The sequence below is a fragment of the Leisingera sp. S2M4 genome (assembly GCF_055398055.1).
On the sequence record NZ_AP040863.1, the window covers coordinates 171,989 to 229,503 of the forward strand.

Annotated in this window: 47 protein-coding genes (2 of these 47 running past the window's edge); 27 read left to right on the forward strand and 20 right to left on the reverse strand. The window is 65.5% G+C overall.

Annotated elements, in window-relative coordinates; genetic code table 11:
* The 3 genes in view from ACZ52D_RS19700 to ACZ52D_RS19710 are tightly spaced (at most 46 nt apart) and all read left to right on the forward strand, a layout consistent with a single transcriptional unit that may run on beyond the window.
* Positions 1 to 920, forward strand: partial view of a M81 family metallopeptidase gene (locus ACZ52D_RS19700; RefSeq protein WP_464443627.1) — the 3' portion only. 550 nt of this gene lie to the left of the window's left edge; 920 of the gene's 1,470 nt are visible here — the last part of the coding sequence; its start codon lies off the left edge, out of view; its stop codon occupies positions 918 to 920.
* On the forward strand, positions 917 to 1,972 hold the full coding sequence (locus ACZ52D_RS19705) for a D-TA family PLP-dependent enzyme (protein ID WP_464443628.1): 1,056 nt from the start codon (positions 917 to 919) through the stop codon (positions 1,970 to 1,972). The genes ACZ52D_RS19700 and ACZ52D_RS19705 overlap by 4 nt, the downstream gene beginning before the upstream one ends.
* A gap of 46 nt (positions 1,973 to 2,018) precedes the next feature.
* The gene (locus tag ACZ52D_RS19710) at positions 2,019 to 2,420 is read left to right on the forward strand and encodes a RidA family protein (RefSeq protein ID WP_222455968.1); all 402 of its coding nucleotides are present in this window, start codon (positions 2,019 to 2,021) and stop codon (positions 2,418 to 2,420) included.
* 47 nt (positions 2,421 to 2,467) lie between these two features.
* Here the strand turns inward: ACZ52D_RS19710 and ACZ52D_RS19715 are convergent, their stop codons facing one another.
* The 3 genes from ACZ52D_RS19715 to ACZ52D_RS19725 all read right to left on the reverse strand — a co-directional run bounded on the left by ACZ52D_RS19715 (position 2,468) and on the right by ACZ52D_RS19725 (position 5,584).
* Positions 2,468 to 3,676 carry a pyridoxal phosphate-dependent aminotransferase gene (locus ACZ52D_RS19715; RefSeq protein WP_464443629.1) on the reverse strand — a complete coding sequence of 403 codons (1,209 nt, stop codon included), beginning with the start codon at positions 3,674 to 3,676 and terminating at the stop codon, positions 2,468 to 2,470.
* A gap of 125 nt (positions 3,677 to 3,801) precedes the next feature.
* On the reverse strand, positions 3,802 to 4,689 hold the full coding sequence (locus ACZ52D_RS19720; RefSeq protein WP_222455967.1) for a LysR substrate-binding domain-containing protein: 888 nt from the start codon (positions 4,687 to 4,689) through the stop codon (positions 3,802 to 3,804).
* 1 nt (position 4,690) lies between these two features.
* Complete coding sequence (locus tag ACZ52D_RS19725) at positions 4,691 to 5,584, reverse strand: LysR substrate-binding domain-containing protein (protein WP_222455966.1); 894 nt, start codon at positions 5,582 to 5,584, stop codon at positions 4,691 to 4,693.
* Between the two features lie 153 nt (positions 5,585 to 5,737).
* On the opposite strand from ACZ52D_RS19725, the gene amaB reads away from it, so the two are divergent.
* Together amaB and ACZ52D_RS19735 are read left to right on the forward strand one after the other, a co-directional pair.
* Positions 5,738 to 7,240 carry an L-piperidine-6-carboxylate dehydrogenase gene (gene amaB, locus ACZ52D_RS19730; protein ID WP_464443759.1) on the forward strand — a complete coding sequence of 501 codons (1,503 nt, stop codon included), beginning with the start codon at positions 5,738 to 5,740 and terminating at the stop codon, positions 7,238 to 7,240.
* Positions 7,230 to 8,501 (forward strand): NAD(P)/FAD-dependent oxidoreductase, encoded by a 1,272-nt coding sequence (locus tag ACZ52D_RS19735; RefSeq protein ID WP_464443630.1) that lies wholly within the window; start codon positions 7,230 to 7,232, stop codon positions 8,499 to 8,501. Before amaB ends, ACZ52D_RS19735 begins: the two co-directional genes overlap by 11 nt.
* A 37-nt stretch (positions 8,502 to 8,538) precedes the next feature.
* Here the strand turns inward: ACZ52D_RS19735 and ACZ52D_RS19740 are convergent, their stop codons facing one another.
* On the reverse strand, positions 8,539 to 9,702 hold the full coding sequence (locus ACZ52D_RS19740) for a zinc ABC transporter substrate-binding protein (RefSeq protein WP_464443631.1): 1,164 nt from the start codon (positions 9,700 to 9,702) through the stop codon (positions 8,539 to 8,541).
* 110 nt (positions 9,703 to 9,812) lie between these two features.
* On the opposite strand from ACZ52D_RS19740, the gene ACZ52D_RS19745 reads away from it, so the two are divergent.
* From ACZ52D_RS19745 to ACZ52D_RS19755, 3 genes are read left to right on the forward strand one after another with little or no spacing between them, the layout of a single operon-like run.
* Positions 9,813 to 10,295: a Fur family transcriptional regulator gene (locus tag ACZ52D_RS19745; RefSeq protein WP_222455962.1), complete on the forward strand. Its 483-nt coding sequence runs from the start codon at positions 9,813 to 9,815 to the stop codon at positions 10,293 to 10,295.
* A complete protein-coding gene (locus tag ACZ52D_RS19750) occupies positions 10,292 to 11,050 on the forward strand; it encodes an ATP-binding cassette domain-containing protein (protein ID WP_464443632.1) in 759 nt (252 codons plus the stop codon). The genes ACZ52D_RS19745 and ACZ52D_RS19750 overlap by 4 nt, the downstream gene beginning before the upstream one ends.
* A complete protein-coding gene (locus ACZ52D_RS19755; protein WP_222455960.1) occupies positions 11,050 to 11,853 on the forward strand; it encodes a metal ABC transporter permease in 804 nt (267 codons plus the stop codon). Before ACZ52D_RS19750 ends, ACZ52D_RS19755 begins: the two co-directional genes overlap by 1 nt.
* Before the next feature lie 65 nt (positions 11,854 to 11,918).
* Here the strand turns inward: ACZ52D_RS19755 and ACZ52D_RS19760 are convergent, their stop codons facing one another.
* Both ACZ52D_RS19760 and ACZ52D_RS19765 read right to left on the reverse strand, forming a co-directional pair.
* Positions 11,919 to 14,213 (reverse strand): response regulator, encoded by a 2,295-nt coding sequence (locus ACZ52D_RS19760; protein WP_464443633.1) that lies wholly within the window; start codon positions 14,211 to 14,213, stop codon positions 11,919 to 11,921.
* A gap of 16 nt (positions 14,214 to 14,229) precedes the next feature.
* Complete coding sequence (locus ACZ52D_RS19765; RefSeq protein WP_222455958.1) at positions 14,230 to 15,054, reverse strand: PhnD/SsuA/transferrin family substrate-binding protein; 825 nt, start codon at positions 15,052 to 15,054, stop codon at positions 14,230 to 14,232.
* Between the two features lie 373 nt (positions 15,055 to 15,427).
* Between ACZ52D_RS19765 and ACZ52D_RS19770 the strand changes: the two genes are divergently transcribed.
* Positions 15,428 to 19,375 carry a PEP/pyruvate-binding domain-containing protein gene (locus tag ACZ52D_RS19770; protein WP_464443634.1) on the forward strand — a complete coding sequence of 1,316 codons (3,948 nt, stop codon included), beginning with the start codon at positions 15,428 to 15,430 and terminating at the stop codon, positions 19,373 to 19,375.
* Between the two features lie 158 nt (positions 19,376 to 19,533).
* Positions 19,534 to 20,445: a MurR/RpiR family transcriptional regulator gene (locus tag ACZ52D_RS19775; protein ID WP_464443635.1), complete on the forward strand. Its 912-nt coding sequence runs from the start codon at positions 19,534 to 19,536 to the stop codon at positions 20,443 to 20,445.
* Positions 20,446 to 20,508: 63 nt separating this feature from the next.
* Here the strand turns inward: ACZ52D_RS19775 and tviB are convergent, their stop codons facing one another.
* Entirely contained in the window at positions 20,509 to 21,783 is a 1,275-nt protein-coding gene (gene tviB, locus ACZ52D_RS19780; protein WP_464443636.1) for a Vi polysaccharide biosynthesis UDP-N-acetylglucosamine C-6 dehydrogenase TviB, read from the reverse strand.
* A 390-nt stretch (positions 21,784 to 22,173) separates the two neighbouring features.
* Here tviB and ACZ52D_RS19785 point away from each other — a divergent pair, with 390 nt between their 5' ends.
* Entirely contained in the window at positions 22,174 to 23,238 is a 1,065-nt protein-coding gene (locus ACZ52D_RS19785; RefSeq protein ID WP_464443637.1) for an NAD(P)H-dependent flavin oxidoreductase, read from the forward strand.
* On the opposite strand, the gene ACZ52D_RS19790 is transcribed toward ACZ52D_RS19785, so the two are convergent.
* Positions 23,235 to 25,631: a 1-deoxy-D-xylulose-5-phosphate synthase N-terminal domain-containing protein gene (locus tag ACZ52D_RS19790; protein ID WP_464443638.1), complete on the reverse strand. Its 2,397-nt coding sequence runs from the start codon at positions 25,629 to 25,631 to the stop codon at positions 23,235 to 23,237. The genes ACZ52D_RS19785 and ACZ52D_RS19790 overlap by 4 nt on opposite strands.
* Before the next feature lie 75 nt (positions 25,632 to 25,706).
* A complete protein-coding gene (locus tag ACZ52D_RS19795; RefSeq protein WP_464443639.1) occupies positions 25,707 to 26,906 on the reverse strand; it encodes a methionine gamma-lyase in 1,200 nt (399 codons plus the stop codon).
* A gap of 123 nt (positions 26,907 to 27,029) precedes the next feature.
* Between ACZ52D_RS19795 and ACZ52D_RS19800 the strand changes: the two genes are divergently transcribed.
* Positions 27,030 to 27,488 (forward strand): Lrp/AsnC family transcriptional regulator, encoded by a 459-nt coding sequence (locus ACZ52D_RS19800; protein WP_222455951.1) that lies wholly within the window; start codon positions 27,030 to 27,032, stop codon positions 27,486 to 27,488.
* Between the two features lie 27 nt (positions 27,489 to 27,515).
* Here ACZ52D_RS19800 and ACZ52D_RS19805 read toward each other — a convergent pair whose 3' ends face one another.
* The 7 genes from ACZ52D_RS19805 to ACZ52D_RS19835 all read right to left on the reverse strand — a co-directional run bounded on the left by ACZ52D_RS19805 (position 27,516) and on the right by ACZ52D_RS19835 (position 35,491).
* Positions 27,516 to 29,315, reverse strand: a complete 1,800-nt coding sequence (locus ACZ52D_RS19805) for an aminopeptidase P family protein (RefSeq protein ID WP_464443640.1) — start codon at positions 29,313 to 29,315, stop codon at positions 27,516 to 27,518.
* Positions 29,308 to 30,306, reverse strand: coding sequence for an ABC transporter ATP-binding protein (locus ACZ52D_RS19810; protein WP_464443641.1), 999 nt, complete (start codon positions 30,304 to 30,306; stop codon positions 29,308 to 29,310). The genes ACZ52D_RS19805 and ACZ52D_RS19810 overlap by 8 nt, the downstream gene beginning before the upstream one ends.
* Entirely contained in the window at positions 30,303 to 31,295 is a 993-nt protein-coding gene (locus ACZ52D_RS19815) for an ABC transporter ATP-binding protein (RefSeq protein WP_464443642.1), read from the reverse strand. The genes ACZ52D_RS19810 and ACZ52D_RS19815 overlap by 4 nt, the downstream gene beginning before the upstream one ends.
* A gap of 10 nt (positions 31,296 to 31,305) precedes the next feature.
* Positions 31,306 to 32,172 carry an ABC transporter permease gene (locus tag ACZ52D_RS19820; RefSeq protein ID WP_464443643.1) on the reverse strand — a complete coding sequence of 289 codons (867 nt, stop codon included), beginning with the start codon at positions 32,170 to 32,172 and terminating at the stop codon, positions 31,306 to 31,308.
* On the reverse strand, positions 32,169 to 33,110 hold the full coding sequence (locus ACZ52D_RS19825; protein ID WP_464443644.1) for an ABC transporter permease: 942 nt from the start codon (positions 33,108 to 33,110) through the stop codon (positions 32,169 to 32,171). Before ACZ52D_RS19825 ends, ACZ52D_RS19820 begins: the two co-directional genes overlap by 4 nt.
* Before the next feature lie 66 nt (positions 33,111 to 33,176).
* On the reverse strand, positions 33,177 to 34,763 hold the full coding sequence (locus ACZ52D_RS19830; RefSeq protein WP_464443645.1) for an ABC transporter substrate-binding protein: 1,587 nt from the start codon (positions 34,761 to 34,763) through the stop codon (positions 33,177 to 33,179).
* Positions 34,764 to 34,891: 128 nt separating this feature from the next.
* A complete protein-coding gene (locus ACZ52D_RS19835; protein ID WP_222455944.1) occupies positions 34,892 to 35,491 on the reverse strand; it encodes a helix-turn-helix domain-containing protein in 600 nt (199 codons plus the stop codon).
* 443 nt (positions 35,492 to 35,934) lie between these two features.
* Here ACZ52D_RS19835 and repA point away from each other — a divergent pair, with 443 nt between their 5' ends.
* From repA to repC, 3 genes are all read left to right on the forward strand, one after another.
* On the forward strand, positions 35,935 to 37,143 hold the full coding sequence (repA, locus tag ACZ52D_RS19840) for a plasmid partitioning protein RepA (protein WP_222455943.1): 1,209 nt from the start codon (positions 35,935 to 35,937) through the stop codon (positions 37,141 to 37,143).
* Entirely contained in the window at positions 37,140 to 38,177 is a 1,038-nt protein-coding gene (repB, locus tag ACZ52D_RS19845; protein WP_464443646.1) for a plasmid partitioning protein RepB, read from the forward strand. The genes repA and repB overlap by 4 nt, the downstream gene beginning before the upstream one ends.
* 170 nt (positions 38,178 to 38,347) lie before the next feature.
* On the forward strand, positions 38,348 to 39,592 hold the full coding sequence (gene repC / locus ACZ52D_RS19850) for a plasmid replication protein RepC (RefSeq protein ID WP_464443760.1): 1,245 nt from the start codon (positions 38,348 to 38,350) through the stop codon (positions 39,590 to 39,592).
* Positions 39,593 to 39,648: 56 nt separating this feature from the next.
* Here the strand turns inward: repC and ACZ52D_RS19855 are convergent, their stop codons facing one another.
* Together ACZ52D_RS19855 and ACZ52D_RS19860 are read right to left on the reverse strand one after the other, a co-directional pair.
* Positions 39,649 to 40,911, reverse strand: a complete 1,263-nt coding sequence (locus ACZ52D_RS19855; RefSeq protein WP_464443647.1) for an AGE family epimerase/isomerase — start codon at positions 40,909 to 40,911, stop codon at positions 39,649 to 39,651.
* Between the two features lie 140 nt (positions 40,912 to 41,051).
* A complete protein-coding gene (locus ACZ52D_RS19860; protein ID WP_464443648.1) occupies positions 41,052 to 42,008 on the reverse strand; it encodes a carbohydrate kinase family protein in 957 nt (318 codons plus the stop codon).
* A 166-nt stretch (positions 42,009 to 42,174) separates the two neighbouring features.
* Between ACZ52D_RS19860 and ACZ52D_RS19865 the strand changes: the two genes are divergently transcribed.
* From ACZ52D_RS19865 to ACZ52D_RS19895, 7 genes are all read left to right on the forward strand, one after another.
* Positions 42,175 to 43,404, forward strand: coding sequence for an ROK family protein (locus ACZ52D_RS19865; protein ID WP_464443649.1), 1,230 nt, complete (start codon positions 42,175 to 42,177; stop codon positions 43,402 to 43,404).
* 67 nt (positions 43,405 to 43,471) lie between these two features.
* Positions 43,472 to 44,476: a Gfo/Idh/MocA family protein gene (locus ACZ52D_RS19870; RefSeq protein ID WP_464443650.1), complete on the forward strand. Its 1,005-nt coding sequence runs from the start codon at positions 43,472 to 43,474 to the stop codon at positions 44,474 to 44,476.
* A gap of 240 nt (positions 44,477 to 44,716) precedes the next feature.
* Entirely contained in the window at positions 44,717 to 45,970 is a 1,254-nt protein-coding gene (locus tag ACZ52D_RS19875) for an ABC transporter substrate-binding protein (protein ID WP_222455936.1), read from the forward strand.
* 123 nt (positions 45,971 to 46,093) lie between these two features.
* On the forward strand, positions 46,094 to 46,990 hold the full coding sequence (locus ACZ52D_RS19880) for a carbohydrate ABC transporter permease (RefSeq protein WP_222455935.1): 897 nt from the start codon (positions 46,094 to 46,096) through the stop codon (positions 46,988 to 46,990).
* The gene (locus ACZ52D_RS19885) at positions 46,990 to 47,868 is read left to right on the forward strand and encodes a carbohydrate ABC transporter permease (RefSeq protein WP_222455934.1); all 879 of its coding nucleotides are present in this window, start codon (positions 46,990 to 46,992) and stop codon (positions 47,866 to 47,868) included. Before ACZ52D_RS19880 ends, ACZ52D_RS19885 begins: the two co-directional genes overlap by 1 nt.
* 4 nt (positions 47,869 to 47,872) lie before the next feature.
* A complete protein-coding gene (locus ACZ52D_RS19890) occupies positions 47,873 to 48,985 on the forward strand; it encodes an ABC transporter ATP-binding protein (RefSeq protein WP_222455933.1) in 1,113 nt (370 codons plus the stop codon).
* A 154-nt stretch (positions 48,986 to 49,139) separates the two neighbouring features.
* A complete protein-coding gene (locus ACZ52D_RS19895) occupies positions 49,140 to 50,162 on the forward strand; it encodes a LacI family DNA-binding transcriptional regulator (RefSeq protein WP_464443651.1) in 1,023 nt (340 codons plus the stop codon).
* Positions 50,163 to 50,175: 13 nt separating this feature from the next.
* On the opposite strand, the gene ACZ52D_RS19900 is transcribed toward ACZ52D_RS19895, so the two are convergent.
* Both ACZ52D_RS19900 and ACZ52D_RS19905 read right to left on the reverse strand, forming a co-directional pair.
* Positions 50,176 to 51,114, reverse strand: a complete 939-nt coding sequence (locus tag ACZ52D_RS19900; RefSeq protein ID WP_464443652.1) for a sugar kinase — start codon at positions 51,112 to 51,114, stop codon at positions 50,176 to 50,178.
* 155 nt (positions 51,115 to 51,269) lie between these two features.
* Positions 51,270 to 52,286 (reverse strand): nucleotidyltransferase family protein, encoded by a 1,017-nt coding sequence (locus ACZ52D_RS19905; protein WP_464443653.1) that lies wholly within the window; start codon positions 52,284 to 52,286, stop codon positions 51,270 to 51,272.
* A 240-nt stretch (positions 52,287 to 52,526) separates the two neighbouring features.
* Between ACZ52D_RS19905 and ACZ52D_RS19910 the strand changes: the two genes are divergently transcribed.
* From ACZ52D_RS19910 to ACZ52D_RS19930, 5 genes are all read left to right on the forward strand, one after another.
* The gene (locus tag ACZ52D_RS19910; protein WP_464443654.1) at positions 52,527 to 53,423 is read left to right on the forward strand and encodes a siderophore ABC transporter substrate-binding protein; all 897 of its coding nucleotides are present in this window, start codon (positions 52,527 to 52,529) and stop codon (positions 53,421 to 53,423) included.
* A 4-nt stretch (positions 53,424 to 53,427) separates the two neighbouring features.
* The gene (locus ACZ52D_RS19915) at positions 53,428 to 54,384 is read left to right on the forward strand and encodes an iron chelate uptake ABC transporter family permease subunit (RefSeq protein ID WP_464443655.1); all 957 of its coding nucleotides are present in this window, start codon (positions 53,428 to 53,430) and stop codon (positions 54,382 to 54,384) included.
* Entirely contained in the window at positions 54,374 to 55,318 is a 945-nt protein-coding gene (locus ACZ52D_RS19920; RefSeq protein ID WP_369924483.1) for an iron chelate uptake ABC transporter family permease subunit, read from the forward strand. The genes ACZ52D_RS19915 and ACZ52D_RS19920 overlap by 11 nt, the downstream gene beginning before the upstream one ends.
* Positions 55,315 to 56,067, forward strand: a complete 753-nt coding sequence (locus ACZ52D_RS19925; protein ID WP_464443656.1) for an iron ABC transporter ATP-binding protein — start codon at positions 55,315 to 55,317, stop codon at positions 56,065 to 56,067. The genes ACZ52D_RS19920 and ACZ52D_RS19925 overlap by 4 nt, the downstream gene beginning before the upstream one ends.
* A 213-nt stretch (positions 56,068 to 56,280) precedes the next feature.
* A protein-coding gene (locus ACZ52D_RS19930) for a TonB-dependent receptor plug domain-containing protein (protein WP_464443657.1) crosses the window boundary here: on the forward strand, positions 56,281 to 57,515 show its 5' portion. The gene runs 712 nt beyond the window's last position; only the first 1,235 of its 1,947 coding nucleotides appear in the window; the start codon lies at positions 56,281 to 56,283; the stop codon falls past the right edge of the window.

Genomic DNA, 57,515 nt, shown 5'->3' on the forward strand with positions numbered 1-57,515 from the left:
AGATCGACCCCAAACTGTCCGTGTTTGACGTCCGCATGATGGAGGTGCTGCCCACCAGCCGCCACCCGATGCGCGGCTTCGTCGACAAGATGTGCGCGCTGGAGGCTGACGGCACCGCGCTGTCGATCTCTGCCATTCACGGCTTCATGGCGGGCGACTCCCCCGATCTCGGCGCCAGGACCATCGTCATCACCGACGGCAACCAACCTGCGGGCGATGCGCTCGCGCGCGAACTGGGGCTGGAGCTGCATTCCTTCCGCGGCACCACCAAACCCGAATTCCTGACCGTGCGCGAGGCGCTGGAACAGGCCTGCAAGGCAGAAACCGGCCCGGTGGTGGTGGCCGATGTCTGGGACAATCCAGGCGGTGGCGTGGCCGGCGATTCCACCATCCTGCTGCGCGCCGCGCTGGACATGGGCGTCACCTCGATGGCGCTTGGCACCATCTGGGACCCGATGGCGGTGCGCCTGTGCCACGCCGCCGGCGAAGGCGCGGAGCTGGACCTGCGCTTCGGCGGCAAGACCTCGGCCCATGCCGGTGATCCCATCGACGCCACCGTCACCGTCCTGCGCGTCGCCAAGGATGCGGTGCAAAGCTTCGGCGCCTCCATCGTGCCGCTGGGCGACTGCGCGGTGATCGACGTGAACGGAATCGCGGTGGTACTGAACTCCAACCGCGCGCAGACATTCTCCCCCGATCTCTTCACCAACCTCGGCATAGATATCGCGGCAAAACAGGTGGTTGCGGTGAAATCCACCAACCACTTCCACGGCGCCTTCGCCCCCGTCGCCGCCGACATTCTCTATGCCGCGGTGGATGGCCCCTACCCCAGTAACCCCGCCGAGACCCGCTACACCCGTCTGTCGCGCCCCCTTTGGCCGATCGTCGCGGAGCCCTTCAAGCAGGCAGAACACGCATGACCTTCCCGCAGATCGACACCCCCGCCGTGCTGGTGGACCTCGACATTGCCGAGGCCAACATCGACCGCTTCCAGGCCCATTGCGACCAGCACGGTCTGAAGCTGCGCCCGCATATCAAGACCCACAAGCTGCCGATGATCGCCAAGCGCCAGCTCGACGCCGGTGCCATCGGCATCACCTGCCAGAAAATCAGCGAAGCCGAGGCGATGATCGCCGAGGGCAGCATTGATGACGTGCTGATCACCTTCAACATTCTGGGCGACACCAAACTGGCGCGCCTGCGCGCATTGGCCGAGCGTGTGCGCCTGACCGTGGTCGCCGACAACACCGCTACCGTCGACGGCCTGTCCCGCGCCTTTGCCGACAGCCCCAATGCGATGACAGTGCTGGTGGAATGCGACACCGGCGCCGCCCGCTGCGGCGTCGCCACGCCCGAGGCCGCCCGCGATCTGGCGCAATACATCAGCCAGCAGCCCGGCCTCGCCTTCGGCGGGCTGATGACTTATCCGCCCGTCGGCGCAGAGGCTGAGGTGCAGCGCTGGCTGGTTGCGGCCAAATCCCTGATCGAAGCCGCCGGGCTGGAGGTGCCGACCATCTCCAACGGCGGCTCCCCCGGCATGTGGCAGGCCCAAGAGGTCAGCGTCGCCACCGAATACCGCATCGGCACCTATGTCTTCAACGACCGCTCGCTTCAGGCCCGCGGCACCTGCACCTGGGACGACTGCGCGCTCAGCGTGCTGGTCACGGTGATCTCGGTGCCCAGCGAGGGCCGCGCGGTGATTGATGCCGGCAGCAAGGTGCTGACGTCCGACCTGTTAGGGCTCGACGGCCACGGCCATGTGCTGGGCCGCCCCGACATCCATATCGCGGGCCTCTCCGAAGAACACGGCGTGCTGACCGCCGATGCCATCAACCTGCAGGTCGGCGACCGCCTGCGCATCATCCCGAACCACGTCTGCGTGGTCACCAACATGCTGGACGAGGTGCAGCTGATCCGCGGCGGCCAGCATCTTGGTCCCTGCCCGGTCGCCGCCCGCGGCCAGGTCTGGTGACCCCACCCACCCGAACACACCCATCAGAACAAAAGGAACTCTGAACATGAGCAGCGAAAAGAAAGTCATCCGCTACGGCGACGATCGCACCGGCGCAGGCGGCCAGCCCCTGCCCTTCGCCCCCGCCGTGCGGGCCGGCGATTTCGTCTATATCTCCGGCCAGGTGGCGATGAAGGAAAACGGCGAGATTGAGCCCGGCGGCATCGAAAGCCAGACCCGCCGAACCATGGAAAACCTGAAAGCCGCCTTGGCGCTGGCCGACTGCACCCTCGACGACATCGCCAAGGTCGGCGTCTGGCTCGACGATCCGCGCGACTTCTGGACCTTCAATCGGGTCTATGCCAGCTATTTCCCCAACGGCGGCCCGGCGCGCTCCACCGTGCGCTCGCAGATCATGGTCGACGCCAAGGTCGAGATCGACGCCGTGGTCTACAAGCCGCTGGATTGATCCACCCCGTACCAGTCGGCCCCGCCTTGCCCCGGGGCCGCTCCGGCTCAGGCCAGCGCCGCAACCGCGGTTGCAATCCGGTCCAGCGCCTCGCGCAGCTCGGCCTCGGATGTGGCGTAGGAGATCCGGAAATAAGGCGAAATGCCAAAGGCCCGCCCCGGCACCACCGCCACATGGTGCTGCTCCAGCAGATAGGCGCAAAAATCCGCGTCCGTTTCCAGCAGCCTGCCCTCCGGCGTGCGCTTGCCCAACACGCCCGCGCAGTTTGCAAATGTATAGAACGCGCCCTCCGGCACCGGGCAGCTGATGCCCTCCATGCCGTTCAGCGCCTCCACCACCAGATCGCGCCGCGCCTGGAAACTGGCCCGCCGCTGCGCCAGCACATCCTGCGGGCCGGTCAGCGCCGCCACGGCCGCCGCCTGGCTGATCGACGAGGGATGCGAGGTCGACTGCGACTGCACCACTTTCATCGCCGCGATCAGATCGCGCGGCCCGCCCGCATAGCCCAGCCGCCAGCCGGTCATCGCATAGGCCTTGGAGACGCCGTTGACGGTCAGGATCCGCTCCTTCAGCCGCGGCTCCAGCTGCGCCGGGGTGACGAACTCAAAACCGCCGTAGGTAATATGCTCATACATGTCATCCGCCATCAGCCAGACCTCCGGGTGGCGCACCAGCACCTCCAGCAGCGGCTGGTAATCCGCCGCGCCATAGCCCGCCCCGGCCGGGTTCGAGGGCGAATTCAGCAGCAGCCAGCGGGTGCGGGGCGTGATCGCCGCCTCCAGCTTCTCCGCCGTCAGCCGGAAGCCGGTGTCATCGCCGCAGGGCACCAGCACCGGCTCGCCGCCCGCAATGCGGATGATATCGGCATAAGAGGTCCAGTAAGGCGTCGGAATGATCACCTCGTCGCCGGGATCAAGGCTGGCCATGAAGGCATCGAACAGGATCTCCTTGGCGCCGGTGCCCGCGATGATCTCCTCCGGGCCGTAGTCCAGCCCGTTGTCCCGCCTGAACTTCTCCCGGACCGCCTGCTTCAGCGCGTCCGAGCCGCCAAGCGCGGTGTATTTCGTCTCGCCCGCCTGCATGGCCGCCGCCGCGGCGGTCTTGATGTGCTCCGGCGTGTCAAAATCCGGCTCCCCCGCCCCCAGGATGATCACCGGCGCGCCCTGCCGCTTCATCTCGGCCGCGCGGGCGCCGATGGTCAGGATTTCGGACACCCTGATGGGATCAAGACGGCGGGCGCGGCGGAACTGGGCCATGGCGAAAGGCTCCTTTGCTGGATTTGCGTTCCAGCCAGAGTGACGCGAAAGCCCTCGACCGGAAAACCTGCCCATTGCGACGGCATTCATTCCAGCATGGCATCAGACGCCACGGACGGCCCCCGTCACTCCGGGCGGCTGCGCAGCTGCCTGCGCATCCAGTGCTCCAGCTTCTGCCCGGCCTCCGTCAGCGGCCCCTGCGGGCGCACCAGAAAATACTTCTTGCGCGACACCAGCGCCGGGCCATCGATGCGCAGCAGGCGTCCGGCGGCTATGTCGCGCGCCACCATGTCATAGGGCACGATCGCCGCGCCCAGCCCGGCAGCGGCGGCGGCTATCACCATGGAATGCTGGTCAAAATACCGCCCGTCCTGCCGCGGCGGCCCGTCCAGGCCCGCGCGTTCGAACCATTCCGCCCAGGCCCCCGCCCGGCTGTCCAGATGCAGCAGCGGCGCCTGTGCCACAGCGGCCGGCTGCTGCAGGTCATGCGCCGCATGAAAGCCCGGCGCGCAGACCGGCACCATTTCCTCGCCGAACAGCGGCGTCATCTGGGTGCCGGGCCAGTTGTCCAGCCCGAAATGCACCGCCAGATCAAAGTTTTCCCGCGCAAAATCAAACGGCTCCAGCCGGGTCGAGAAGCTCAGCTCCACCTCCGGGTGGCGGGCAAAGAAATCCGGCAGCCGCGGGATCAGCCAATGGTTGGCAAAGCCCGGCAGCACCGCCAGCCGCAGCGCGGACCGCCCCGCCCCCGCTGCCGCCGCCTTGTGCAGCGTGGCGCGCAGTCCGGCCAGATCCTGCTCCAGATCCGCCGCCAGGCTCTGCCCCGCCGCCGTCAGCACCACGCCGCGGCCCGCGCGCTGGAACAGGTCAAACCCGAGATCCGCCTCCAGCTCCTTCACCTTCTTGCTGACGGCGCTCTGGGTCAGACCCAGCTCCTCGCCGGCGGCGGTAAAGCTTTGATGGCGCGCAGCACTTTCGAAACAGCGCAGATGGGTCAGGCTCGGCAGCCGCATCTCAGGCCTCCTGCTGCAGCTGCGCTGCCAGCCATTCGCGGAATTTTATCAACGGGTAATCCTCCGCATGTTCGGCCGGCCAGACCAGGAAATACTCGCCAAGACTGACCGCCGGACCTTGCATCGCCAGCATCAGCCGCCCCTGGGCGATCTCGTTCTCGGCCAGGAAATCCGGCAGCAGCGCCACCCCCAGCCCATGCACCGCCCCCTGCGTCATCGCCGAGGACTGGTCGAACAGCATCCCCTTCAGCTTGGGCGCAGCGACGTCATGCAGGGTGAACCACTGCTCCCAGCAGTCGGGATGGGTTTCCAGATGCAGCAGCGGAAATTCCAGCAGTGCTGCCGGGCTCTGTGCCGGCGCCGCCATCAGCCCCGGCGCGCAGACCGGCAGCACATGTTTCGGCATCAAGGGCATGTATTCGACCCCCGGCCAGTCCCGCACCCCGTAGTGGATCGCCGCCTGCGCGCTGCCCGCATCAAAACTGAACGGCAGGTTGTGGGTGTGCAGGTTGACGGTGATGCCCGGATGCTGCGCCGCAAAATCCCGCAACCGCGGCGCCAGCCAGTGCAGCCCGAAGGACGGCAGAATCGACAGGGTAAAACTCCCGCCATCCGGGTTGGCCCGCAGCTTGACCGAGGCCTGCGCCAGCCGGGTCAGGATCGCCCGTGCCTCGCGCGCGAAACCGGCCCCCGCCGGGGTCAGCTGCATCCGCATCTGGTCGCGCGCGATCAGGTCGACCCCCATCTGCTCCTCCAGCTGCTTCAGCTGGCGGCTGACGGCGCTTTGCGTCAGCGACAGATCCTCCGCCGCGGCCGAGGCGCTGCCGAGCCGGTCCACCGCCTCCAGCGCCAGCAGAGACGGGATCGATGGCAGGAAACGGCGCGGCGCAATCATATGATATTAACTCATAGGGGCAGGAATTACTTTCATTAGCAATCCCGCGCGGGTGGTGCAATTTCTATATCATACCGATATCCGGCGCGCCAAGCCGGGGATCTTTCAGAATTTTTCCTCATGGCACGCCCTCGCACCACGAAGGATCACCACATGACCCATTCCGACATCCTCGCCGCGGCCGGCCTGACCAATGCCGAGCTGACCGGCGGCAGCCTCGCCGTCACCACGCCGGTGGACGGCAGCGAAATCGCCCGCCTGAAAATGCATACCCCGGCCGAGGCCGAGGCGCAGATCGCCGCCGCCAAACAGGCCTTCCACGCATGGCGCACGGTGCCCGCCCCGCGCCGCGGCGAGCTGGTGCGCCTGCTGGGCGAGGAGCTGCGCCGCGAAAAGGATAACCTGGGCCGTCTGGTGACGCTGGAATGCGGCAAGATCTACCAGGAAGGCTTGGGCGAAGTGCAGGAGATGATCGACATCTGCGATTTCGCCGTCGGCCTGTCACGCCAGCTCTATGGCCTTACCATCGCCTCGGAACGCCCCGGCCACGCGATGCGCGAAACATGGCACCCGATGGGCACCTGCGGCATCATCACCGCCTTCAACTTCCCCGTCGCGCCCTGGTGCTGGAACGCAGCACTTGCGCTGGTCTGCGGCGATCCGGTGATCTGGAAACCGTCGGAGAAAACCCCGCTGACCGCGCTGGCTGTGCAGAAGATCTGCGAGCGCGCCATGGCCGCCTTTGGCGACGACGCGCCCGAAGGCCTCATCCAGGTGCTGATCGGCGAACGTGATCTGGGCGAGGCGCTGACCGCGTCGAAAGACGTCGCCATCATCTCCGCCACCGGTTCCGTGCCGATGGGCAAGGCGGTTGCGGCGGATATGTCCAAACGTCTGGGCCGCACCATTCTGGAGCTCGGCGGCAACAACGCGATGATCGTCGCCCCCTCGGCCGATCTGGAAATGGCCCTGCGCGCCATCGTGTTTTCTGCCGTCGGCACCGCCGGCCAACGCTGCACCAGCTTGCGCCGCCTGATCGTGCACGAAGACATCTACGACGCGCTGATCCCGCGCCTGATCAAGGCCTACGAGGGTCTGCCCATCGGCGACCCGCTGGCCGACGGCACCCTGGTCGGCCCGCTGATCGACCGCGCCGCCCTCGACGCCATGACCTCCGCCCTGGAGCAGGCCAAGGCCGAAGGCGGCACCGTGCACGGCGGCGCGCAGGCGCTGGCGGACAGCCACCCGGATGCCGCCTATGTGCATCCGGCGATCGTCGAAATGCCCGGCCAATCCGCCATCATGCACAGCGAAACCTTCGCCCCGATCCTCTACGTGGTGAAATATACCGATCTCGACCAAGCCATTGAAATGCAGAACGAAGTGCCCCAGGGCCTCAGCTCCTGCATCTTCTCGACCGACTTGCGCGAAACCGAATATTTCCTCTCGGCAGCGGGCTCCGACTGCGGTATTGCCAATGTGAACATCGGCCCCTCCGGCGCTGAAATCGGCGGCGCCTTCGGGGGCGAGAAGGAAACCGGCGGCGGCCGCGAAAGCGGGTCCGACGCCTGGAAAGGTTACATGCGCCGGCAGACCAACACGGTGAACTACTCACGCGAGCTGCCGCTTGCTCAGGGGATCAAATTTGACATCTGATCTGGCTTCCTGCCTCTGGCACCAGACCTGCCAGGAAACCCCCGCCTTCCCGGAACTCACCGGGGAGGCGACGGTCGATCTTGCCGTCATCGGCGGCGGCTATACCGGTTGCTCGGCGGCCCTGCGGGCGGCGGAACTCGGCGCCTCGGTGCAGCTGATCGAGGCGGCAGAGATCGGCAGCGGCGGCTCCGGCCGCAATGTCGGGCTGGTGAACGCGGGCCTCTGGCTGCCGCCCGAGGACATCAACGCCCATCTCGGCGCCGATGGCGGCAACCGCCTGTCGGCCCTGCTGGCCGGCGCCCCCGCCCTGGTGTTCTCGCGGATCGAACAGCACCGCATCAACTGCGAGCCGGTGCCCCGCGGCACCCTGCACTGCGCCCATGCACCCTCCGGCATGAAGGATTTGCGCCGCCGCAACGCCCAGCTGCGCGCCATCGGCGCCCCGGTGGAGCTGCTGGACAGCGCCGAGGCGCAGGCCCGCGTCGGCAGCCAGGCCGTGCACGGCGCCCTGTTCGACCCGCGCGCCGGCACCATCCAGCCGATGGCCTATGCCCGCGGCCTCGCCCGCGCCGCGGCAGAGGCCGGGGCGCAGATCGCCTGCAACACCCCCGCCACCGGCCTGACGCGCACGGCGGAGGGCTGGCGCATCAGCACCCCGCGCGGCGAAATCCGCGCCCGCCAGTTGATCATGGCAACCAATGCCTATGCCCGCGCCATCCCCGGATATGACGCGCCACAGCTGATCCCGGTGCATTATTTCCAGGCCGCCACTGATCCGCTGCCCGACGATCTGCGCGCGCAGATCCTGCCGGGCGGCGAGGGCTGCTGGGACACGGCGCTGGTGATGTCCTCCTGGCGACTGGACATGGCCGGACGGCTGATCATCGGCGGCATGGGTGCGCTGGACCATTTCGGCAGCGCCCTGCACCGCAGCTGGCTGGCCCGCAAGCTGGCCGACCTGTTCCCCAACCTCCGAGACGCCCCCCTGCGCAGCTACTGGCATGGACGCATCGCCATGACCACGGAACATCTGCCCAAGATTCTCGATCTGGGAGGCGGTTACGCCTGCTTCGGTTATTCCGGCCGCGGCATTGGACCCGGCACCCTGTTCGGCAACGCAATTGCCGAAGCTCTGCTCAACGGCGACCCGTCGGGGCTCCCGGTTTCCCCGATCCAAGACCACGCAATTCCCTGTGCCGGTCTACGCAGTCTCTATTATGAGACAGGTGCGACGCTGACCCATATGGTCGGCAACAGATAAAGAGCGGGCCACATGGGCCCGCCCTTGATGGTTCAAATCAGTCACACGCGGCGATCGCACGACCCAGCTGCTGCAACAGAGACGGGTAAAACTGCGGCCCCGGCTCAAGGTTGGCTCCGAGCGGATCCAGCACTGCCGTACCGGCACCGGTCCCCTCCAATACCGTGGCAACCAGCCCCGGATTGAACTGGGGCTCGGAAAATACGCAGCTCACGTTGCGCTCCGCCACGACCTCGCGAATTTCGGCAATCCGGGCCGGGCTCGGCTTGCCCGCGTCCCCCAGCGAAATGGCGCCCGCGGCGGCAAGGCCGAAGCCTTTCTCGAAATACTGATAGGCATCGTGGAAGACGATGAAGTGCTTCGAGCGGAACGGCTCCAGCTCCGCCGAGACACTGGCGACGGTTTCAGCAATCTCCTGCTTCGCCGCTTCGGCATTGGCCCGGTAGGCCGCGGCGTTGTCCGGGTCATGCTCCTCCAACTCGGCGGCGATCACATCCAGCCAGACCTGCGCATTGGCCGGCAAGAGCCATGCATGCGGATCGGCGCCACTGTGATCATGGCCCTCGTGGTCCCCGTGGTCGCGATGCGCATCGTGGTCTTCGCCGGATTGGCCATGTTCTTCGTGGCCATGGCCGTCGTGGTCATGCTCTTCGTGAGCATGCGCTTCGTGGTCGTCGTGACCATGGCCGTGCCCGGCATGATCGGCCTCGTCCTGCGCCCCATGGTCGTGGCTGTCATGGTCATGCCCGCCGTGATCATGGCCTTCATGGTCGTCATGGCCGTGATCGTCGTGCGCCTTTCCGTGATCGTCATGCCCATCTTCGCCACCATGGTCATGGGCCTCGAAACGCGCCCCTTCACGGAAGGACAGGACAGTGGTGCCATCGACTTCCAGAAGCTCGACCCGGTGCGCATCGGCGGCCAGCTCTTCCAGCGGGCCGGCCAGCCACGGGGTCAACGACTCCCCCATCCAGAACACCAGGTCCGCCTGATCCAGCGCGCGCGCTTCGGAAGGGCGCAACGCGTAACCATGCGGCGAAGCCCCCGGAGGCACCACCAGGGCAGGTTCACCCACCCCCTGCATCACGCGCGCCACCAACCCATGAACCGGTGCGATATCTGTCGCCACCTGCGGCGCCTCAGCCCAGGAGCCCCCGGCGCCTGCCAGCAAAGCCACCGCTGCCACGCCCATCTTTTTCATACCTGCAATCCGCATATCGGCCCTATGTAATCTTATAACATCACGCGCTTGATAAACGTCATAACATAACATATCAAGAGGCAAATCTTTTGCCCAAAGGATCATCATCCATGGAGTCCATCGGCTTTGCCCCGCACAATCACAGCAATTGCATCCAGGACTGCATTGCTGCCGTCGACAGCCACTGTCGTCTGAACGGGCTGCAGTTCACCCCGGTGCGGCGGCGGGTGTTGGAAATCCTGCTGCAGGAACACCGCGCGATGGGGGCCTATGAAATACTGGACCGTCTGCGTGAAGAGGGGCTGGGATCGCAGCCGCCCGTCGCGTATCGGGCGCTGGATTTCCTGGTAAAGAACGGCTTTGCGCACAAGATCGAGCGGTTGAATGCGTTCATCGCCTGCGCCCATCCGGGGGAAAATCATGCGGCCTCCTTTCTGATCTGCCGTGCCTGTGACGCGGTGGCGGAAACCCGGCGCGAACCTTCCCAGGGCCAGTTGGGACAGGCGGCGCGGGAGGCGGGTTTCGTGATCGAACGCGCCGTGGTCGAGGCCGAGGGCCTCTGCCCCAAATGCCAGCAGGAACCCCCGGCATGAGCCTGATTTCCCTGCAAGACCTCAGCGTGCGCCACGGCGGCAACACGGTGTTGTCGAAGGTCAGCCTGAACATCGACCCGGGCGAAATCGTCACCGTGGTCGGCCCCAACGGCTCCGGCAAGTCCACGCTTCTGCGCAGCATCATCGGCGCACAGCGCGCCACGGCCGGCGCGGTGCGCCGCGCGCCGGGCCTGCGCATCGGCTATGTGCCGCAAAAGCTGCATATCGACCCGACGCTGCCGCTGACGGTGCGCCGCTTTCTCAGCCTGCCGCAGCGCGTCAGCGACCGCCGCGCGGCCGAGGCGCTGGAGCAGGCAGGTGCAGGCAACCTGGCAGCCCGCCAGATGGCGGACCTGTCCGGCGGCCAGTTCCAGCGCGTGCTGCTGGCGCGGGCGCTGCTGTGCGATCCCCAGCTCCTGATCCTCGACGAGGCCACCCAGGGCCTCGACCAGCCCGGCTCCGCCGCCTTCTACCAGCGCATCGAGAAGGTCCGCCAGGACCTCGGCTGCGCGGTGCTGATGGTCAGCCACGAGCTGCATGTTGTGATGGCGGCCTCCGACCGGGTGATCTGCCTCAACGGTCATGTCTGCTGCGAGGGTGCGCCGGAGCATGTCGCCTCGGCCCCGGAATACCGTGCCCTGTTTGGCACCGGCACCCAGGGCGCGCTGGCGCTCTACCGGCACGAACACAACCACAGCCATGATCACGATGGCCACGACTGCGCGCATGATCACCTCCACGAGGCAGCGGAATGATGGGTTTGCTTGACGATTTTCTGATCCGCGCCGCTCTTGCCGGCATCGGGGTGGCGCTGGCAGCGGCGCCGCTTGGCTGTTTCGTCGTTTGGCGCAGGATGGCCTATTTCGGTGATGCCACGGCCCATGCGTCTATCCTGGGCGTGGCGCTGGCGCTCAGTTTCGACATCTCGATCTTTGCCGGCGTCCTGGCGATGGCCCTGGCGATGGCGACAACCGTGTCCGCCCTCGCCGGGCGCGGCTATGCGATGGATACGCTTCTGGGCGTGCTGGCCCATTCGTCGCTTGCCTTCGGCCTCGTCGCGGTCTCGTTCCTGTCCGGGGTGAGGATCGACCTGATGGCATATCTGTTCGGGGACATCCTCGCCGTCGGGCGTGGAGACCTGGCCGTGATCTGGGGCGGCGCTTTGGTTGTGCTCGCCCTGCTGTGGTGGCGCTGGTCGGCGCTGCTGACCGCAACGTTGAACCCCGATCTGGCCCATGCGGCAGGTATCGATCCACGCCGGGAGCAGATGGTGCTGACACTGGCGCTGGCGGTGGTGGTCGCGGTTGCCATCAAGGTTGTCGGCGTTCTTCTGATCGCAGCAATGCTGCTGATCCCGGCCGCCGCGGCACGTCCTTTTGCACGCACACCGGAAAGCATGGCCGTGGTCGCCGCGCTGTTGGGAATGCTGGCCGCGACGGGCGGACTGCAACTGGCATTCGTGTTTGACACACCCGCCGGCCCCAGCATCGTGTGCCTGGCGGCGGTCAGTTTCGCAGTTTGCAGCCTCGGCAGCGCACTCTACCGCGGTCGCCCCTGACCGCCCCCCCCGGCGCGGCAGATGACACAGGACCCGCAGCGACCGTGCTGCGGGTCTTTTCTGCATCATGTGCCCGTGCTTTTCAGGGCATCAGGGTCTCCGACGCGGGTCCATTTCTGAATGGTGTCCGCCAAGGCCTTCTTGTTTATCGGCTTGCTGAGGAAATCATCCATTCCCGCACGCAGGCATTTTTCCTGGTGGCTCTGCAGCGCATTGGCGGTGAGGGCGACGATGGGACAGCTCTCGCTGCCGGTTTCCGCCTCGAGCCGGCGCATTTCAGCCGTGGCCTCCAGGCCGTCCATTTCCGGCATCATCATGTCCATCAACACGATGTCAGGCCGGTGCTCCCGGAACATCTGCACCGCCTCAACACCATTTTTGGCAATCCGAATGTCCAGCGGAGCATCCTTCAGCATCTTGGTCACAACCAGCTGATTGGTGCGATTGTCCTCCGCCAGCAATACGCTGACCGGCTTGTCAATCTCCCGCGGCTGCACCTTCTCGACATCCCGAGGCTCCGTCGGCTCAACCGCCCTGTCCAGGGCGCGCGTTATGACTTGCCGCAACTGCGCGGCGCGCACCGGTTTCAGAATGAACTCACAGGCGCCGATTGCATCGCAATCACTGCGGTTCAGGGCATGTTCGACCGAAGACAGGATGATCACCGGCACCTTGCGGAACTCCGGCATGGCGCGGATTCGCTCCGCAAGCTGCCGCCCGTCCATCTTCGGCATCTGGTAGTCCAGCAGAATGAAGTCAAACTGCTGCCCAGTGAGCTGCGAATCCGCCAGGATCTCCAGCGCCTCATGGGCCGAAGCCGCGGCCTCCGACTTCACGCCCCAGCTGCTCAACCGCTCGGACAGTATCATCCGGTTCAGTTCCAGATCGTCAACCAGCAGCCCGCGCAGCCCAGCGAAGCTGACGCTGGCGGAGGGCGGCCGCGCTTCAACGGTACCGCCTTCTTTCAGCGGCAGTTCCAGCAGGAATTCCGACCCCTGCCCCGGTTCCGAGGTCACCTCGATGGTGCCGCCCATCAACTCCAGCAACCGTGCAGAGATCGCCAGCCCCAGACCGGTGCCTTCAAAATTACGCGTCGCCGCGGTGTCGACCTGCTCGAAGGCGCGGAAGATCCGGCCGAGACGCTCCTCGGCGATGCCGATACCCGTGTCAGAGATCCGCAACTGCAGCACATGCCCGCCACCCGGCTGCGGGCGGCCGGTCACGTCGATATAGACATATCCCTCGTTGGTGAATTTCACCGCGTTTCCGGCGATATTCGTGATGACCTGCCGGATCCGCCCGGCATCGCCCTCGAAGACCTCGGGCAACGCGGGGTCGTAGCGCATGGCGATTTCGATCCCCTTGTCCGCCGCGCCGGGCGACAACAACGTCACCACGTCTTCAATCGCGGTCTGCAAGTTGAACGCAACCGGCGTGAGCTCGACCTTGCCGGCCTCGATCTTCGAGAAGTTCAGGATGTCGTTGATGATCGTCAACAACGCCGACCCCGATTTCGCGATGGTTTCGGCGTACATCTTCTGGTCTTCGTCCAACCGGGTTTCCTGCAACAGCTCGGCCATCCCGATCACCCCGTTCATGGGGGTCCGGATTTCATGGCTCATGTTGGCAAGAAATTCCGACTTGGCCCTGTTGGCGATGTCCGCCGCCTGGCGCGCCTGCTCCATCGCGTACTCACGCTCATCGCGCTCGGCAAAGGTTTCCTCAAGGACCCCGACCGAGAAGTCGAGCGCCCGAAACTCGCGGGAAGCATACCACGGAAGCGGCCGGATCGGGCTCCGCAGACCGGCGATGGCCCCCGACATCCGCTTGTGGATCCGGTGCAGCGGCCGCAGCGCCAGGACATTCACCAGCAGCAGCACCAGAAGCGACAGGGCCAGCACGGGCACCACGGTCCAGATGATGATCTGGCGCACCCGCGCATTGACCAGCGCCTTGCCATCGCGGGTCGACCACTTGACCACCATCGTGCCGAAGGACGCACCCTCAAGCTCGATCGGGCGCTCGTACATGACATAGGTATCAGAGTCGGCTTGCCCCGGCGCCGACGAGGCGGCCAGAACCCGGCCGGAAGGATTGCGGATTTCGATGGCCAGAAGCTGCGGCATACGCGTGACGGCTTCGGTCAGCCCGGTTTCCAGAACCGGGACATCCTCGACGATGATGGATTCCAGCATCATCCCGCTGAGCAGCGACACCGTCAGGTCGGCATTTTCCTTCAGGTGTTCTTCCAGGCGATGCACTTCCTGGCGCTTGGCCAGTTCCCCAACGGCCAGACCGACCACTGTGGCGACCACCAACAGGGACAATACGATCTGGAAAAGGATGCTCGTGTGTTTCATCGCCGCTGTCGCCGCCTCAGAATGCCAGGCTGCGCTCCATGGCCCGGCGAATGATGTCATAGTCTTCGTCGGCTCCGGTCAGGAAGCCGTTCTTCGAGATCTTGCGCACACGTTCCTCGTTTTCCGAGGAGAGCATGACCTGCCGCATCGCCTCCAGCACCTCCGGTGCCATGTCAGCGGACGCCAGCCAGGGCTTGGTCACATTTTCAAAGGAAGCAAGCACCCGAATCGGCACGCCCTTGTCGGCCAGCTTCTTATAGGTGCTTTCCTTCAGCGCCCCTGCGGCATACTTTCCCGCGCCCACGGCTTCGCCCACCAGGTCATGACGGCCGAGGTAGGCGAACTCCGCCAGGTCTTCACTGCTGATCCCGGCCTCCAGCAGATACTCCTGGGCGAGATAGCGTCCGATCGTCGACAGCTCGTCCCCGAATGCAAAACTCTGCCCGGCGAGTTCCTCGACCGACTGAACCGGGCTGTCGGCGTGAACCACGATCACCCCGTTGAACCGCTTCCCGCCATTCTTCGATTCCATGGCGACGATGCGGATGTCCGGATTTTCCTTCATCACATGCACATAGGACGCCGGGCCGAAGCGGGCGAAATCCACCTCGCCGGCGGCCAGCTGGCGGATGCCCTCTCCATATTCCTTGGCAATCTTGAGACGGATGGTCACAGGCTCACCCAGCCGCTCGGACATCCGCTCGGACAGGAAGGAGAGGAACGGCTGATACTGGCGCACTGTCGCAGTCGGCTTATCCGCCGCATAGGTGCCGAACACCAGTTCGGTGTCGGCTTGCGCCGACGCAGCATGCAGCAGGCCAGCCGTCACGGCCAGGGCCAAGCGAAACCGCCCGAGCGAGCGGGGAAAAGGAAGACTTGATAACAGGAACTGGCTCACGGCAATCGCCTCCTAACTGACCACGGTCGGCACCACTTTCGACCATTCGCTTCTCTTTCATCTCACATTGCGAGAAAGACAACGTTAACGCGCCAAATTTTATCGGAAAAATTTGTGCTTCTTTTATCGACGAGATAACATCTTAACGGTTCAGTAATATTTACGTCATCTTTTAGACAAATTCGCCACAATTCAAATCGCCAGCCCGTCTGGCTCTGCAGGAACCGCTGTGAACATTTCGCATTCCTCCCATCCGACCAGCTCCGCCCGCAAACTCACAGGCCAGCTCCTTGTTCTTGTGTCTCTTTTCTGGGTCATGCCGGTTGCAGCCTTCGCTATCCCGTCACCCGAGCTGGTGATCGGCTCCGTTTCCTCCCTCTCGCAAGTCTTTGCAGTGGGAATTGCCATGATCTCGGGCCTGGGGGCCGTCATTGCAACGAAACTGGGTTTTACCCCCAGGAAGGGCGGAACTCCTGCACGCTACCCGGTCAAGCTGATTGCCGGCTTGTCTCTGGCCGCCGTGGCGTTGGCAATCGGCAATTACTGGCAATATTCATCACATCAAAAGGCAGAGCTGGCCCGCTTGCAGGCAACATTGACCCGCCCTGCCCAGTTTGACGGCACCGCCATCAAGGACGCCAGCCTCAAGGAAACCAGCTACTCCAAACAGGCGGACCATCCGCTGGGCATCAGCACCGCTGATGCCGCCGCCGCCCTCGAGGACGGCTCCACGCTGTTCTTCGACATCCGCGAGACGGGCGAAAACGCCATGGGCACCCTGCCGGGCGCCACCCACATCCGGTTCCCCGATTTCCTGCAATCCCGTCCGGTGCAGCCCGGCCAGAAGGTCGTTCTGTTCTGCCACAACGGCAACCGCAGCTCCGAAACCTGTGCCAAGCTGGCGGAAATGGGCATCGACTGCAGCTTCATCAAAGGCGGCATCGAGAAATGGATCGTCGAAGGTCGCGATTTCTCCGACAAGGATGTCAAATCCCTTTCCGACCTCCGGGCGATCCCCGAATACCCGGGCAAGGACGTCCTGCTGAGCACGGATGACTTCAAAGCCCTGCTCGAGACCGAAGATCTGCAGATCGTCGACACGCGCTATCCCGGTGATTTCGCCTCGGGACATCTGCCCGGCGCCATCAACATCCCGATCCGCAAGATGACGACCAGCGACCTGATGCAGCAGATCGCGGCGCTGGATCCTGACAAGCCGACGATCGCGGCCTGCTATGACCGCCGCAGCTGCTTCATGAGCCAGGTCCTCGGGCTGGAACTGTCGCAACAAGGTATCGATTTCCGCGGCCGCTACACGCTGCCCTGGGAGTATTTCATCCCGCCCGCGCCCAAACCGCACGTTCAGGACTGGCTGACCGAACAGCAGACCGGCCTTTGGGACCGGGCGATCTCCGCGCTGTCCGCCGCACTGCTCTGGGTGCATGAGCGCAGCCACATCCTCCTTGGCCTGCTGGCACTATCGGTCGTCACCCGGCTTCTGGTGCTGCCGGTCGCGCTGAAATCCGAACGCGATCAGATCATCACGGCTGAAACCGCGGATGAGCTGAAGGACCTGAAGGCGCGCCTGGCCGATGATCCCGTCCGGAAGGCCCGGGCGGTGCAGGCCTTCTATGCCGAAAAGGGCCTGACACCGATGCGGAACCTGACCGCATTGCTGTTCCTTCCGGTGATGATGCTGGGCGTATCCGCGGCACAAAAGGCCAGCGCGAGCCTGCAAACCTCGTTCCTGTGGATGCCTGACCTGGGCGCGCCCGACCCGCTGTTTGTCATGCCCGCGCTGTTCTGCGCCCTGGCCGCCGTCTACCTGCTCTGGGCGGTGGCCAAGACCCGTCGCCAGAAACAACTGTGGATGCTGCTGGGGGTGCCCGCGCTGTTCGCCATGGTCTTTGGCCTGTCCGGTGCCGCCAATGTCTATCTCTGCTTCAGCCTGACGCTGCTGCTGGTCCAGCGCGCCTATGTCACCGGCATGCACCGCAGGATCGGCGAGGCGCTGGCCCTGCGCGCCCATCAGCGCAAGCTGTCCAAGCTGCCGCGCGGCGTGATCCCGATGGGCTATACCGAGGAACTGTCCGAGGCCGGCAACAAGGCGCTGCGCCTGTCGGTGCTGAAAAACGCGGGCCTGCCGGTGCCCGGCGGCGTCATCCTGCGCACGGATGCGATCCAGGACTACCGCGCCATGACGGATGCGCAAAAAGATGCCTTTGCCACACAGGTTTTCCAACTGGCGGGCGGCAAACCGGTCGCTGTGCGCTCCTCTGCCAGCAACGAAGACGGCGCCGACCAGAGCTTTGCGGGGGTGTTCGACTCCGTTCTGGACGTGACGGCCGGGACCATGCGCGCGGCTCTGGACACTGTCGTTGACAGTTTTGCTTCTGACCGCGCGGCAAGCTACGCCGCCGAAACCGACAGCACCAGCCAGGGCAACATCGTCGTTCAGGAGATGGTGCAGGCTGAATACGCCGGTGTGCTGTTCACGCAGGATCCGATGGCCCCCGGGATGTCCATGATCGAATGGGTCAAAGGCTGCGGTGAGGATCTGGTCTCGGGGCGCGTAACGCCGGTCTCCCTGCGGTTTGGCCGCTATACGGGCCTGCCGGCGAGCCCCGATCAGGATCAAGCGTTGGACGTGACGCCGCTGCTGCAGCTGGGCAAGCAGATCGAGGAGATCTTCGGCGCCCCGCAGGATGTGGAGTGGGCCTATGCAAACGGCCAGTTCCAGATCGTGCAAAGCCGCGACATCACCACCCTGTCGCTGGGAAGCGAGCAAGAAAGACTGCGTTTGGAAGAATGGCGCGACATTCTCGAACGCTACGCGACGGCCGAGCCGGACCAGGTCATTCTCGAACAGGATGAAATGTCAGAGGTTCTGCCCCGCCCCACGCCTCTGTCCTTCTCTCTGATGAGCGCCCTTTGGGCACCCGGCGGCAGCGTTGATATGGCCTGCCGCGAGCTGGGCGTCCCCTATGGGCTGCCCGAGGGGCGCGACGGGCACTTGGTCAACCTGTTTGGCAAGACCTTCGTGGACGTGTCGCTGAAACAGGAGATGACGCTGAAACTGACGGCTGCAAAAGCCAAGCAGCTGCGCAAGAAAGCACGCCCGATGATCGCGCGCTTCCGCAACGATGTGCTGCCGCAGCTGACAGATGACCTCGCGATCTGGCAGGCGCTGGATTATGCCGCACTGCCGCAATCGAAACTGATCGAATGCATCGCCGATCTGCGCCGCATTTTCGTTCAGGACATCTACCTCGAGGCGGAGAAGATCAACATTCTCGCAGGCTTCACCATGGGTGAGGCCAGTGCGGCGACCGCGGGGGACCCTGCCCTGCGGGCCCACCTGATGCACGCGGAACTGCCCAATGCGCCCTCCAGCCTGCTGGCCTCCTGCACCGGCGAGCACGGCGAGGCCCGCGCGCTGCAGCTGATGGGGCACAGATCGATCTTCGATTATGAGCTCAGCGCCCCCCGCTATAGCGAAGCGCCCGCTTTGTTGCAGTCTTTGCTGGTGACAAGCGTCGCGCCGATTGGCGCTGTGCCGCCCCCCGCCAATCTGCCCGCGGAGCTGGAAGACGTCGTTGGTCTGGCCATCGCCTACCAGGACCTCAAGGAACACGCGAAACACGAGGCGCTCCGCGTGCTGGCGGAACTGCGTCGGGCCTTGCTGGCGCTCGGTGCGACCAGCGGACTGGGCGATTTGGTGTTCCACCTGACGTTCGACGAGATCCTCGACGGCAACTGGAGCGACGGTGCAGCCTTGCAGGCCGTGGCAAAGGCGCGCGCCGAGACCGAAGAGCTCCGCAAGAAATCCGCCCCGACCTCGGTTTCGCTGACCCTGCGCGATTGCGAAATGCTGTCCTTGGGCGCGACACCCCACGCCACCTCCGGGGATTTGGGCGGGACGTGCGTTGCCGGCAACGGCAAGGTGACCGCCCGCGTATTCTGGGTCGAGGATGAAAGCACCGTCGATCCGAGCGCCTTCGAGGGGTTCACCGACGGCGATATCCTCGTCTGTCGCATGATCAACCCTGCGTGGCTGCCGTGGGTCCAGCGTTCCGGGGCCGTGCTGAGCGAGGTTGGCGGCTGGCTGAGCCATATGGCCATCGTGGCCCGCGAGAAGGACATATTGATGCTCGTTGCCTGCAAAGGTCTGGCCACTCTGTCGCACGGCGAGATCATCACCGTATGCGACGATGGCAGCATCGAACCGGAGCAACTTGCAGATCTGAAAGTCGTTTCCGCCTGACACGCTCCGGCATTCGCCTGACATGTGCCTGATCAGACCGTCCCTGCGCCGCAGGGACGGTCTTTTTGCGGCTGGCCCGTTGCGCGCCGGACCTCGCGGCGGGGCGAAAACATTCGTTTTGGGATTGCCATTTCCCTAACGAATGTTCTGATAGCGACATGGATCCACACCTTGCCCCTCAGAAGATCGCCCGATTGCTCCAGCATCTGAAAGACGAGATGGAGCAGCTTCCGCCCCGGCTGAAGGCGGCGGCCAAATATGTCGTGGACCACCCGGGGGACTTTGGACTCGACACGATTCGCGTCTCGGCGCAGAAGACCGGCATCAGCGCCAACAGTTTCGTCCGCCTGGCCCAGCATCTCGGGTACGACAGCTTCGACAGTTTCCGGGCCCCGTTTCGGGCCGCGCTGACCACCGGGCAGGATGCCGGGCTTGGCCTCGACTGGCTGGACAACATGGCCGCCCAGGGGCCAACCGGACAGCTGCAGGCAAAAGCCGCGCGCAATCAGATCAACATCGTCTCCCGCTCCCTGCGCCTGATGTCGGCGGACCGCACGGAGGCAATTACGACAACCTTGCAGCAGGCGCGCCGCTGCTATGTCACAGCCACGCGCTCCTCTTATTCTCTGGCGTATTACTTCCACTACGTCGGCCGCATGGCCTTGCCAACGCTGGAGCTTGTGCCCCGTCACATGGGCGCCGCATTGGACGACTTGCTGGACATCTCCTCACAGGATTGCCTACTCGCCATGACCTTTGCGCCCTATTCGGCCGGCACCATTCAGGCGCTGCGACTGGCGAACGAACGCGGGGCCAGGGTCATCCTGATTGCCGACAGCGAAATCATCGCCCCCGGCATAAAGGCCGACCATACGCTGGCGGTTGCCTCCAACTCTCTCCACGCTTTCGGTGCGATCGGCGGGGCCATGACAGTCCTGGAGTGCCTGCTGACGCATCTGATCGACGCGGGCGGCCCCGACGCCCGTCGGCGCATGGAGGCCTATGACACCTTGCGTCAGGACAGTGGCGCCTATTGGCCGAGCGCGAAACTGCCCCGAACCCGCCGCTAGGCTCTCACCACGGTTTTCACAGCAGGCAACGCCCGCCCGACGCAGGCCCGCAGGCTGTGTCAATCACAGCCGCAGATCGGCTTCATGCGGTTCGAGCAGGTATTTCAGGTCGTAAACCACGGCATCCTCAAGACCGAGGCCCCGGATCGCAGCCGCGCCCATCTCCCGGAAGTCGGCATGGGCAACGGCCAGCACCACGCCGGAATAGCGCTGCTGCTCCGGGGACGCGACCAGTGAAATGCCGAATTCTGCTTCAGCCTCCGCCGGGTCCGCATGGGGGTCGTGAACGTCGACGCAGACACCGTATTCCTCCAGCCCCCGCACCACATCGATCACCCGCGTGTTGCGCAAATCCGGGCAGTTTTCCTTGAAGGTCAGGCCCATCACAAGCACCCGCGCGCCCGCAACGGGCAAGCCACGGCGCAGCATCGCCTTGACCATCTCCGAGGCCACATAGTCTCCCATGCCGTCATTGAGACGCCGACCGGCCAGCAGGATTTCAGGATGGTAGCCCAGTTGCTCGGCCTTGTGGGTCAGGTAATACGGATCCACGCCGATACAGTGCCCGCCAACCAGACCCGGACGGAACGGCAGGAAGTTCCATTTGGTCCCCGCGGCCTCCAACACCGCCTGGGTGTCGATCCCCATGCGATTGAAGATTTTGGCCAACTCGTTCACCAGGGCGATGTTGATGTCACGCTGGCTGTTTTCGATGACCTTGGCGGCTTCGGCCACCCGGATGTTGGGCGCCTTGTGGGTCCCGACCGTGACGATCTCCTGATACAGCGCGTCAACCCGCTCCGCCACCTCAGGCGTGGAACCCGAGGTCACCTTCACAATGTTCTGAAGCCGACGCGTCTTGTCGCCGGGGTTGATCCGCTCGGGGCTGTAGCCTGCAAAGAAATCTTCGTTGAACCTCAGCCCGGAGCGCGCCTCCAGGACAGGCACGCAGTCTTCCTCGGTCGCGCCGGGATAGACCGTGGATTCATAGATCACCAGATCGCCCCTCTTGAGCACGTCACCGACAACCTCAGAGGCGCTCAACAAGGGGGTCAGATCAGGGCGATGGCTGGCATCAACAGGCGTTGGCACCGTCACGATGTAAATCGTGCAATCCGCGATCTCGGCCGGGTCGGAGGTGAACCGCAGGTGCTTTGCGGCCGCCAGGTCCTGCGGGTCCAGCTCACGGGTGCGGTCGTGCCCCTCGCCCAGTTCGCGAACGCGTGCGGGATTGATGTCAAAACCAACCACCTCCCGGTATTCGCCAAAAGCGGCTGCCAGTGGCAAGCCGACGTAGCCGAGCCCAACCACGCAAATCTTCTCCTGCCCGCCGCTCATGCCATCAATGCTCCTTTTGTCTATCTGCCCACATAATGTCGGCCCCTAGGGAGGTTCAACCGTCGCGGCCAGGTTTCGACGCCATGCCGCAATCACGACTGAGGGAATTGCCCCATCGACACCCCCACAGGCCGCCAGCGGACGTGGAGGGAGATGGGCCGTGACATCATCGGCAAGGCAGCGCCTCGCGGCCTTCAGGATTACCCCCCCGGCACCAGAGTGTCACGCCAACCCAAACAGGTCGCGCGCCGCGCCTCTCCGCAAGGCGTCTGTGCTGACATTGCCGCTGTGCACGGCGGGTGACGTGACTGGATGGCTGCACCAGGGCGCGCGCATCTTGCTCTGCCGCGATCGCCCCCCTAGGCTCGGCGACGACCAGGGAGGTGCGCGATGACCACAGGCAGAAATCTTCTCGACAGGCTGAACCTGCGCAGCCCGATCATCCAGGCGCCGATGGCCGGTGTCTCCACCCCCGAACTCGCTGCCGCGGTATCGAACGCAGGCGGGCTCGGCTCGCTGGGTCTGGGGGCCTCGGGGGCGGACGGCGCACGCCAGATGCTGCGCCAGACGCGGGCGCTGACCGACCACGCCATCAACGCCAATGTCTTCTGTCACCGCCCGGCGCGCGCCGACGGCACCCGCCAAGCGCGCTGGCTGGACCGGCTCACCCCAGAGTTCGCGCGCTTTGATGCCACCCCTCCTGCAAAGCTGGCCGAGATCTACACCTCGTTCCTCGCGGATGACCCCATGCTCGACATGCTGCTCGAGGAACGCCCGGAGGTGGTCAGCTTCCACTTCGGCCTGCCCGATGCCACCCGCATCGCGGCGCTGAAGCAACGCGGCATCCTGCTGCTGGCCAGCGCCACCTCGCTGGCCGAGGCCCGCGCCTGCGCTGCTGCAGGCATCGACGCCATCGTCGCCCAGGGCTGGGAGGCCGGCGGCCATCGCGGCTGTTTTGATGAAAACGCCCCCGACGCGCAGCTTGGCACCTTCGCGCTCACCCGGCTGTTGGTGCAGGCGCTGGATCTGCCGGTGATCGCCGCCGGTGGCATCATGGACGGGGCGGGTATCCGGGCTGCCCTGGATCTGGGCGCAGTGGCGGCACAGCTCGGCACCGCCTTCATCGCCTGTGACGAAACCAGCGCCAATGCCGCCTACCGGCAGGCGCTGGCATCCGAGGCAGCACAGAATACCGTGATGACTCGGGCGATCTCAGGCCGCCCGGCCCGCTGCCTGTCGAACCGGTTCACCGCATGGGGCGCGGAGGTGCCCGACGCCGAGGTGCCGGACTACCCAATCACCTACGACGCAGGCAAGGCGCTGAACGCTGCCGCCACGGCAGCGGGCGAACCCGGCTATGGCGCGCAATGGGCCGGGCAAAGCGCACCGCTGGCGCGCCCCATGCCCGCATCCCGGCTGATGGCGACGCTGAAGCAGGAACTGGCGGCGGGTTAACCCTCGGCCAGCACCCCCAGCGCATTGCGCAGCACGTCGCGCCCGGCGGTCAGCCCGTTCACCTTCTCCACGATGGCGGCGGCATCAATGCCGTGGTGACGGTAGAGATTGCCAATGCTGCCGGTCTGGCCGAAATGCTCCACCCCCAGCGGGATCGTCTGATGACCGGCAACCGAGCCGAGCCACGACAGCGTCGCCGGGTGGCCATCGATCACGGTGATCACCTTGCAGTGCCGTGGCAGATCGCCCATCAGCCGCTCCGCATGGGACCGGGCCTGCGCATTCCCGCGCGAGCGTGCCCGCTGCGCCGCGCACCAGCCGGCGTTCAGCCGGTCGGCGCTGGTCACCGCCAACACGCCGATGTCGCGCCGCCCCTCGCCGATCAGGCCCGCGGCCTTGATCGCCTCCGGCGCGACTGCACCCTGATAGGCAATCACCACCTCGCAGTTCGGCCCCGGCTTGCGCAGCCAGTATGCGCCGTCGATCACCCCCTGGCGGAAGTCAGGATCTGACCGCTCCCCCGGCTGTTCCAGCGCGTTGGTGGTCAGCCGCAGATAGACCGAGCCGCCGGTCTCGTCGCGCAGCCAGGTGCGCTCGTCCGGGTCGCCCTCGCCATCGCGCTGGAGATAGTCAAACGCCCACTCCATGATGATCGCCAGCTCGTCGGCATAGGCCGGCTCAAACGCCGCCAGCCCGTCCTGGCTCATCCCGATCAGCGGTGTGCCGATCGACTGATGCGCGCCGCCTTCGGGCGCCAGCGTCACGCCCGAGGGCGTGCCCACCAGCATGAAGCGCGCGTCCTGGTAACAGGCGTAGTTCAGCGCATCCAAGCCCCGCGCCACAAAGGGATCATAGACCGTGCCGATCGGGATCAGCCGTTTGCCGAACAGGCTGTGCGACAGGCCCGCCGCCGCCAACAACAGCATCAGGTTCATCTCGGCGATGCCCAGCTCGATATGCTGGCCCTCCGGCGTGAACTCCCATTTCGCGGTCGACGGGATGCGGTGCTCGATAAACGCATCCGCCTGCGCCGCCCGCGCAAACAGCTTGCGCCGGTTCACCCAGGGGCCAAGGTTGGTGGTCCCCGTCACATCGGGCGAGGTGGTCACGATGCGCTCCGCCAAGGCACTGTCGCCCTTGGACAGATCATCCAGGATCTTGCCGAACGCCATCTGGGTCGAGATCTCGCGCCCGCCCGCCAGCCGGATCTGCGGCACCGGCAGACGGCTGTCCTGATAGCGCCGCGGCCCCTTGGCAAAGAACGGCACCTGCGACAGGAACTGCCGCAACGCCGCCGGGTCTTCGACGCCCGCCAGCGGCTCCCACTCCTCGCCCTCGGCGACGCCCATCAGCTTTTGCCACGCGGCAAACTGGGTGCTGTTCATCAGCCCGCCGTGGTTGTCCTTGTGGCCCGCAATCGGCGTGCCCCAGCCCTTGATCGTATAGGCGAGGAAACACACCGGGCGGTCGTGGTCGATGGCATCAAAGGTCTCGGCCATGGTCTCGACGCAGTTGCCGCCGAGGTTCTCCATCAGCGCCGCCAGCTCCGCATCGCTGCGCCGCTCGATCAGCGCGGTGACATCGCCCTGATCGCCCAGATCATCCAGCAGCCGCTTGCGCCAGACCGCCCCGCCCATGAAGGTCAACGCCGAATATTCCTGATTGGGACAGGCATCGATCCAGTCCCGCAGGCGTTCGCCGCCGGGTTCCTCAAACGCGGTACGCTGCAACACGCCGTATTTCACCCGCACCACGTCCCAGCCAAAAGCGTCAAAGATCTGCTCAACCCGCTGGAACAGCCCCTCGCGCACGATGCCGTCCAGCGACTGGCGGTTGTAGTCGATGATCCACCAGCAATTGCGCAGATCGTTCTTCCAGCCCTCCTGCAGGGCCTCGTAGATATTGCCCTCGTCCAGCTCGGCATCGCCCACCAGCGCCACCATGCGCCCCATCGGGGCATCGCTGCCCCAGCTCTTGGCCGCAATGTAGTCCTGTATGATCGAGGCAAAAGACGTCACCGCCACCCCCAGCCCGACCGAACCGGTGGAGAAATCCACATCGTCAATATCCTTGGTCCGGCTGGGGTAGCTCTGCACCCCACCATAGCCGCGGAAGTTCTCCATCTTCTCACGGGTCTGGTTGCCCATCAGATATTGCATCGCGTGGAAGATCGGGCTCGCGTGCGGCTTCACCGCCACCCGGTCTTCCGGCCGCAACGCCGAGAAATACAGCGCCGTCATGATCGACACCATCGAGGCCGAGGAGGCCTGATGCCCGCCCACCTTGATGCTGTCCGCCTTGGGGCGGATGTGGTTGGCGTGGTGGATCATCCAATGCGACAGCCACAGCAGCCGCTGTTCAACGGTTTTCAGATGGGTAGGATCAGCGGTCATGGCGGGCTCCGGCTTGGGCGTCAGGTAGCAGGCAGCGGGCCGATGTCTGGCCCGCCGCACACAGATAGGTCAGGTTCAGGCCGCGTCGCGGGCCGCTTGCGGCAGCGCCATATCCAGATCACTGATGATGTCGGCAACCTCTTCCAGCCCCACCGACAGGCGGATCAGACCGTCGCTGATGCCATGTTCGGCGCGCTCTTCCGGGGTGTAGGTCGAATGGGTCATCGAGGCCGGATGCTGGATCAGCGTCTCCGCATCGCCCAGCGACACCGCCCGCTGGATCAGCTTCAGCGCATTCATGAAGCGGATGCCCGCCTCCATGCCACCGTCGATCTCGAACGCGATCATCGCCCCCGGCTGCGCCATCTGGCGGCCCGCCAGATCATGCTGCGGGAAGCTCTCCAGCCCCGGGAAATGCACCGCACCCACCGCCGGATGCGCCTCAAGGTAGCGGGCCACATCCATCGCCGAGGCACAATGCCGGTCCATCCGCAGTGCCAGCGTCTTCAGCCCGCGCAGGATCAGCATCGCATTGAACGGCGCCATCACCGCGCCGGTCATGTCCTTCATGCCGACCAGCCGGATCTCGGCCACCTGTTCCGCCGTGCCTGCCACCAGGCCGGCCACCACATCGCCATGGCCGCCCAGGTATTTGGTCGCCGAATGCACCACGATGTCCGCGCCCAGCTCGATCGGGCGGGTCAGATAGGGCGTGGCATAGGTGTTGTCCGCCACCACCTGCGCCGCCACCGAATGGGCAATCTCGGACACTGCCGCAATGTCGACCAGCCGCATGTTGGGGTTCGCCGGGGTCTCGAAATAGACCACCCTGGTCTTGTCCGACACCGCCGCGCGCAGGTTCTCCGGATCGGTCATGTCCACATGGGTGATCGTCACGCCCCATTTCGCCAGCCCGTGCCGCATGAAGGCAAAGGTGCAGCCATAAAGCGTCTTGTCCACGATCACCTCGTCGCCCGGCGACAGCAGCGTCCACAACACGGCGGTGATCGCACCCATGCCGCTCGACAGCGCAAGACCGGCTTCGGCCCCTTCCAGCGTCGCGATGCGCTGCTCCAGAAGATCGCAGGTCGGGTTGGAAATCCGGCTGTAGATATGGCCCGCGCGCTCGCCTGCGAACATCTCGCCGCCAGCCTCGGCGGTCTCGAAGGTGAAGGTCGAGGTCAGGTGCAGCGGCGGGGTCAGCGACCCACCGTTGTCCTGCGGATCATAGGCGTGGTGGATGGCGCGGGTGGCAAAGCCGGGCTGGCGGGTCATGGCAATCTCCTCAAACTCATTTTGGGATAGTCTGCGCCCCTTGGCCGGGCGAAAGATTGCAAATTATGCCAAGACTGGTCTAGATATTGGCAGATTATTCCAATTTGGAGCGTAGAGGGTCGCATGGATAGCAAAGACAGGCAGATCGTGCGCGCCCTGCAGCGCGACGGGCGGATCACCAACCAGGAGCTGGCCGAGACGGTGAACCTGTCGCCCTCCCCCTGCCTGCGCCGGGTGCGCAACCTGGAATCACGGGGCGTGATCCGCGGCTACAGCGCCGATGTCGACGCCGCCGCCTATGGGCTGCCGATCACCGTCTTCGTGCGCATCCGTCTGGAACGGCACAATGAATCCGACGTGCAGAACTTCGAGCGCCGCATCCGCACCATCGACGAGGTGCTGGAATGCCACATCATGACCGGTGCCATGGACTACCAGCTGCGGGTGCTTGTGCCCGACCTCGCGGCCTATGAGGATTTCATCCGCAACCGCATCCACCCGATCGGCGGCATTGCCTCGATCGACACCAGCTTTGTCTACAGCACCGTCAAGAAAACCGCCGTGTTTCCGCCCCGCGGCTGACGGCTGCGCGGCGGAGTGTGAACGCCGTCAGATCGCAGCGGCGGCCTGGGCCAGCCAGCGGCGCGCCGGTTCGCTCAGCCGGGGGGCCAGCAAATCCTGCAGCTCTGCATGATAGCCGTTCAGCCAGTCACGCTCGGCGCTGCTCAGCGCTTCGCGGATCAGCATGTCCGTCTGGATCGGCGCATAGGTCATGTTGCGAAACGCCATGAAGCCATCCGCCTCCTCGACGATCTCAAACAGGTTCTCGATGCGGATGCCAAAGCGCTCGGCCTCGTAGTAGCCCGGCTCGATCGACAGCACCATGCCGGGCTTCAGATCCACCGGGTTATGGGGTTTGCCGATCCGCTGCGGATGCTCATGCACCGACAGCCGGTGGCCGATCCCGTGACCGGTGCCATGGTCATAATCCAGCCCCAGATCCCACAGCGGCCGGCGGCAGATGGCATCGATGTGATGCCCCTGCGTGCCCCTGGGAAAGCGCAGCGTCGCCAGCGCATGAAACGCCTTGAACACCGCCGTATAGGCGCGGTCATAGCCCTCGGGGCGCGCCCCGAAGGCAAAGCTGCGGGTCGCATCGGTGGTGCCGGTCTCGTACTGGCCGCCGCTGTCCAGCAGATAGGGGTTCTGCGGCAGCACCGGCGCGTTGCGCTCGGGCGTGGTGGCATAGTGGCACATCGCGGCATTGCCGCCCGCCGCCGAGATCGAGTTGAAACTCTCGCTGAGGAACCCCGGCTGCGCCCGGCGCAGTTCCAGGATCTTCTGCTCTGCCTCGCGCTCGCTGACCGGGTTGCCCGCCGCGGCCCGCGCCGGCACGGTCTCGGCCAGCCAGGCGCTGAACTCGGTCCAGGCAACCCCATCGGCAACGTGACAGCTGCGCAGCCCGTCCAGTTCCACCGGGTTCTTGACCGCCTTGGTCAGGGTCAGGATGCCGGGCTCGGGCAGCACCTGCGCACCCGCCGCCTCAAACGCCTGGCGAAAGGCCACGGGCGAGAAATCCGGATCGATCAGCACCCGCTGGCCGGGGCTGACAAGGTTCCGCATCGTCTCCAGAACATCGCCCGGCGGGCAGATCTGCACGGTGTCGGGCAGGCTCTCGCGCAGCCCCGCCTCCAGCTTGCCCGCCTCGACAAACCAGCTCACCCCGCCATCGCGCCCGGCCAGCAGAAACGACTGCGGCATCGGGTTGAAGTCCACATCCGCGCCGCGCACGTTCAGGAACCAGGCGATGTTGTCGGGCTGCGCCTCGGCGAGGAAATCGGCGCCGCGTGCCTCCAGGTAGGCCATCAGATCGGCGCATTTCTCGGCACTGCTGCGGCCCGCGAACTGCTGCGGAAAGGGCGAGATCGCCCCCATCGGCGGCGCGGGCTGGTCCAGCCAGATGGCATCGACCGGGTTGGGGCTTTGCGCCGCCATCGTGGCCCCGGCCGCCGCGCAGGCCGCCGCGAAACGGTCGTGCCAGGCGGGCGGCAGATGCATCGCGTCATAGCCCACGCGCCAGCCCGCGGCAGCCTTGCGCCGCAGCCAGTCCTCCGGCGGCTCGTCAAACAGGTGGTGGTGCGAAAACAACGGCCCGGCGCATTCATTGCCCAGCTGCACGCTGTAGCGCCCGTCGACGAAAACCGCGACGGTTTCCCGCGTGACCACCGCCATCCCGGCAGAGCCGGTGAAGCCGGTCACATAGGCCAGCCGCCGGTCATGCGGGGCGACGTATTCGCCCTGGTGGGCGTCGAAGCGCGGCAGGATGAAGGCGTCCAGCTCACGGGCCTCCAGCTCGGCGCGCAAGCCCGCGATCCGGTCAGCGGTTCCGGTAAAAAAGGTATCAGGCATGGGTATTGATCTCTTTGACATGGTGGCAGGCAACCTCGCCGCGGCCCTCATGGGCGGTCAGCCGGGGCTCCTGCTGTTTGCAGATTTCGCTGGCATGGGGGCAGCGCACATGAAACGGGCAGCCGGGCGGCACATCCATCGGCGAAGGCAGCTCTCCCTGCAGCCGGATGGCGCTGCCCTTGTCATCCGGATCCAGCGAGGGCGCGGCACTCAGCAGCGCCTGCGAATAGGGATGCGCGGGGCGGGCAAACAGGGTCTCGCTGTCGCCGATTTCGACGATCCGGCCGAGGTAGATCACCGCCACCCGGTTCGACACATGCCGCACCAGCCGCAGGTCATGGGCGACGAACAGGATGGTCAGGTTCAGCCGCTCCTGCAGCTCCAGCAGCAGGTTCACCACCTGCGCCTGCACCGACACATCCAGCGCCGAAACCAGCTCATCCGCGATCAGCACCTCCGGCTCCACCGCCAGGGCGCGGGCAATGGCGATGCGCTGGCGCTGGCCGCCGGAGAACTCATGCGGCAGCTTGCCCGCCGCGTCCTGCGGCAGCCGCACCAGCTCCAACAGCTCCGCCACACGGGCATCGATTTCGCTTTCGGGGCGCATCTGGTGCACCCGCAGCGCCTCGCTCAGGATCTGGCCCGTCGTCATCCGCGGGTTCAGCGAGGAATAGGGATCTTGGAACATCATCTGGACCCGCCGGTTGTAGCTGCGATCCGCGCGCGCGCCCTCGGCAAAAATGTCCTGCCCGTGATAGGTGATGCGGCCGCGCTGCGGCGTGTAGAGGCGCACGATGCAGCGCGCCAGCGTGGACTTGCCGCAGCCGGACTCGCCCACGACGCCCAGGGTCTCGCCCTTCTTCAGCGCGAGGCTGACACCGTTCAGTGCGTTCACCACCCTTCCCGGGCGCCGCTGGATCACATCCGCCAGCGTGCGACCCAGCTGGAACTCCAGCCCCAGGTCGCGGATTTCCATCACTGTCTCGCTCATGCGGCGTCTCCCTGTGCGGCACGGGCCGGGTTGAAACAGGCAAGGCTGCGCTGCCCGCCGACCGGCGCCAGCGCCGGGCGCGCGTCCAGACAGGCCGCCGTCCGGTTCGCGCAGCGCGCCGCAAAGGCGCAGCCCGGCGGCAGCGCATCGAGGCTCGGCGGCGTGCCCGGCACCGAATAGAGCTGCGTGCGCGGCGGCACGTCCTGCGGCACCGAACGCATCAGCCCCTCGGTGTAGGGATGGCGCGGGCTGCGCAGCACCTGCCGCACCGGCCCCGTCTCGACGATCCGCCCGGCGTACATCACCGCGACGGTCTGGCAGGTCTGCGCCACCACGCCGAGGTCATGGGTCACCAGGATCACCCCCATCTCCAGCTCCTCCGCCAGCGACAGGATCAGATCGAGGATCTGCGCCTGAATGGTCACGTCCAGCGCCGTCGTGGGCTCATCCGCCAGCAGCAGTTTCGGACTGGCCGCCAGCGCGATGGCGATCATCACCCGCTGGCGCATGCCGCCAGAGAACTGGTGCGGATAGTCCTGCAATCGCGACGCCGCAGCCGGGATGCCGACATGGTCCAGCATCTCGATGGCGCGGTCCCGCCGCGCCCTGCGGCCCAGATCGGTATGCGCCTTCAGCGTCTCGGTCAGCTGCATCCCCACCGTCAGCAGCGGGTTGAGCGAGGTCATCGGCTCCTGAAAGATCATCGCGATCTCGCGGCCGCGGATGCGGCGCAGCCGCCGCTCCGGCAGGGCGGCAATGTCCTGCCCCATCCAGCGCACCGCGCCGCTGACCTCGCCATAGCGCCGCGACAGCCCCAGGATCGAGCGCAGCGTCACGCTCTTGCCCGAGCCGCTTTCGCCGACCAGCCCCAGCACCTCGCCCTTGCCGAGGCTGAAGCTGACATCGCGCACCGCCGGCAGCACCCGGTCGCCGCGCCGGAAGGTGGTGCACAGATTGCTGACTTCCAGAATGGGTTGGCTCTCAGTCATCGTCGCCTCCTCAGCCGCGCGGCCGCAACAGGTCCGCCAGACCGTCGCCAATCAATGAAAATCCCAGCCCCGTCAGCACGATGGCAATGCCGGGCATCAGGCTCAGCCACCAGGCGGTGGTGATGAAATTGCGCCCCTCGGCGATCAGCACGCCCCATTCCGCCTGCGGCGGCTGCGCCCCCAGCCCCAGGTAGCCCAGCGACGAGCCCAAGAGGATCGCCAGCGCCATGTCGGTCATCCAGTAGACCACAACCGGCGTGATCGCGTTGGGCAGCAGGTGGCGGAAGATGATGCGCCGGTCCGAATAGCCCATCACCACGCCCGAGGCGGCATAGTCATTGCCCATCTGGGCAATCACCTCGGCCCGCATCAGCCGGGCGTAATAGACCCAGCCGACCAGGGTGATGGCGATATACATGTTGACCAGCCCCGGCCCCAGCACCGCCACCACCGCGATCACCAGCACCAGGAACGGGAAGGTGATGATCGCATCCACGATGCGGCCAAAGATCATGTCGGCAAGGCCCCGGTAGTAGCCCACCAGCGCGCCGACCACGACGCCGATCACCAGCGCAAACACCGTCGCCAGCACCGCCATCTGCATGTTCACCGAATAGGCGGAGATCACCCGGCTCAGGCTGTCGCGGCCCAGCATGTCGGTGCCGAAGGGATGCGCCCAGCTCGGCGGCTGGCGCACCGCGGTATAGTCGATGAAATTCGGATCATAAGGCGCAAACAGCCCCGGCGCGACCGCCAGCAGGGTCGACAGGCCAATGATCACCATGCCGATCACGAAACCCGGCTTGCGCAGGGCGATCTGCAATCGGCTCTTCTGCGGCGGCGCCGCCGCGGCGGATAGGGTAGATGTCTCGGTCATGTCAGGCGCATCCTCGGGTCCAGCGTGCTTTGGAACAGGTCGGTCAGCAGGAACACCACCGACACCAGCACCGCGAAGGTCAGCGTCAGCCCCTGGATCAGCGGGTAGTCACGGGCGAAAATCGCCTCCAGCATCAGCCGCCCCACCCCGGGCACGGCAAACACGGTTTCCGTCACCAGCGTGCCGCTCATCAGGTTGCCGATCGACAGCCCCAGCAGCGTCACGGTGGAGATCATCGCGTTGCGCAGCACATGGCGGCCCAGGATCAGCCGATCCGGCAAGCCCTTGGCGCGGGCGAACTGGACATATTCCGCGTCCAGCACCTCGATGATCGCGGACCGCAGGTTCCGCATGATGATCGCCGAGGTGTAAAGCGCCACCGCCACCGCGGGAAGGAACAGGTGATAGAGCTTCTCGACGAAACTGCCGCCATAGCCGCCGACCGGAAACCAGCGCAGCTGCGCGGCCAGGAAGGTCAGCAAGATCAAACCGATATAGAACACCGGCATCGACAGGCCGACCTGGAATACGGTGCGGATCACGGTGTCCGGCCAGCGCCCGCGGTTCAGCGCCGCGACAAAGGCCAGCGGCCCGGCGATCAGCAGCGACAAGGCGACCGCGTAGACGGTCAGGAACCCGGTCACCGGCAGCCGCTTGGCGATCACCTCGGTGACCGGCGCGCGCATCAGGATCGACTGGCCCAGATCGCCCTGCAGCGTATTGGTCAGAAACAGCCCGAACTGCACGATCATCGGCTCGTTCAGGCCCAGCCGCGCCCGGATCGCCGCCAGGTCGGCATCCGACGCCCGGTCGCCGGCGATGGCGATGGCGGGATCACCCGGCAGCAGGCGCACCAGCACGAAGATGATGACCATCACCAGGAGGAAGGTCGGGATCATCAGCAGCAGGCGTTTCAGTATGTATTGGACTCTGTCCATGGCAGTCTCCGTCGCAATCGGCGCCGCCGGACCGGCCGGCAGCGCCAGGCACCCCTCAGGCCCGCATCAGCGGCTGACGGTTGCCTCTTCAAAGACGTTGTTGCCGAGCGGCGTCTGCACATAGCCCTCGACAGCCGGGGATACGGCCACCGCAAAGGGCGTCTCATACATGAACAGCAGCGGCGCTTCCTCGGCGTAGATTTTCTGCATCTCGGCGTATTGCGCCGCGCGCGCCTCCACATCCATCTCGGTGGCCGAGGCCTCGAACAAGTCGTTGAACTTGGCGTTCTCCCAGCCGGTGCCCACCGCGTTCGCCGTCGGCGTATAGCCCAGCCAGCCGGTCACCTGGCTGGGGTCATTCACGTCGTTGACCCAGCCATAGGTGTGGATGTCGAAATCGCCCGAGCGGTTCTTGGCCCCGCGCGTCGCGCCGTCGACCTGCTCCACCTTCAGCTTGATGCCCAGGGGCGCCCACATCTGCTGCAGGGCGGCAAAGATGGTGCTGTCATCCGCCGATCCGGCCAGCGTGGTGAAGGTCACCTCGGTGCCCGGCGCGATGCCGGCCTCGGCGATCAGCGCCTGCGCCTTTTCCATGTCATAGCCGTAAAGCGGGTCCAGATCCGCCGCCAGATGGGTCGCCGCCGCCATCAGGGGCGAGGTCATCGGCTTGCCCGCGCCCTGCAGCACCAGCCCGATCAACGCTTCCTTGTTTGTGGCATAGTTCAGCGCCTGCCGCACCCGCGGATCGGCCAGCGGATTGGGGGAGCCATCGGCGCGGGTCTTGCGCGTGTTGATCGGCGAATAGATGATCCGCGTCGACGGGTAGAGGTTCATCTTGATGGTCGGGTCGGCCTGCAGCTCCGGCACCCGCGAGAACGGGATGAACTCGGCCACATCCACCTCGCCGGCCTGCAATTTCAGGATCCGGGTCGCATCATCCGGGATGATTTCGAAATGCACGCCGTCCAAATAGGGCAGCGGCTTGCCGTCCGCGCCTTTGCGCCAGTAATGCTTGTTGGCGCAGAACTCCATCGATGTGCCCTGCTCGAAACCGCAGAGGTAAAACGGCCCCGACCCCGCCCCGGGCCCGCCGGCGGCAAAGATCGCGGCGGTTTTCTCCTGGTCGGTGGCCCCTTCGGCCGCCTCGAAGGCCGCCTTGGACACGATGCCGGTGGTAAAGGTGGCCAGCATCTGCAGGATCGTCGGATCCGGCGCCTTCATGTGCAGCGTGATCTCGCGCCCCTCGGCCGTGACCTTGTCGATCGATCCCAGCAGACCCGCCCAGGGGCTGAGATCAGGATTGCGCGCCCGATCAAGCGAGAACACGACGTCCTCCCCGGTGATCGCCGTGCCATCGGAAAACGCCACCCCCTCGCGCAGCGTCAGCGACACGGTCATGCCGTCCGGCGACACGCTGTGCGCCTCCGCAAGGCCGGCCACGACCGAGCTGCCATCGGGGCTTTGCCGCAGCAGCGTGTCGAACAGGCTGCCGACCATCCAGATGTCGGGATTGCGGTCTGCATAGATCGGGTCGATCAGGTTCGATCCGTCATAGCGGGCAAAATTCAAAATGCCGCCGCGCTCCTGCGCAGCCGCCGGTCCGGCCAGGGCTGCGGATAGGACGGCGGTGACCGCCAGCAGAGATTGTCTCATGGATGCGCTCCTCCCAAAGCGATTCTCGATCCTGTGGAGGCAGCATACATCCAGATCTCACAATTACTAAAACTTTTTTTAGTGGAGTTAAAATTCAAGGCAGCGCCGCAGCCCTGCACCCCACCCCGTCAGTCCAGCTTGCCGCCTTTCACAGGCCGCGTGCTGACCCACATTTCCACCGATCCCTCATCGCCCAGAACCTTGGAATAATGCGGCTTCGACGTGTCGTGATGGATCGTGTCCCCGGCTGACATCAGGTGCACTTCTCCATCCAGGTGATATTCCAGCCGACCGGACAAAAGATAACAGAACACTTCGCCCTTATGGCACATCTTCTCCGACACATGACCTGCCGGACGGTGAATGATCGACGGGTAGAACAGCGCGCCGGCAAAGCCCGGCCCCAGCTTCTCATATCGCCGCCCGCGCGTTCCCAACGAATAGGTCTGGCGCTTATCACTTGGAATATATTCGGAAAATTCTTCAGGCACGCTCAAAAGTTGCTCGATGCTGGTCTGCAGCGCCGCGGCGATGGTCATCAGCGACGACAGCGAGGGTGAGCTGATGCCGCGCTCCACCTGGGAGATGAACCCCGTGGTCAGGTCCGCCTCTCGCGCAACCTCCACCAGCGTCTTGCCCAGGGCCTTGCGGCGATGGCGGATCGCGGCACCCAGCTGCGCGGGCTGATCGTTCTTGCTCTTCTTTTCGCCTTTGTTGGATCCGTCCATCTGTCTACCTTCGCAATCTGGGCGGGATGCAGCCCCGCAGTCTGCTCCTCCCCTGCCACCAGGGTCGGAACAGGCGGAACCATAGCCAAAGACCATTCAACTTGCACTGCAATAATTTTAGTCAGGCTGTATTGGCACCAGCGGAAACCGGCGGTCATTTCCGCCCCCCTGCCCTCCCCAACCACTCAGCGCCGCATGGCGTTGACGTCGCCGACAGTCTATAAGGCAGCGCAAGCATCACCTCGGACGCCCCTTTCCAGCGCTCTGGCCGGCCGCAACTGGCAAAAAACACTTGCACGAATCCCGCGGTTTATCCAATAGTCACGAAAAAGCAGCGGCAAACGCCAATAACCGTGAACACGCAAGCGGGCAGAAACACGCAGCAGCTCGCACCCACGGACAAACGGCAGAGCGGCGCAGGACAAACGGGCAGACGAACGCATATGGATCACACCTACACCCCGGAAGACCTGAACGCGGTCATCCGCCAGCACTCCGAATGGCTTGCCAATCAGCTGCACGCGCAGCGCGAAAGCCTGTTCCCGCCGAATGCCTCGAAAACCATGCGCAAATTCACCTCGGGCGAGGCCGCGGCCCTGCTCGGGGTCAATGATTCCTACCTGCGCAAGCTGCATCTGGACGGCAAGGGCCCCTCGCCCGAGCTGACCGCCGGCAACCGCCGCCAATATTCCGCCGAGGACATCCAGGAGCTGCGCGTGCTGCTGGAAAAGACCGCCCGCAAGCCCGGCGACTACCTGCCCGGCCGCCGCCGCAACGAGGACGGCACCGGCTACAAGGACCACCTGCAGGTCATCGGCGTGATGAACTTCAAGGGCGGCTCCGGCAAGACCACCACCTCCGCCCACCTCGCACAGCGCCTCGCGCTCAAGGGCTACCGGGTTCTGGCCATCGACCTCGACCCGCAGGCCTCGCTGACGGCGCTGCACGGCGTCCAGCCCGAGGTCGACCTGCTGGAAGGCGGCACCCTGTTCGATGCCATCCGCTACGAGGACCCGGCACCGATCCGCTCGGTCATCCGCAAGACCTATTTCCCCAATCTCGACCTCATCCCCGGCAACCTCGAACTGATGGAGTTCGAACACGACACCCCCCGCGCCCTGTCGCAGGGCAACGCCGGGCTGTTCTTCTTCCGGGTCAAGGACGCGCTGGCACAGGTCGATGATGACTATGACGTCGTGGTGATCGACTGCCCGCCGCAGCTCGGCTTCCTGACCATGTCGGCGCTCTCCGCCGCCACCGGCGTGCTGGTCACCATCCACCCGGAAATGCTCGACGTGATGTCGATGTCGCAATTCCTGCGCATGACCGCCGACCTGATGGACGTGATCGCCGAAAGCGGCGCCGACATGAGCCACGACTGGATGCGCTACCTGCTCACCCGCTACGAGCCGTCGGACGCGCCGCAGAACCGCATCGTCGCCTTCCTGCGCACCATGTATGGCGACAAGGTGCTGAACGCGCCGATGCTGAAATCCACCGCGATTTCCGATGCCGGCCTCACCAAGCAGACCCTCTACGAGGTCGAGCGCAGCGCCTTCACCCGCGCCACCTATGACCGCGCGGTCGAAAGCCTCAACGCCGTCAACGACGAAATCAGCCAACTCATCCAGCAAACATGGGGACGCGAATGACCAGCCGCAAAAAATCCCGCATGTCGATGCTCGACAGCCTCGCCGCCGCCGGAGCCCCTGCCCCGGCGATGACTGCGCAGGCCAGCTCGATGATGTCCAGCAACCGTGCCCTGCGCTCGGCCCGCGACGCGGTGGATTCGCACCGGGTCTGGGATCTGGAACCGCATCAGATCGAGGACACCCGCGTCAACGACCGGCTCGACCCCAATGACATCCTCGACCTGCGCGAGGCGATCGAGGCCAACGGCCAGACGGTGCCGATCCTGGTGCGCCGCCACCCGACGGAGCCGGACCGCTACCTGCTGGTCTATGGCCGGCGGCGACTGGAGGCGATCCGCAATTCGGACAAGGTGACCAAGGTCCGCGCCCTCGTGGCCAACCTCGATGACGACGCCGCCGTGCGCGCGCAGATCTCCGAGAACATGGCGCGCCGCGATCTGTCCTTCATCGAAAAAGCCCTGTTTGCTCAAGAGCTTGTGGAGAACGGTTTTGGCAACCAGTCGCAGGTTGCCGAGGTGCTGACAGTTACCAAGTCGGCGGTTTCCATGGCGATTGCAATTGCCGAGACGATCACCCCGGAGCTGATCCGCGCAATCGGACCCGCCCAGGGCATCGGTCGCCCGCGCTGGGACGCTTTGGCCAAGGCCATCGCCGAGACCAACCCCAGCCGCGACCGGCTGATCGCCATCGCCGAGGACGTCTACAAGACCTTCACCATCGAGGCCGTGACCGAGGGCAGCAACGCCGATCCCGCGGATCCATCGGTGCTGGCCTTCGAGGCGGTCTTCAAGGCCGTGGCCCCGGCCCCGGAACCCAAGGCGGCAAAACCGGCCAAGCGCAGCAGCTCCAGGGCGCAGGCGCTGACCGTCGGGGGGCGCAAACGCGGCGCCACCCTGCGCCGCACCGCAAAAGGCGTCAGCCTCGAGCTCGCCAGCGGCGATTTTGCCGATTGGCTGGAAGCCGAGGCGCAAACGCTGATCGACGACCTTCACGCCCGCTGGCAACAGCAGGCCGAAGACCATAACGCACAATAATCACAGGAGGCACAGAGCAGACCAAAAAAGAAGGCCCCGCAAAGCAGACGCTCCACGAGACCAACTTGTTTCTAGCACTCTCAAGTTAGTGGCCGGAGCCTCCAACCGCAAGTCCAAAGCGATTCGCGGGCCGCTCTTTTTTTGTCTTTCGTGAAAAAAACATGGGGTACATGCCAATCACGCCTTTCGGGCGAACAGTGGACGCTGTCCTGCTGCAACAGCAGGCCGCCGCCACTGAGCCCTCCCCTGCGGTCGACAAATGGGACGCGCTGCGGGCCCTGGCCGCCGCGCGCAAGACGTATCACCTCAGCGACCGTGATATCACAGTTCTGCAGGCGCTGCTCAGCTTTCTTCCGGCCAAGACGCTGGACACCCGCACCAACCCGACCGTGATCCACCCGTCCAACCGCGCCATCTGCGAGCGGCTGAACGGCATGCCCTGCTCCACCATGCGCCGCCATGTGGCCCGGCTGGTGCAGGCAGGCGTACTGATCCGTCGGGACAGCCCCAACGGCAAACGCTACGTGCGCCGTTACCAGGGCGAACGGGTCGCCTTTGGGTTCGATCTCAGCCCCTTGGCCAGCCGCTACGGCGAATTCTGCACCGCCGCAGAAACTGAACGCGAGGCCCAGCTGGAGCTCAAACGCCTGCGCGAAACGGTCAGCCTGATGCGCCGCGACCTCGCCAGCCTCACGCTCTGTGGCATGGCCGAACAGCCGGACCTGACGGTCTGGAACCAGTATGATGATCTGGCCCAGCTCACCGCCCGCACGCTGCGGCGCAAGCTGACTCTGGAGCAACTGCGCCAGCTTGAAATTCAGCTTGGCGAGGCTCTGGAGCAACTGAAATCACTGCTCTGCCCGCCCCAATCCACGACCGAAACCAGTGCGGACGCAGCAGAATTGAACACCAATGACGCTGAAAATGAGCAGCACTATCAGAATTCCAAGAAAGACTCTTTTGAATCTGAACCGCAGCCCTTGGAAAACGTCGAACCAAACCAGCAATCGAAAATTGCCGAGGCAACGGACGAGCCAAAAGCAATGATGGCTTCAATTGATCGTCCGTCCAATGCTCAGAAAAATCATGGCCCCAAGTTGCCTCTGCGGTTGATTGCGACCACCTGTACTGAACTCGCTACCTATGCCGAGACGCCACTCACCAGCTGGCCTGAACTGATGCGCACAGCAGAAACCATCCGGCCAATGATGGGCATTTCGCCTCCCGTCTGGGAGCAGGCAAAACGCAGCATGGGCGCAACAGAAGCCGCTGTGGTTCTCGCTGCCATGCTGCAACGTTTCAGTGAAATCCGCTCACCCAACGGCTACCTGCGCCACCTCAGCGCCAAGGCTGTGGAAGGTCAATTCACCAGCGCCCCGATGGTGATGGCGCTGGCACGCAACGAGGCTGCCTGACATGCCTAGGCCCGGCCTCAGCACCAGACCGGTCGTTGCCGACCGCGTCCTGCGGATCAGTTCAGCTCGCCTGTAATTGGATCCAGGCGCTTCAGATCCCGGGCATGGCGGGACAACCGAGGTGTCAGCGGAAACAGCGCCGCTTGCACCGAGTGGTAGATGTCGGGTTTGCCGGGAAATTGGCGTGATATCGGACGGTTTTGGTCATCGAGCTCCGGGTACCACCCCCCGCGCCTATGATCGATCAGATGCGCATCCGCAAATGCCCAAAGACGGCGATACCATTCTTCATCTTCTGGGCGACCTTCCAGTTTCAGAAGCGCTGCCATTGCACCAATCGCCTCGGTCACCGGCCACCAATAGCGGTCGGCAATCGCCACTTTGCCACCGTCGCCGAGCGTGTAGGCAAAGCCGCCCAGTTCCCAGTTCCAGGCATCCTTCAGGGCCTGTTCAATAAGACAACGTGCGTGTTCGCGCGCAGTGCTTTCGGGGCGCCCGCTCAGATCCCAATGTTGCAGCAACAGCCGACCCATTTCGAAGGAATGCCCCGGTGTGGTACCCGCGGGGCGAAACATCGGATTGCCGCTGTAGCTTCGGTCGATCTGCCAGTTGGCATCATAATGCTCCGGCAATCGCCAGCCTTCCTGCGGTGCAATTTGAGCGACGAAGAAATCCAGAATACGCCGAGCCCGGTCCAGAAAGATCCCACGTCCGGTCGCCTCATACGCGGTCAGCAGCGATTCCACGGAATGCATATTCGCATTCATGCCGCGGTAGTCCGAAAACGGCGTCCAATCCCGGTTCCATTCATCGGCGAACAGCCCATGTTCGTCCTCCCAGAACTTCTCTTCCATCAGGATCCAGGTCTCATCAAGGAGCGCTTCAGCGTTCGGATGTCCCGCCTGCAAGGCGCTGGCAGCGGCGAGCAACACGAAGGTATGCCCATAGGCCAGTTTTCGGTCATCTGCTGGCGCGCGACCCTCGACAGCCCAGAAGTACCCGCCATGGACAGCATCGTGGTGGTGGCTGCGCAGGTAGTGAAGCCCATGGTCGACGATGTCTGCCGCACCGTCGTGGCCGAGCATCTGCGCCAGTGCAAAAGAATGCACCATGCGCGTGACGCTGTGCAGCTCGCGGAGTTGGTTCGGTATCGGAGCACCTGAGAAATCCAGCGTATGAAACCCGCCCGCCGGATCGACGCTCGTCGCGAAGAAGTCAAATTGCCGTCTGGCCTCGCTCAGCAATGCGGCCCGGTGGCCGGTGTCCTTGATCCACAGTTGGCTGATGTCGGTCGGGCTGTTGGCAATAATATCGGACATCGGGAACTCCAGATTTGCGTCGTTGCATGTCATCGGGTCGTGCGCTGTGGCGGTATGGGGGCGGTTCTCAGCGAGTTCACAACTGTGAACTTCCATTTGCGCGGCCCGTTTTTGCCTTTCCTCGAGTGACCCGCGAGCGCTTAGGCTGTGCTACTTCCCGCAGTCCCTGCATCCAGTTCAGCTGCCCAGGGCGGGTTGGCACCGGAACGTGAGACATTGATCGCCGCGACGCGTGCGCCGAGAGCCAAGGCGCGCTCCAGACCCTGTGTACACAGGGTCTTCAGGCCACTTTCCGCCAGATGTCCCTGCTGCCAAAGACTGGCGAGAACGCCAGCGTTGAAGGTATCCCCGGCGCCAACCGTGTCCACCACCGTAACCCGCGGGGCGGCAACCTGCACCGGGTCGTGGCCGGACAGGTAGCCGACGGCACCGGCGCTGCCGCGGGTGACGATCACCAGCGCCGGACCACGCGCCTGCAGCTGCGCTGCCTTGTCGGCCTCGTGGGTGCCCTCGGGGATCAACCAGTCCAGATCCTCGTCCGAGACTTTGACGATATCGGCATGGCGCAGCATCCGGTCGAGCCGTGCGCGATAGCTGGCGGAATCACGGATGAAGGCGGGACGGATGTTGGGATCCAGCATCACCGCGCGGTTTTCGCCCTCGCGTTCGAGAAGCGCAGCATAGGCTTCGGCACCCGGTTCGCAGGCCAGGCTGATGCCGCCGAAATACAGCGCGGTCACGCGGTCTGGCAGCTTCGGCATGTCGGCGGGGGTCAGCATGCGCCCGGCGGAATTCTCATCAAAGAAACTGTAGCTGGCGTGGCCATCGCGCAGTTGCACAAAGGCGAGGGTGCTGGGACGATCACTGCTCACGCAGAGCGCGGTGTCCACCTGGCTGTCGTGTAGAGCCTGGCGCAGCTTCTGGCCGAAGAGGTCGGTCGACAGGCCAGTGACCATGCCGGTGTCTATTCCCAGACGTCCAAGAGCAATTGCAGTGTTGAACACCGCACCGCCGCAATTCGGCACATAGGCCTCGACCCCGTCTTGGGTCGGGGCGGGGATCATGTCGATCAGAGCTTCGCCACAGCAGAGGATCATGAGGGCACCTTTCGAAGTCACACGGGTCACGGTCGCACACACTGCTGTACTGCAGGCATGTGATTCCGCGAAACCAAGCCGCAAGGCGATGGACTTGTCAATTAGTTTATGAACTTTACAAACTAATCATTGACGTATTAACCTATGGTTGAGTGGAGGAAGATTCATGGCGGGACCGATGGTCGGCGGCAGCGGGGCGGGCGTGGATGCGGGGGTGAACCAGCGCGGCATCCGCGACCACAACGCACGGCTGATCCTGTCGATTCTGCATCGCGAACGCGCGGTGGCGGGGGCGGAACTGGCGCGCCGAACCGGGCTGTCGCGGCCGACCGTCTCGACCATCCTGCGGGAGCTGGAGGAGGCGGGGCTGCTGCGCCGGGGCGAGCCGCAGCGGGGCAGGGTGGGCAAGCCCTCCGTCCCGATGGAACTGGTACCGGAGGGCGTCTTCTCCTACGGGCTGAAGATCGGTCGGCGCAGTGCCGAGCTTTTGTTGCTGGATTTCACCGGCGGGGTGCGGGACCAGTTGCACCTGGCCTATGACTACCCGCTTCCGGAGGTGGTCTTTGGGTTCCTCGAAACCGGTATCGCCCGGCTGGGCGCGACGCTGAGCGAGGACGCGCGTGCGCGGATCTGCGGCATCGGCATCGGCACGCCCTTTGAGTTGTGGAAGTGGCATAACCTCACCGGCCCGACGGCGGAGCGGTTCCGGTCGTGGAAGGATGTCGATTTCGCGCGCGAGGTGGCGGCGTTCAGCGATCTGCCGGTCACGGTGGTGAAGGACACCACCGCGGCCTGCCAGGCGGAGCATCTGTTCGGTCGGGGCCGCATGTTGCGGGACTATGCCTATTTCTTCATCGGGGCCTTCATCGGTGGCGGCGTCGCGTTGAACGGAACCGTGCTGAAGGGGGCGACCGGCAATGCCGGGGCGCTGGGGTCTTTGGGGGCTGCCGGGGGGCAGGGCGGTCGGCGCCAGCTGGTGGACACGGCCTCGCTGCACCTGCTGGCCACGCAGCTGGAGGAGGCGGGGCTGGACGCCAGCCGGTTGTGGCAGCGGCCGCCGGACTGGCGCGGCCTGGAGCCGGCGCTGGAGCCCTGGCTGGAGCAAACCGCGTCGGAGCTGGCGGCGGCCTGCCTGTCGGTCTGCGCGGTGATTGATTTCGAGGTGATCCTGATCGACGGCGCCTTGCCGTCGGCGGTGCGTGCGGATCTGGTTGCGCGGGTGCGCCGCCGGATCGGGGCGTTGGATGCGCGCGGGCTGATCCTGCCACGGATCGAGGCGGGCGAGGTCGGGGCGAATGCGCGGGCCATCGGGGCGGCCTGCTGGCCATTGCTGGAACAATACCTGCTGAACAGCCACGCAGGCGCCGCCGTGGCGGCTGCGGAGGGGCGCGGGTGAGGTCAAAATAGAACGGTCTGCGCCCGCGCCGTTGGTTGGGCTGCGCCGCAACAGGGAGGTTGAGACGATGAATTGGGCACTGATCGGGGCAAGCACGATTGCCAGCGAAAACATGATCGGGGCCATCCGGTCCCAGTCCGGTGCGCAGATCGGCTGGGTCGTCAGCGGCTCTGCCGAGCATGCCGCCAGCTATGCCGAGGCGCATGACATCCCGCGCTGGACGGTGGACCTGGCCGAGGCGCTGGCGGATCCGCAGGTGCAGGCGGTCTATATTTCCTCGACCAATGAAAAGCACCATGGGCAGGCGCTGGCGGCGATTGCCGCGGGCAAGCATGTGCTGTGCGAAAAGCCGATGGCGCTGAGCCGCAGCGAGGCCGAGGAGATGATCGTCGCGGCGCGCGATGCCGGGGTGGTGCTGGCGGTGAACCATCACCTGCGCAGCTCGGCGGCCATCAGGGCGATCCGGAAGCTGCTGGACGACGGGGCGCTGGGGCAGCTGCGGTCGATGCGGATTTTTCACGCCGTTGCCTTGCCGCGGCATCTGTACGGCTGGCGGCTGGACCAGCCCGCGGCCGGTGGCGGGGTGATCGCGGATATCACCGTGCACAACGCCGACACGGCCCGCTTCCTGTTGCAGGAGGACCCGCAGTTCGTGGTGGCCGAAAAGGCGATGACCGGGCTGGGGCAGGGGGTGGAGGACTCCGCCATGTCGGTGTGGACGATGCCCTCGGGGGTGATGGTCTACAGCCACGAGAGCTTTACCCATCCCTTTGCCAGAAGCGGACTGGAGATCCACGGCAGCGAGGGGTCGCTTTATGCGCGCGGCGTCATGCAGGAGGGGCCGGACGGCGCGATCGAGCTGGTGACGGCGCAGGGCAGCCAGCCGGTCTCGTATGAGTGGCGCGGCGCCTATGATGCGGTGGTGGCGGATTTCATGCAGGCGGCGGCCGAGGGGCGCGCGCCTGCGGCCAGCGGCGTGGACGGGCTGAGATCGCTGATGGTGGCGGAGGCGGTGCGCCGGGCGGCGATGACCGGCAAACGGCAGGCGCCGGAATATGGCGATCTGACATGACCCGGATGGCGGCGGGCAAACAGGGTGTGAGGCTTGGAAGAAAGGATATCCTGAAGTAGCGTTTCAGAGGCGGCGGCGCTGGGGAGGCGCATCTTGCCGCACGCGGGGCCGGATCAGCCTCGCCCCCTCTTTCGGGGCGCGGGGCGGCCAGAGACGGGATCGGTGCCGCGGGGCCGGAACCGCACGAGCATAAGACAAAAAGTACAATAAAAACAACGCATCAACATGGAGGAGATTGATATGCGTAGGTTTATTGGAAGATCAACTGCACTGGCGGCGACGTTGCTGGCAACCACCAGCCTCGCGCAGGCGGCGGACGTGGAGGTGCTGCATTGGTGGACCTCGGGCGGGGAGGCCGCGGCGCTGAACGTGTTGAAGGATGACCTGGCGGACCAGGGCATCGGTTGGGTCGACATGCCGGTGGCCGGCGGCGGTGGCGAGGCGGCGATGACCACGCTGCGCGCCCGGGTGACGGCGGGCGATGCGCCGACCGCGGTGCAGATGCTGGGCTTTGACATCCAGGACTGGGCCGCCGAGGGCGCGCTGGCCAACCTCGATGACGTGGCCAGCGCCGAGGGCTGGGACGCGGTGGTGCCGGCGGCGCTGCAACGGTTCTCGAAATATGATGGCCATTGGATCGCGGCGCCGGTGAACGTGCATTCGACCAACTGGGTCTGGGCCAACAAGGCGGTGATGGACGAGCTGGGCATCGCCGAGCCGAGCAGCTGGGACGAGTTCATCGCGGCGATGCAGAAGGTCAAGGACAGTGGCCGCACCGCGCTGGCGCATGGCGGCCAGGCCTGGCAGGAGGCGACCATCTTTGACGGGGTGGTGCTGTCGACGGGCGGTGTCGATTTCTATCGCAAGGCGATGGTCGACCTGGACCCGGAGGCCCTGGGCTCGGACACCATGAAAGAGGTCTTCGACCGCATGGCGACGCTGCGCGGCTTCGTGGATGACAACTTCTCGGGGCGCGACTGGAACCTGGCCTCGGCGATGGTGATCAATGGCGATGCGGCGTTCCAGATCATGGGGGACTGGGCCAAGGGCGAATTCCTCAACGCGGGCAAGGTGCCGGGCGAGGATTTCCTGTGCTTCCGGGTGCCGGGATCGGCGGGCATGGTCAGCTTCAACTCGGACCAGTTCGCATTGTTCGAGGTGCAGGACGAGGAAGCCAAGAAAGCCCAGGCCGCGATGGCGAGCGCGGTGATGTCGCCGGAGTTCCAGTCGGCCTTCAACGTGGTCAAAGGGTCGGTACCGGCCCGCACCGACGTGTCGGACGAGGCCTTTGACGATTGCGGCAAGAAGGGCATGGCGGATCTCGCGGAGGCCGCGGAGTCGGACACGCTGGTCGGCTCGATGGGCCATGGCCACGCCAATCCGGCGGCCGTCAAGAACGCGATGTATGACGTGGTGACGGCGCATTTCAACGGCGAGTTCGACAGTGAAGCCGCGGTTGAGGAGCTGGTCAACGCCGTCGAGGCGGCGATGTGATCGCAGGCGGGGGCGGCGGCGCGTGCCGCCGTCTCCTTGCGACCGGCCTGCGGGTGGCGGGGGCCACCTGCGTGTTGATTTTTCAGAACATGGCCGCAGCCTGGCTGCGGACAAGGAGGAGCCATGGCGCATCCCGCTACCAAGGCGGATCTTCGCACGCGTCTGCAGGACTGGCTGCCCAAGCTGGTGCTGTCGCCATCGCTGGCCGCGATGCTGGTCTTTGTCTACGGGTTCATCATCTACACCGTCTATCTGAGCTTCACCGACTCCCGGATGCTGCCAAGCTACGACTGGGTCGGGATTGAGAATTACGTCAAACTGTGGGGCTTGCGGGCCTGGTGGACCGCGGTCATCAACCTTGGCATCTTTGCCAGCCTCTACATCCTCATCTGCACGCTGATCGGGCTGACGCTGGCGATCCTGCTGGACCAGAAGATCCGCGGCGAGGGGACGCTGCGGCCGATCTACCTGTATCCGATGGCGCTGAGCTTCATCGTCACCGGCACCGCCTGGAAATGGATCATGGACCCCGGCATCGGGCTGGAGAACACCATGCATCTGTGGGGCTGGGAGAGTTTCGAGTTCAACTGGATCAAGGACCGCAACATGGCGATCTACACGGTGGTGATCGCCGCGGTGTGGCAGACCAGCGGTTTCGTGATGTCGATGTTCCTGGCGGGGCTGCGCGGCATCGACAACGAGATCCTGAAGGCGGCGCAGATCGACGGGGCCTCGAACTGGAGTCTGTACCGGCGCATCGTGATCCCGCTGCTGCGGCCCGCGTTCCTGTCGGCCTTCGTGATCCTCGCGCATCTGGCGGTGAAATCCTATGACCTGATCATCGCGCTGACCGGTGGTGGGCCGGGGCGGGCCACCGAACTGCCCGCGACCTTCATGTATTCCTATACCTTCACCCGCAATTCGATGGGGATCGGTGCGGCCTCGGCGGTGATCATGCTGATGACCATCGCGGCGATCATGACCCCCTATCTCTATGCCGAATTGAAGGAGAAGACGTGATGGCCGTTGCTGAACAAGACACTGCCGTTCGCACCGGGCGCGGCACCCGGATCTTCATCTATGGCATCCTGCTGCTGTTCGCGCTGTTCTACATGATGCCGCTGTTCGTGATGGTGGCGAACTCCCTGAAGCCGCTGCCGGAAATCACCGGCGGCAACATGATGGCGCTGCCCGAGACCTGGACGGTCGAGCCCTGGCTGAAAGCCTGGTCCACGGCCCAGATCGGGGTCGAGCCGACCGGCCTACGGCCCTATTTCATCAACTCGATCCTGATGGTGGTGCCCGCGGTTGCGATCTCGACCATCCTCGGCGCGCTGAATGGCTATGTGCTGACGAAGTGGAGCTTTCGCGGCGACAAGATCATCTTTGGCCTGTTGCTGTTTTCCTGCTTCATCCCGTTCCAGATCGTGCTGATCCCGATGGCGAACCTGCTGGGCAAAATGGGGCTGGCGGGGTCCATTCCGGGGCTGGTGCTGGTGCATGTGGTCTATGGCATCGGCTTCTCGACGCTGTATTTCCGCAACTACTATGCCGTCTTCCCGACCGAGCTGGTGCGCGCGGCGATGATTGACGGCGCCGGGTTCTTCCGCATCTTCTGGCGCATCATGCTGCCGGTGTCGGGGCCGATTGCCGTGGTCTGCGTGATCTGGCAGTTCACCAACATCTGGAATGACTTCCTGTTCGGTGCGTCCTTTGGAGGTCAGAGCCAGCCGATGACGGTGGCGCTGAACAACCTGGTCCAGTCCTCGACGGGCGTGAAGGAATACAACGTCCATTTTGCCGGCGCGATCCTCGCCGCCCTTCCCACTCTTCTCGTCTACATCGTCGCCGGGCGCTATTTCGTGCGCGGGCTGATGGCAGGCTCCGTGAAAGGATAAGCCCATGGGGTTTCTTGATATTCGCAATGTCACCAAATCCTACGGCCTGGTGGAGGTGCTGCACCAGGTCGATATCGAGGTGGAGGAGGGCGAGTTTCTCGTGCTGGTCGGCCCCTCCGGCTGCGGCAAGTCCACGCTGCTGAACATGATTGCGGGTCTGGAGAGCATCACCTCGGGCGATATCGCGATCAATGGCCGGGTGGTGAACGGGGTGCATCCGTCCAAGCGCAACATCGCGATGGTGTTCCAGTCCTACGCGCTCTACCCCAACATGACGGTGGGGCAGAACATGACCTTTGGCCTGGAGATGCACGGCGTGCCGAAGGCCGAGCGCGAGGCGGCGCTGGCGGATGTCGCGCGGCTGCTGCAGATCGAGAATCTGCTGGACCGCAAGCCCGGCCAGCTGTCCGGTGGTCAGCGGCAGCGGGTGGCGATGGGGCGGGCGCTGGTGCGCAACCCGGATGTGTTCCTGTTTGACGAGCCCTTGTCCAATCTGGACGCCAAGCTGCGCGTCGACATGCGCACCGAGATCAAGAAGCTGCATGAAAAGCTGAAGACCACCATCGTCTACGTGACCCACGACCAGATCGAGGCGATGACGCTGTCGACCCGGATCGCGGTGATGTATCAGGGCTATGTGCAGCAGCTCGGCACCCCCAAGGAGATCTACGACACGCCCGCCAATGTCTATGTGGCGACCTTCATGGGCAGCCCGGCGATGAACGTGGTGCCCGCGCGGGTGGGCCAGCACAACGGGGTGCCGCATGCGGTGGTCACGACCCAGGATGGGCGGGCACAGGCGCTGCGCTTCAGCCAGCCGAACATGGCCGCCTGGGAGGGGCGCGAGATCCTGCTGGGGCTGCGCCCCGAGGCGATCACCGACCCGGAGGGCGCGGACCGGAACTCCGCCAACATTGTCGGGCTGAGCAACCGGATCGGGGTGACCGAACCGGCGGGGGCCGATACATTCGTGACAATGGAGCTTGGCGGCAGGGATGTGATCGCGCGCATGCGGGCGGATGCCAATGTCGCGGCGGGGCAGGAGTTCTCCTTTGCCGTCAACATGGAGAAGGCGGTGGCCTTTGATCCCGAGACCGAGAGGCGGATTGCGCCGTGACGGCAGCGGGGGCCGCAGGGCAGGGCGGAAATGGGGTGAGGCAGAGCGCCGCCTTGCGCCCGACCTTGCGATTGAAGATGCAGCGGTGCCGGGGTAACAGCCGCGCCGGGGACCGGATGCCGCTTGGCGGCCACAGAGCAGGGTAGCAGTCATCATGGCACGCAGACCGACGATCATCGATGTTGCGAAACAGGCCGGCGTGTCGAAGTCGACCGTCAGCCTGGTTCTGCGCAACAGCCCTTCGGTGCGCGAGGAGACCCGGGCGCAGGTGCGGCAGGCGATGGCGGATCTGGGCTATGTCTACAACCGCGCGGCGGCCACCATGCGGATGGCGAACGCCGGGTTGATCGGCCTTGTCATCAACGAGCTGCGCAACCCGTTCTTTGCCGAGTTCGCCACCGCCCTGCAGATGGCCCTGGCCGAAAAGGGATATGCGGCGGTGATCGCCAATGCGGGCGAGGATGCCGGGGTGCAGCACCAGGTGGTCGGCTCGCTGATTGAACACGGGGTGTCGGCCTTCATCCTGTGCCCGGCCTATGGCGAAACCACGGCCACCTTCGATGCGATCGCGCGGGCAGGCGTGCCGGCCATGCAGATGCTGCGGCAGGTGGACGACAGGTTGGAGCAGTTCCCCTTCATGGCGCCGGACTACCACGCCGGTGCCCGCATGGCGGCGCGCCACCTGGTCGAGCAGGGCGCCCGCAAGGTGGCGTTTGTCGGGGGGCTGGAAGGGCGCGCGGTGACGCAGGAGCGCGAGGCCGGGTATCGCGACGAGATGCAGCGGGCCGGGCTGGCGCCGATCGTGCTGACCGGCGACTCGACCCGCGCCTTTGGCCGTGCCAGTGCCGCGCAGTTGCAGCGGACACAGCCCGATGTGGATGCGGTGCTGTGCTTCAACGACCTGGTGGCGCTGGGGATGCTGGCCGGGTTCAGCCAGCAGGGACGCCGTGTCGGCGAGGACATCCTGGTCTGCGGCTTTGACGATATCGAGGAGGCGGCGCAGAGCCATCCCGCCTTGTCATCGGTTCACTGCGACATTGCCAGCATCGGCGGCCTTGCCGCGCAGACCGTGGTGCGGTGGCTGGAAACCGGAGAACAGCCGGCCCCGAGCACGCGAACCCCGGTCGGGCTGTCGCAGCGCCAGTCCAGCGGCGGCGCGGCGACCGGGGCGGGCTGAGCGCGCCGCCGGATCAGTCGGCGGCGGGAAGGCGCGGCACGCTGCCCGCGGGCAGGCGCGCCCCGAGATGGCGGATCACCTCTGCGGACATGGCCTGGCCGTGGCGCACGGCAGCACCGGGGGCATGGCCGAGGATGCGCGCGGCGAGGTAGCCCGCGTTGAAGGCATCGCCGGCCCCGGTGGTGTCCCGGATGCCCTCGACCGGGGGGGTGTCGATGCTGTCATCGCCGTCGTCGCTTCGCAGGACAACCGGCCCGGCCCCGTTCTTGACCACCACTTCGCGGACGCCGAGGGCCGACATGCGGTCGAGCACCGCCTGCGGATCCGGGTCCTGCCAGTTGGCCTGTTCGTCGTCAAAGCTGGGCAGGGCGATGTCGGTCACTTCGAGGAAGGCGGGAATGGTCTCGCGCACCTCGGCCACCGAGGACCACAGCGCGGGGCGGATGTTGGGATCAAAGGAGACTTTGGTGCCGTGTCTGCGGGCCGTTGCCAGCGCGTCCAGCAGGTTCTGGCGCGCGTTGGCCGACAGGATGGCAACGGTGATGCCAGAGAGGTGGATCAAGCCGGTGTCCGCAAAGGTCTGCGCCAGCCACTGCGGGTCATCGGCGAGGTGGCGGGCGGCCGACTGGCCGCGCCAGTAGTGAAAACTGCGCTCGACGCCGTCAAGCTCGATCAGGTAGAGGCCCATGGTGCGCTGCGGATCGCGGGCGAGCGCGCTGGTGTCGAGCCCGTCGGCGGCGAGGCTGGCGGCAAAATCCGACGACAGCGGGTCCGTACCGATGCGTGACGCAAAGGCGGTGGTCGCGCGATCGGTCAGCGTCTGTGACAGGTGCCAGGCCGTGTTGAACGTATCGCCGGCAAAGCCGCGCCGGTACTGGTCGCCGCCGATCGGCGCCATTTCGACCATGGCTTCGCCGATGGCGACCACGCGGGCAAAGGGAAAACCTGTCATCGGGTACCTCTGTTGGTTCAGGTCGGCGACCGTGCCAGGCACCGTGCCAAGCTTATTATGGAACGTTCCATGGTGGCGTAGTATGCGGCCGCGGTCTTGTCAACTGCCGCGGGGGACCGGTCGCTGCGACGGTGTGACCGGACCGCGGCAAAGGGTTACAGCGCGGTCAGCCGCTCCAGGCTGTCCGGCATCTGCGCCAGTGTCTCGTCCAGTCGGCGGCGCCAGGCGGGGCCGTTTTCGCGGGCCTCTTCATAGGCTTCGGCCAGGTCCTGGGGGCGGGTTTCGGCCAGCACCTCGATCAGGAAGGCGGCCTGGGCGCGGTCCTTGCGCGCCTTCAGGTCTTCGGCGCGACCGCGGCGGCGGCTGGCGACGATCAGCTTGTGGATGGCGAACCGTTCTGGGCGGGGCACCTGTACCAGGACACCGCTGCGGTAAAGAAGCGGCACCTGCACCGGCTCGGCGATGAGGTAGTTGAGGTAATGCAGGCTTTGGGCGCAGACCCCCAGTGCGGGCAGCTCCCGCAGGCCTTCCTCGGCGCTGAAGGAGGGGGTGAGAAATTCCACCAGCGTGGAGCGGTCCGTCTGGCGCCAGCGCCAGGTCCGGCCCGGCTCCAGCGCGGGCAGGGGGTCGAATTTCAGTTGTGAGAAGACGTCCGCCAAGGGTTCGTCCACCTGGTCCTGAAGCGCCACGGACAGGCGTTCGAAGCTGGCGATGTCGATGTCGTCGGTCATTGCAGATTGGTCAAAGCCGATACGCACGCCCAGCTCGCCCTCGTAGAGGCGAAAGGCATGGGTGCCGACCAGGGTGCCGCCGAGCCGGAATACCCCGGCCCGCGCCATTGCCATCAGCACCTGCCCGGTCTGAGCATCCGGCATCAGGTAGCCCTCGGCCCGCAGCACTCGCATCAGCCGGGCCCGCTCGCGCTCGCTGGCCTTGGCCTGGCGGGTGATTTCGGCCTGCCGTTCGAGCCGCGCGCGCAGCTCTGGCGTGTCTTCGCCGATGTACCGGTCGACCACGTCATTGCCGAGCCGGTAACGGTCGTACCAGTAGTGCTTGTTGCCGATGGCCTTGCGCTGGGGGCTGCCCCTGAGGGTGCCGAGGCTGCTGTCGCGCAACAGGCGCAGGAGATCGGTCCAGGCGGCGACAGCGATGGCGCTGTGGGGGTGGATCATGGCGCTTACCCTACAAAGTATTTTTTGTAGGGTAATACAGTTGGCGATCTTACCCAACGAAAAATTTTTTGTGGGGTAGGGTTTCTGCAGGGGACGCCTGTGTTCGCCGGAAGCGGCAAAGGTGAATGGGATATGGTGTTTCGCGGCGGTCTGTGGCAAGGAAGCGCCAGCCAGTGACATGCCGCAGCATGGCGCAAGCCTGAAATCCTGACAAATTCTGTATTTCCAAGGGGGCCATCCATGGTTTTCCGTACGCTTGCCTGTGCCGTTTCGTTGATGGTGGCCACGCCGCTGCTGGCCGAGACCGTCACCGTCGATACCTTCCGCGGCCCTGCCGAGGCGCCGTTGAAACCCGAAACCGTCGCCGTCTTTGATGTGGCTGCGGCGGACACGCTGACGGCGCTGGGGGTGCCGATTGCCGGAACGCTGAACGCGCTTTACGTGGACTACCTGGATGAGGTGGCGGAGACGGCGGCCGACCTGGGGACCTTCTGGGAACCTGACGTCGAGTCGTTGCACGCCATGGCGCCGGATCTGATCGTGGTGGGCAGCCGCAGCTCGGACCAAGTGGAGCCGCTGTCGAACATCGCCCCGGCGATCGACATGACCGTCAGCTATGACACCATTCCGGACGCGTTGGCCCGGCTTGCGGCCTATGGCGAGATCTTCGGCCGCCAGGAGCAGGCCGCGGCGCTGCGGGCCGAGTTCGAAGCCCGGCTGGCGCAGGCAAAGGCCGCCGCGGCGGGCAAGGGGACGGCATTGGTGGTGATGACCAACGGCCCCAAGATCTCGGCCTATGGGCGCGGCGGGCGCTTTGGCTGGCTGCATGACAGCGTCGGCCTGTCCGAGGCCGCGCCGCAGATCGGCGAGTCGGTGCATGGCGAAAGCATCTCGTTCGAGTTCATTCAGGAGACCAACCCCGACTGGCTGATCGTGGTGGACCGGCTGGCCGCCATCGGCCGTCCGGGCGAGAGCGCGGCGGCAACGCTGGACAACGTGCTGGTGCGGGAAACCAAGGCCTGGCAGGCGGGGCAGGTGGTCTATCTGAACGCCGCTGACATCTATATCGCGGGCGGCGGCATCCAGTCGATGAACCGCACCCTGGACCAGCTGACCGCGGCGTTCGAAGGCCGCTGAGCCGGTGGCCCGCGCAACGCTGATTGCCCTTCTGGCGCTGCTCGCGCTGGTCTGCGCCTCGCTGCTTGCGGGCGTGGCGGGGCTGGACGCGCGGGCGCTGCTGACCTCCGGCGAGGGCTGGGAGCTGATCCGCGACAGCCGCCTGCCGCGCACGCTGGCGGCCTTGCTGACCGGTGCGGCGCTGGCGGTGGCGGGGCAGATCATGCAGCTGATCGCGCAGAACCGCTTTGTCGAGCCGATGACGGCCGGCACCGGCCAGAGCGCGGTGCTGGGCATCCTTCTGACCTCGGTGCTGCTGCCGGGGGCGGCGCTGCCGGTGAAGATGGCGCTGGCGGCGCTGACCGCGCTGGCGGGCAGCCTCGGCTTTTTTGCCATCACCCGGCGGCTGCCGCCGACCCAGCCGCTGCTGGTGCCGCTGGTGGGGCTGGTCTATGGCGGCGTGATCGGGGCGGCCACGGCCTATGCCGCCTTTCAGGCCGACATGCTGCAATACCTGGAAATCTGGCTTGGTGGGGAATTCTCCGGCACCATGCGCGGCCGCTATGAGCTGCTGTGGCTGGCCGGGCTGGCGGCGCTGGCGAGCTACCTAGTGGCGGACCAGCTGTCGATCCTGGGCCTGGGCGAGGCGGTCAGCCTGAACCTGGGCCTCAATTACCGGCAGGTGGTGCTGGCGGGGCTGGTGGTGATCGCGCTGGTCTCCGGGCTGACGGTGGTGACGGTGGGGATGATCCCCTTTGTCGGGCTGGTGGTGCCTAATCTGGTCAGCCGGCTGGCCGGCGACAACCTGCGCCGCAGCCTGCCGGTGACGGCGCTGGCGGGGGCGGCGCTGGTGCTGGCCGCGGACCTGGCCGGGCGGCTGCTGATCCACCCGTTCGAGATCCCCGCGGCGACGGTGATCGGCATTCTGGGCGCCGCTGTCTTCTTGTGGATGCTCTATGGCCGGGGGGCGCATGCTGCGTAACCGGATGCTGCTTTTGGCGCTGGCCCTGCTGGCCTGCTGTCTTGCCTACCTGTTCACGGGGGTGAAGGGCAGCTGGGAGTTTGCGTTGATGTTCCGCGGCCAGAAGCTGGCGGCGCTGTTGCTGGCGGGCACTGCGCAGGCGGTGGCGGCGGTGCTGTTTCAGACCATCACAGGCAACCGCCTGCTGACGCCCTCGATCATGGGGTTCGACGCGCTCTATATCCTGCTGCTCAGCGGCATGGTCTTTGCCATGGGCGCGCAGCAGTTTCTGCTGCTGGACCGCCAATGGGTGATGGCGGGGAGCGCGGTGTTGATGTGCGGCGCCGCGCTGGCGCTGTTCGGCGCGGTACTGAGGGCCGGGCGCGGCGACCTGATGCGGATGGTTCTGACCGGGGTGGTTCTGGCGGTGATGCTGCGATCGATCACCAGTTTCCTGCAGCGGGTGATCGACCCGAATGAATACGCGGTGGTGCAGGCGGCGTCTTATGCGCGGTTTTCGCGGGCCGAGACCGACCTCGTGGCGATTGCCGCGCTGCTGTGCCTTGTGGCGCTGCTGGCAGCCTGGCGGATGCGGTTCCGGCTCGACGTGCTGGCGCTGGGGCCGGTGGCGGCGGTGTCGCTGGGCGAGGATCCGCAGCGCGGCCAGTGGCAGGCGCTGCTGGTGATCTCGCTGCTGGTTTCGGTCTCGACCGCGCTGGTGGGGCCGGTGGCGTTCTTCGGGCTGCTGGTGACGGCGCTCACCTATCTCGTGCTGCCGACCCACCGCCATGCGGTGCTGCTGCCCGCCAGCGCGATGATGGCCGGGGTGGTTCTGACCGGCGGCCAATGGGTGATGGAGCGGGTGATGCATCTCAGCACGCCGTTGAGCGTGGTGGTCGAATTCCTGGGCGGGCTGGTGTTCCTGGCGTTGTTGCTGAAAGGGCTGAAACAATGATCGAGATTCAATCCGTCAGCCACCGGATCGGTCCGGCGCAGATCCTGACCGACGTGTCACTGCGGCTGGAGCGCGGCGGGGTGATCGCGCTGGCCGGGCCCAACGGGGCGGGCAAGTCGACGCTGTTGTCGCTGATCGCCCGGCTGCAGCCGCTGCAGCAGGGGCAGATCCGGGTGGACGACATGCAGCTGGGCCGATGCGACGACCGCGCGCTGGCGCGCAAGCTGGCGATCCTGCCGCAGCAGGTGAACGCCTCGAGCCGCCTGACGGTGCGCGACCTGGTCGGCTTTGGCCGCTATCCGCATCATCGCGGCCGCCCCACGGCCGCGGACCGCGCCCGCGTCGAAGCGGCGCTGGCGCAGTTCGACCTTGGGCCGCTGGCGGACCGCCAGCTGGAGACGCTGTCGGGCGGCCAGCGCCAGCGCGCCTTCGTCGCCATGTCCTATGTGCAGGATACGGATTTCCTGCTGCTGGATGAGCCGTTGAACAACCTCGACCTTGCTGCCGCCCGCAGCCTGATGGCGCAGCTGCGCCAGTTGGCGGACGACCAGGGGCGCACCGTCGTGATCGTGCTGCATGACATCAACTATGCCACCGCCTATGCCGACCGCATCGTGGTGCTGAAGGGGGGACGCGTGGTTGCGGACGGTGCCCCGGCGGAGACCGTGACGGCGGCGATGCTGGAGCAGGTCTTTGGCACCGCGGCCCCGGTACACAGCGTCGGCGGTCGCCCGGTGGTGCTGGTCTGATCGCAGCGCGCGCCTCGTTCACGAGACCAGAGCAGACCAACCCTGAGCGGAAAGACAACGGCAGGCAGGCGCCGGGGCAGGGGGCTGAAACGCGGTGCGCCATTAACATGCACTTGCATGTCAAGGGGAAACTGCCTAAAAGCCGGGTGAACCGCCTCGCCAGCCCCGTTTCAGGGCAAGCCCAGCACGCAACCTGAAACTTGGGGAACTACCATGGCCGCCTTCACCGCGCCGCGGGCCCGCCTTTTGTGCGGCACCGCTCTTACCTTTTTGACCGCTTTGCCCGCCGCGGCGGAGCAAACGACATCCACCGTCCTGTCGCTGGACCCGATCGTGGTGCGCCAGCAGGACCCGGTCGGCGATGCCGCTGACCGCGACAATTCGGTCTACGTGGCCGACGCCGAACTGGACCGGGCGCGCTCCGGCGACCTGAAGGACGTGTTCAGCGGCATCGCCTCTGTCTCGGTTGGGGGGGCGATCCCGATTGCGCAGAAGATCTTTGTCAACGGCATCGACATGCTGAACCTGACCGTGGCGCTGGACGGGGCCTTGCAGAACAACCGCGTGTTCCACCACGTCAGCGCCAATGCCTTTGACCCCGGTATCCTGAAATTCGTTCGCGTCGACCCCGGCGTGGCTGCCGCCGACACCGGCCCGAATGCCGTGGCCGGCGCGGTCATCATGGAGACGGTCGATGCCGCGGATGTGCTGGCCGATGGCGAAACCTTCGGTGGCACTGCGCGGCTGAGCTACGGCGACAATGGTGCGACGTTCAGCCGGTCGCTGACGCTGGCCACCCGTTCGGGCGGTTTCGAGGCGCTTGGCTATCTGAAATCGGCCACCGGCGACGATTACGAGGACGGCTCGGGCAACGTGGTGCAGGGCACCGCCGCGGATCTGCAAAGCCGCCTGCTGAAGCTGGCCTATGAATCCGACACCGGCCACCGGCTGGAGCTGACCGGCCAGCAGATCAGCGATGATGCGATCCGCCCCTACCGCTCCAACATCGGCGAGGTGATCGGCGGGCGTCCAGTTCCGCTGACCCGGCGTTACGACACTGAACGCACCACCTACAGCCTGCGCTACGAGAGCACGATCGACACAGGCATGTGGGATCCCGAAGCGGTGCTGGGCTATTCCGAGGCCGACGTGCGGGTGCCGGAACCCTATGGCAGCAAGGGCGTCTCCAGCACCCTGTCGGCCAAGGTGCAGAACACCTTCCACCTGTCGCAGCGCAGCACCATCGTTGCCGGTCTGGACTATTACGACCGGGAGTCCGAGTACTCTGACCCCTCCACCAGCGGGCTGCGTGAAGCTGCCGACAACATCGGCCTGTTCGCCCAGGCCCGGCTGGAGCCTTCGGACCGCTGGAAGCTGTCGGCGGGCCTGCGGTATGACTGGCAGGACTTCACCGGCTCTGGCGGCCAGGAGCTGAGCGTGTCCGGTGC

Coding starts and splice junctions, on each gene's coding strand:
- ACZ52D_RS19705 (WP_464443628.1), top strand. CDS start 917: ATGACCTTCCCGCAGATCGACACCCCCGCCGTGCTGGTGGACCTCGAC.
- ACZ52D_RS19710 (WP_222455968.1), top strand. CDS start 2,019: ATGAGCAGCGAAAAGAAAGTCATCCGCTACGGCGACGATCGCACCGGC.
- ACZ52D_RS19715 (WP_464443629.1), bottom strand. CDS start 3,676: ATGGCCCAGTTCCGCCGCGCCCGCCGTCTTGATCCCATCAGGGTGTCC.
- ACZ52D_RS19720 (WP_222455967.1), bottom strand. CDS start 4,689: ATGCGGCTGCCGAGCCTGACCCATCTGCGCTGTTTCGAAAGTGCTGCG.
- ACZ52D_RS19725 (WP_222455966.1), bottom strand. CDS start 5,584: ATGATTGCGCCGCGCCGTTTCCTGCCATCGATCCCGTCTCTGCTGGCG.
- amaB (WP_464443759.1), top strand. CDS start 5,738: ATGACCCATTCCGACATCCTCGCCGCGGCCGGCCTGACCAATGCCGAG.
- ACZ52D_RS19740 (WP_464443631.1), bottom strand. CDS start 9,702: ATGAAAAAGATGGGCGTGGCAGCGGTGGCTTTGCTGGCAGGCGCCGGG.
- ACZ52D_RS19745 (WP_222455962.1), top strand. CDS start 9,813: ATGGAGTCCATCGGCTTTGCCCCGCACAATCACAGCAATTGCATCCAG.
- ACZ52D_RS19750 (WP_464443632.1), top strand. CDS start 10,292: ATGAGCCTGATTTCCCTGCAAGACCTCAGCGTGCGCCACGGCGGCAAC.
- ACZ52D_RS19755 (WP_222455960.1), top strand. CDS start 11,050: ATGGGTTTGCTTGACGATTTTCTGATCCGCGCCGCTCTTGCCGGCATC.
- ACZ52D_RS19760 (WP_464443633.1), bottom strand. CDS start 14,213: ATGAAACACACGAGCATCCTTTTCCAGATCGTATTGTCCCTGTTGGTG.
- ACZ52D_RS19770 (WP_464443634.1), top strand. CDS start 15,428: ATGCCGGTTGCAGCCTTCGCTATCCCGTCACCCGAGCTGGTGATCGGC.
- ACZ52D_RS19775 (WP_464443635.1), top strand. CDS start 19,534: ATGGATCCACACCTTGCCCCTCAGAAGATCGCCCGATTGCTCCAGCAT.
- tviB (WP_464443636.1), bottom strand. CDS start 21,783: ATGAGCGGCGGGCAGGAGAAGATTTGCGTGGTTGGGCTCGGCTACGTC.
- ACZ52D_RS19785 (WP_464443637.1), top strand. CDS start 22,174: ATGACCACAGGCAGAAATCTTCTCGACAGGCTGAACCTGCGCAGCCCG.
- ACZ52D_RS19790 (WP_464443638.1), bottom strand. CDS start 25,631: ATGACCGCTGATCCTACCCATCTGAAAACCGTTGAACAGCGGCTGCTG.
- ACZ52D_RS19795 (WP_464443639.1), bottom strand. CDS start 26,906: ATGACCCGCCAGCCCGGCTTTGCCACCCGCGCCATCCACCACGCCTAT.
- ACZ52D_RS19800 (WP_222455951.1), top strand. CDS start 27,030: ATGGATAGCAAAGACAGGCAGATCGTGCGCGCCCTGCAGCGCGACGGG.
- ACZ52D_RS19805 (WP_464443640.1), bottom strand. CDS start 29,315: ATGCCTGATACCTTTTTTACCGGAACCGCTGACCGGATCGCGGGCTTG.
- ACZ52D_RS19810 (WP_464443641.1), bottom strand. CDS start 30,306: ATGAGCGAGACAGTGATGGAAATCCGCGACCTGGGGCTGGAGTTCCAG.
- ACZ52D_RS19815 (WP_464443642.1), bottom strand. CDS start 31,295: ATGACTGAGAGCCAACCCATTCTGGAAGTCAGCAATCTGTGCACCACC.
- ACZ52D_RS19820 (WP_464443643.1), bottom strand. CDS start 32,172: ATGACCGAGACATCTACCCTATCCGCCGCGGCGGCGCCGCCGCAGAAG.
- ACZ52D_RS19825 (WP_464443644.1), bottom strand. CDS start 33,110: ATGGACAGAGTCCAATACATACTGAAACGCCTGCTGCTGATGATCCCG.
- ACZ52D_RS19830 (WP_464443645.1), bottom strand. CDS start 34,763: ATGAGACAATCTCTGCTGGCGGTCACCGCCGTCCTATCCGCAGCCCTG.
- ACZ52D_RS19835 (WP_222455944.1), bottom strand. CDS start 35,491: ATGGACGGATCCAACAAAGGCGAAAAGAAGAGCAAGAACGATCAGCCC.
- repA (WP_222455943.1), top strand. CDS start 35,935: ATGGATCACACCTACACCCCGGAAGACCTGAACGCGGTCATCCGCCAG.
- repB (WP_464443646.1), top strand. CDS start 37,140: ATGACCAGCCGCAAAAAATCCCGCATGTCGATGCTCGACAGCCTCGCC.
- repC (WP_464443760.1), top strand. CDS start 38,348: ATGCCAATCACGCCTTTCGGGCGAACAGTGGACGCTGTCCTGCTGCAA.
- ACZ52D_RS19855 (WP_464443647.1), bottom strand. CDS start 40,911: ATGTCCGATATTATTGCCAACAGCCCGACCGACATCAGCCAACTGTGG.
- ACZ52D_RS19860 (WP_464443648.1), bottom strand. CDS start 42,008: ATGATCCTCTGCTGTGGCGAAGCTCTGATCGACATGATCCCCGCCCCG.
- ACZ52D_RS19865 (WP_464443649.1), top strand. CDS start 42,175: ATGGCGGGACCGATGGTCGGCGGCAGCGGGGCGGGCGTGGATGCGGGG.
- ACZ52D_RS19870 (WP_464443650.1), top strand. CDS start 43,472: ATGAATTGGGCACTGATCGGGGCAAGCACGATTGCCAGCGAAAACATG.
- ACZ52D_RS19875 (WP_222455936.1), top strand. CDS start 44,717: ATGCGTAGGTTTATTGGAAGATCAACTGCACTGGCGGCGACGTTGCTG.
- ACZ52D_RS19880 (WP_222455935.1), top strand. CDS start 46,094: ATGGCGCATCCCGCTACCAAGGCGGATCTTCGCACGCGTCTGCAGGAC.
- ACZ52D_RS19885 (WP_222455934.1), top strand. CDS start 46,990: ATGGCCGTTGCTGAACAAGACACTGCCGTTCGCACCGGGCGCGGCACC.
- ACZ52D_RS19890 (WP_222455933.1), top strand. CDS start 47,873: ATGGGGTTTCTTGATATTCGCAATGTCACCAAATCCTACGGCCTGGTG.
- ACZ52D_RS19895 (WP_464443651.1), top strand. CDS start 49,140: ATGGCACGCAGACCGACGATCATCGATGTTGCGAAACAGGCCGGCGTG.
- ACZ52D_RS19900 (WP_464443652.1), bottom strand. CDS start 51,114: ATGACAGGTTTTCCCTTTGCCCGCGTGGTCGCCATCGGCGAAGCCATG.
- ACZ52D_RS19905 (WP_464443653.1), bottom strand. CDS start 52,286: ATGATCCACCCCCACAGCGCCATCGCTGTCGCCGCCTGGACCGATCTC.
- ACZ52D_RS19910 (WP_464443654.1), top strand. CDS start 52,527: ATGGTTTTCCGTACGCTTGCCTGTGCCGTTTCGTTGATGGTGGCCACG.
- ACZ52D_RS19920 (WP_369924483.1), top strand. CDS start 54,374: ATGCTGCGTAACCGGATGCTGCTTTTGGCGCTGGCCCTGCTGGCCTGC.
- ACZ52D_RS19925 (WP_464443656.1), top strand. CDS start 55,315: ATGATCGAGATTCAATCCGTCAGCCACCGGATCGGTCCGGCGCAGATC.